This is a genomic window from Pseudomonas sp. HD6422, from assembly GCF_025377065.1.
GTDB lineage: Bacteria > Pseudomonadota > Gammaproteobacteria > Pseudomonadales > Pseudomonadaceae > Aquipseudomonas > Aquipseudomonas putida_U.
The window spans coordinates 56,279-113,949 of sequence record NZ_JAHWIW010000015.1 but is presented as its reverse complement, the minus strand read 5'-3'; the positions used below and the strand labels follow the sequence as shown (position 1 = coordinate 113,949).

The 57,671-nt window shown below is 64.5% G+C and carries 48 protein-coding genes and 1 pseudogene (2 of these 49 running past the window's edge); 30 read left to right on the top strand and 19 right to left on the bottom strand.

Going from position 1 to position 57,671, the window contains the following annotated elements:
* The 7 genes from KY379_RS13225 to KY379_RS13195 all read left to right on the top strand — a co-directional run.
* Window positions 1-734: the 3' portion of a 3-oxoacyl-ACP reductase gene (locus KY379_RS13225; protein WP_261241985.1), read on the top strand. It extends 619 nt beyond the left edge of the window; the window shows 734 of its 1,353 coding nt (coding positions 620-1,353); its start codon lies beyond the left edge, outside the window; the stop codon is at window positions 732-734.
* Between the two features lie 2 nt (window positions 735-736).
* On the top strand, window positions 737-1,588 hold the full coding sequence (locus tag KY379_RS13220; RefSeq protein ID WP_261241986.1) for a MaoC family dehydratase: 852 nt from the start codon (window positions 737-739) through the stop codon (window positions 1,586-1,588).
* A gap of 55 nt (window positions 1,589-1,643) precedes the next feature.
* Window positions 1,644-1,949 carry a MazG-like family protein gene (locus tag KY379_RS13215; RefSeq protein WP_133324461.1) on the top strand — a complete coding sequence of 102 codons (306 nt, stop codon included), beginning with the start codon at window positions 1,644-1,646 and terminating at the stop codon, window positions 1,947-1,949.
* On the top strand, window positions 1,946-2,695 hold the full coding sequence (locus KY379_RS13210; protein ID WP_261241988.1) for a methyltransferase domain-containing protein: 750 nt from the start codon (window positions 1,946-1,948) through the stop codon (window positions 2,693-2,695). The genes KY379_RS13215 and KY379_RS13210 overlap by 4 nt, the downstream gene beginning before the upstream one ends.
* Before the next feature lie 19 nt (window positions 2,696-2,714).
* Complete coding sequence (locus KY379_RS13205) at window positions 2,715-3,338, top strand: DUF4136 domain-containing protein (protein WP_261241989.1); 624 nt, start codon at window positions 2,715-2,717, stop codon at window positions 3,336-3,338.
* Between the two features lie 19 nt (window positions 3,339-3,357).
* The gene (locus KY379_RS13200; protein ID WP_133324467.1) at window positions 3,358-3,927 is read left to right on the top strand and encodes a DUF4136 domain-containing protein; all 570 of its coding nucleotides are present in this window, start codon (window positions 3,358-3,360) and stop codon (window positions 3,925-3,927) included.
* A 124-nt stretch (window positions 3,928-4,051) separates the two neighbouring features.
* The gene (locus tag KY379_RS13195) at window positions 4,052-5,782 is read left to right on the top strand and encodes a TadG family pilus assembly protein (protein ID WP_261241990.1); all 1,731 of its coding nucleotides are present in this window, start codon (window positions 4,052-4,054) and stop codon (window positions 5,780-5,782) included.
* On the opposite strand, the gene KY379_RS13190 is transcribed toward KY379_RS13195, so the two are convergent.
* Both KY379_RS13190 and KY379_RS13185 read right to left on the bottom strand, forming a co-directional pair.
* Window positions 5,779-8,397 carry an ATP-binding protein gene (locus KY379_RS13190; RefSeq protein WP_409977270.1) on the bottom strand — a complete coding sequence of 873 codons (2,619 nt, stop codon included), beginning with the start codon at window positions 8,395-8,397 and terminating at the stop codon, window positions 5,779-5,781. The genes KY379_RS13195 and KY379_RS13190 overlap by 4 nt on opposite strands.
* Window positions 8,394-8,834: a TadE/TadG family type IV pilus assembly protein gene (locus KY379_RS13185; RefSeq protein ID WP_133324471.1), complete on the bottom strand. Its 441-nt coding sequence runs from the start codon at window positions 8,832-8,834 to the stop codon at window positions 8,394-8,396. Before KY379_RS13185 ends, KY379_RS13190 begins: the two co-directional genes overlap by 4 nt.
* A 75-nt stretch (window positions 8,835-8,909) precedes the next feature.
* Here KY379_RS13185 and KY379_RS13180 point away from each other — a divergent pair, with 75 nt between their 5' ends.
* Complete coding sequence (locus tag KY379_RS13180; RefSeq protein ID WP_261241995.1) at window positions 8,910-9,380, top strand: prepilin peptidase; 471 nt, start codon at window positions 8,910-8,912, stop codon at window positions 9,378-9,380.
* Between the two features lie 77 nt (window positions 9,381-9,457).
* On the opposite strand, the gene KY379_RS13175 is transcribed toward KY379_RS13180, so the two are convergent.
* Entirely contained in the window at window positions 9,458-10,444 is a 987-nt protein-coding gene (locus KY379_RS13175; protein ID WP_261238907.1) for an RNA-guided endonuclease InsQ/TnpB family protein, read from the bottom strand.
* A 106-nt stretch (window positions 10,445-10,550) separates the two neighbouring features.
* Between KY379_RS13175 and KY379_RS13170 the strand changes: the two genes are divergently transcribed.
* Complete coding sequence (locus KY379_RS13170; RefSeq protein ID WP_261238905.1) at window positions 10,551-10,670, top strand: transposase; 120 nt, start codon at window positions 10,551-10,553, stop codon at window positions 10,668-10,670.
* Window positions 10,671-10,883: 213 nt separating this feature from the next.
* Window positions 10,884-11,648: pseudogene (locus KY379_RS13165) on the top strand (response regulator).
* Here KY379_RS13165 and KY379_RS13160 read toward each other — a convergent pair.
* The 8 genes from KY379_RS13160 to cpaB are packed head-to-tail and all read right to left on the bottom strand — an operon-like array spanning window position 11,645 to window position 19,016.
* Complete coding sequence (locus KY379_RS13160) at window positions 11,645-11,905, bottom strand: DUF3613 domain-containing protein (RefSeq protein WP_261238903.1); 261 nt, start codon at window positions 11,903-11,905, stop codon at window positions 11,645-11,647. The pseudogene KY379_RS13165 and the gene KY379_RS13160 sit on opposite strands and share 4 nt — an antisense overlap.
* Window positions 11,898-12,611, bottom strand: coding sequence for a tetratricopeptide repeat protein (locus KY379_RS13155; protein ID WP_261238901.1), 714 nt, complete (start codon window positions 12,609-12,611; stop codon window positions 11,898-11,900). The genes KY379_RS13160 and KY379_RS13155 overlap by 8 nt, the downstream gene beginning before the upstream one ends.
* Before the next feature lie 14 nt (window positions 12,612-12,625).
* Entirely contained in the window at window positions 12,626-13,507 is an 882-nt protein-coding gene (locus KY379_RS13150) for a type II secretion system F family protein (RefSeq protein WP_196172008.1), read from the bottom strand.
* A gap of 1 nt (window position 13,508) precedes the next feature.
* The gene (locus KY379_RS13145; protein WP_261238898.1) at window positions 13,509-14,390 is read right to left on the bottom strand and encodes a type II secretion system F family protein; all 882 of its coding nucleotides are present in this window, start codon (window positions 14,388-14,390) and stop codon (window positions 13,509-13,511) included.
* On the bottom strand, window positions 14,387-15,643 hold the full coding sequence (locus tag KY379_RS13140) for a CpaF family protein (RefSeq protein WP_133324483.1): 1,257 nt from the start codon (window positions 15,641-15,643) through the stop codon (window positions 14,387-14,389). Before KY379_RS13140 ends, KY379_RS13145 begins: the two co-directional genes overlap by 4 nt.
* Window positions 15,640-16,830 carry a pilus assembly protein gene (locus KY379_RS13135; RefSeq protein ID WP_196172006.1) on the bottom strand — a complete coding sequence of 397 codons (1,191 nt, stop codon included), beginning with the start codon at window positions 16,828-16,830 and terminating at the stop codon, window positions 15,640-15,642. Before KY379_RS13135 ends, KY379_RS13140 begins: the two co-directional genes overlap by 4 nt.
* A complete protein-coding gene (locus KY379_RS13130) occupies window positions 16,827-18,071 on the bottom strand; it encodes a type II and III secretion system protein family protein (RefSeq protein WP_261238896.1) in 1,245 nt (414 codons plus the stop codon). Before KY379_RS13130 ends, KY379_RS13135 begins: the two co-directional genes overlap by 4 nt.
* A gap of 18 nt (window positions 18,072-18,089) precedes the next feature.
* On the bottom strand, window positions 18,090-19,016 hold the full coding sequence (gene cpaB, locus KY379_RS13125; protein ID WP_261238894.1) for a Flp pilus assembly protein CpaB: 927 nt from the start codon (window positions 19,014-19,016) through the stop codon (window positions 18,090-18,092).
* A gap of 282 nt (window positions 19,017-19,298) precedes the next feature.
* Here cpaB and KY379_RS13120 point away from each other — a divergent pair, with 282 nt between their 5' ends.
* Window positions 19,299-19,487 carry a Flp family type IVb pilin gene (locus KY379_RS13120; protein WP_133324491.1) on the top strand — a complete coding sequence of 63 codons (189 nt, stop codon included), beginning with the start codon at window positions 19,299-19,301 and terminating at the stop codon, window positions 19,485-19,487.
* A 42-nt stretch (window positions 19,488-19,529) separates the two neighbouring features.
* Window positions 19,530-19,934, top strand: a complete 405-nt coding sequence (locus tag KY379_RS13115) for a response regulator (RefSeq protein ID WP_133324493.1) — start codon at window positions 19,530-19,532, stop codon at window positions 19,932-19,934.
* Here KY379_RS13115 and KY379_RS13110 read toward each other — a convergent pair.
* Both KY379_RS13110 and pbpC read right to left on the bottom strand, forming a co-directional pair.
* Complete coding sequence (locus tag KY379_RS13110; RefSeq protein ID WP_261238888.1) at window positions 19,923-21,593, bottom strand: ShlB/FhaC/HecB family hemolysin secretion/activation protein; 1,671 nt, start codon at window positions 21,591-21,593, stop codon at window positions 19,923-19,925. The two genes, KY379_RS13115 and KY379_RS13110, sit on opposite strands and share 12 nt — an antisense overlap.
* 93 nt (window positions 21,594-21,686) lie before the next feature.
* Window positions 21,687-24,038 carry a peptidoglycan glycosyltransferase PbpC gene (gene pbpC / locus KY379_RS13105; protein WP_133324497.1) on the bottom strand — a complete coding sequence of 784 codons (2,352 nt, stop codon included), beginning with the start codon at window positions 24,036-24,038 and terminating at the stop codon, window positions 21,687-21,689.
* Between the two features lie 77 nt (window positions 24,039-24,115).
* On the opposite strand from pbpC, the gene KY379_RS13100 reads away from it, so the two are divergent.
* Window positions 24,116-24,409, top strand: coding sequence for a hypothetical protein (locus KY379_RS13100; protein WP_133324499.1), 294 nt, complete (start codon window positions 24,116-24,118; stop codon window positions 24,407-24,409).
* A gap of 62 nt (window positions 24,410-24,471) precedes the next feature.
* Here the strand turns inward: KY379_RS13100 and KY379_RS13095 are convergent, their stop codons facing one another.
* Entirely contained in the window at window positions 24,472-29,367 is a 4,896-nt protein-coding gene (locus KY379_RS13095; protein WP_261238884.1) for an alpha-2-macroglobulin family protein, read from the bottom strand.
* Between the two features lie 155 nt (window positions 29,368-29,522).
* Here KY379_RS13095 and KY379_RS13090 point away from each other — a divergent pair, with 155 nt between their 5' ends.
* Window positions 29,523-30,857, top strand: a complete 1,335-nt coding sequence (locus KY379_RS13090) for an MATE family efflux transporter (protein ID WP_261238882.1) — start codon at window positions 29,523-29,525, stop codon at window positions 30,855-30,857.
* 100 nt (window positions 30,858-30,957) lie between these two features.
* On the opposite strand, the gene speA is transcribed toward KY379_RS13090, so the two are convergent.
* From speA to KY379_RS13070, 4 genes are all read right to left on the bottom strand, one after another.
* A complete protein-coding gene (gene speA, locus KY379_RS13085; protein WP_133324505.1) occupies window positions 30,958-32,871 on the bottom strand; it encodes an arginine decarboxylase in 1,914 nt (637 codons plus the stop codon).
* 153 nt (window positions 32,872-33,024) lie between these two features.
* Window positions 33,025-33,396 (bottom strand): translation initiation factor Sui1, encoded by a 372-nt coding sequence (locus tag KY379_RS13080; RefSeq protein WP_133324507.1) that lies wholly within the window; start codon window positions 33,394-33,396, stop codon window positions 33,025-33,027.
* 242 nt (window positions 33,397-33,638) lie between these two features.
* Entirely contained in the window at window positions 33,639-34,175 is a 537-nt protein-coding gene (locus KY379_RS13075) for an NUDIX hydrolase (RefSeq protein ID WP_133324509.1), read from the bottom strand.
* Between the two features lie 2 nt (window positions 34,176-34,177).
* Window positions 34,178-35,245: a DUF2333 family protein gene (locus KY379_RS13070; protein ID WP_133324511.1), complete on the bottom strand. Its 1,068-nt coding sequence runs from the start codon at window positions 35,243-35,245 to the stop codon at window positions 34,178-34,180.
* On the opposite strand from KY379_RS13070, the gene KY379_RS13065 reads away from it, so the two are divergent.
* From KY379_RS13065 to accC, 5 genes are all read left to right on the top strand, one after another.
* Window positions 35,244-37,481, top strand: coding sequence for a methyl-accepting chemotaxis protein (locus KY379_RS13065; RefSeq protein ID WP_409977269.1), 2,238 nt, complete (start codon window positions 35,244-35,246; stop codon window positions 37,479-37,481). The two genes, KY379_RS13070 and KY379_RS13065, sit on opposite strands and share 2 nt — an antisense overlap.
* 222 nt (window positions 37,482-37,703) lie before the next feature.
* A complete protein-coding gene (locus tag KY379_RS13060) occupies window positions 37,704-39,482 on the top strand; it encodes a protein-disulfide reductase DsbD (RefSeq protein ID WP_133324515.1) in 1,779 nt (592 codons plus the stop codon).
* A 179-nt stretch (window positions 39,483-39,661) separates the two neighbouring features.
* A complete protein-coding gene (gene aroQ / locus KY379_RS13055; RefSeq protein ID WP_008093086.1) occupies window positions 39,662-40,114 on the top strand; it encodes a type II 3-dehydroquinate dehydratase in 453 nt (150 codons plus the stop codon).
* A 100-nt stretch (window positions 40,115-40,214) separates the two neighbouring features.
* On the top strand, window positions 40,215-40,679 hold the full coding sequence (accB, locus tag KY379_RS13050) for an acetyl-CoA carboxylase biotin carboxyl carrier protein (protein WP_063911098.1): 465 nt from the start codon (window positions 40,215-40,217) through the stop codon (window positions 40,677-40,679).
* A 17-nt stretch (window positions 40,680-40,696) separates the two neighbouring features.
* Window positions 40,697-42,052, top strand: a complete 1,356-nt coding sequence (gene accC / locus KY379_RS13045) for an acetyl-CoA carboxylase biotin carboxylase subunit (RefSeq protein ID WP_070090425.1) — start codon at window positions 40,697-40,699, stop codon at window positions 42,050-42,052.
* A 73-nt stretch (window positions 42,053-42,125) separates the two neighbouring features.
* Here accC and KY379_RS13040 read toward each other — a convergent pair whose 3' ends face one another.
* Window positions 42,126-43,979, bottom strand: coding sequence for a sigma-54-dependent Fis family transcriptional regulator (locus tag KY379_RS13040; protein WP_261238867.1), 1,854 nt, complete (start codon window positions 43,977-43,979; stop codon window positions 42,126-42,128).
* A 363-nt stretch (window positions 43,980-44,342) separates the two neighbouring features.
* Here KY379_RS13040 and KY379_RS13035 point away from each other — a divergent pair, with 363 nt between their 5' ends.
* From KY379_RS13035 to KY379_RS12985, 11 genes are all read left to right on the top strand, one after another.
* The gene (locus KY379_RS13035) at window positions 44,343-45,320 is read left to right on the top strand and encodes a thiamine pyrophosphate-dependent dehydrogenase E1 component subunit alpha (protein ID WP_133324519.1); all 978 of its coding nucleotides are present in this window, start codon (window positions 44,343-44,345) and stop codon (window positions 45,318-45,320) included.
* Between the two features lie 32 nt (window positions 45,321-45,352).
* Window positions 45,353-46,375 (top strand): alpha-ketoacid dehydrogenase subunit beta, encoded by a 1,023-nt coding sequence (locus KY379_RS13030; RefSeq protein ID WP_133324520.1) that lies wholly within the window; start codon window positions 45,353-45,355, stop codon window positions 46,373-46,375.
* Window positions 46,372-47,478: an acetoin dehydrogenase dihydrolipoyllysine-residue acetyltransferase subunit gene (locus tag KY379_RS13025; RefSeq protein WP_261238856.1), complete on the top strand. Its 1,107-nt coding sequence runs from the start codon at window positions 46,372-46,374 to the stop codon at window positions 47,476-47,478. The genes KY379_RS13030 and KY379_RS13025 overlap by 4 nt, the downstream gene beginning before the upstream one ends.
* Window positions 47,479-47,669: 191 nt before the next feature.
* A complete protein-coding gene (prmA, locus tag KY379_RS13020) occupies window positions 47,670-48,548 on the top strand; it encodes a 50S ribosomal protein L11 methyltransferase (protein ID WP_196171995.1) in 879 nt (292 codons plus the stop codon).
* A gap of 42 nt (window positions 48,549-48,590) precedes the next feature.
* Window positions 48,591-49,841, top strand: coding sequence for a DUF3426 domain-containing protein (locus KY379_RS13015; RefSeq protein WP_261238855.1), 1,251 nt, complete (start codon window positions 48,591-48,593; stop codon window positions 49,839-49,841).
* Between the two features lie 179 nt (window positions 49,842-50,020).
* On the top strand, window positions 50,021-51,034 hold the full coding sequence (dusB, locus tag KY379_RS13010) for a tRNA dihydrouridine synthase DusB (protein WP_261238854.1): 1,014 nt from the start codon (window positions 50,021-50,023) through the stop codon (window positions 51,032-51,034).
* Window positions 51,031-51,351 carry a DNA-binding transcriptional regulator Fis gene (gene fis, locus KY379_RS13005; RefSeq protein ID WP_008093076.1) on the top strand — a complete coding sequence of 107 codons (321 nt, stop codon included), beginning with the start codon at window positions 51,031-51,033 and terminating at the stop codon, window positions 51,349-51,351. Before dusB ends, fis begins: the two co-directional genes overlap by 4 nt.
* 82 nt (window positions 51,352-51,433) lie before the next feature.
* Entirely contained in the window at window positions 51,434-53,041 is a 1,608-nt protein-coding gene (gene purH / locus KY379_RS13000) for a bifunctional phosphoribosylaminoimidazolecarboxamide formyltransferase/IMP cyclohydrolase (protein WP_196171992.1), read from the top strand.
* A gap of 157 nt (window positions 53,042-53,198) precedes the next feature.
* Window positions 53,199-54,494: a phosphoribosylamine--glycine ligase gene (gene purD / locus KY379_RS12995; RefSeq protein WP_196171991.1), complete on the top strand. Its 1,296-nt coding sequence runs from the start codon at window positions 53,199-53,201 to the stop codon at window positions 54,492-54,494.
* A 135-nt stretch (window positions 54,495-54,629) separates the two neighbouring features.
* A complete protein-coding gene (locus tag KY379_RS12990; protein ID WP_133324534.1) occupies window positions 54,630-57,401 on the top strand; it encodes a hybrid sensor histidine kinase/response regulator in 2,772 nt (923 codons plus the stop codon).
* An 82-nt stretch (window positions 57,402-57,483) separates the two neighbouring features.
* Window positions 57,484-57,671, top strand: partial view of a MarC family protein gene (locus KY379_RS12985; protein WP_261238926.1) — the 5' end (the start) only. It continues 406 nt past the right edge of the window; only the first 188 of its 594 coding nucleotides appear in the window; the start codon lies at window positions 57,484-57,486; its stop codon lies beyond the right edge, outside the window.

The following is a 57,671-nucleotide window of genomic DNA, read 5'->3' as shown; positions in this document are numbered from 1 at the left end:
GGACCCGGCCATTGGCCGGGCGCCGGGCGCTGGTCACCGGGGCGGCCCGCGGCATCGGCGCCGCCATCGCCGAAACCCTGGTGCGCGACGGCGCCGAGGTGACGCTGCTGGATGTGCCACAGGCGCGCAACGACCTCGAGGCGCTCGCCGAACGCCTCGGCGGCAGAGCCCTGGCCCTGGACATCTGTTCGAGCGACGCAGCGACGCAACTGATCGAGGCACTGCCCGATGGCATCGACATCGTCGTGCATAACGCGGGCATCACCCGCGACAAGACCCTGGCCAACATGACCCCGGAGTACTGGGACGCCGTGCTGGCGGTCAACCTTAAAGCCCCTCAGCTACTGACCCGAGCACTGTTCGAAGCCGGTACGCTCGGCACCGATGCCCGGGTGACCCTGCTGGCATCGGTCAGCGGCATCGCTGGCAACCGTGGCCAGGCCAACTATGCGGCGAGCAAGGCCGGACTGATCGGCCTCGCCGAAGCCTGGGCCGCCACGCTGGCCGAACGCGGGGGCAGTATCAATGCCGTGGCCCCGGGGTTCATCGAAACCCACATGACCGCCGCCATGCCGATGGGTCTGCGCGAAGCCGGACGACGCCTGAGTTCATTGGGCCAGGGCGGGCGCCCGCAAGATGTCGCCGAAGCGATCGCCTGGCTTAGCCAGCCAGGCTCCGGCGCGGTCAACGGCCAGGTCCTGCGGGTCTGCGGCCAGGCACTGATGGGGGCCTGAAGATGAATCGACCATGGCACGACCTGCAGCACCCTGATTCGCGCGCCAGCCTCTACCTGCGTGCGGCCAGCAAGCGCTCCATCAGCGGCGACAGCCTCCCAGCCAGCGGACTGCGCTGCTGGGCTCGTGTGCAACCGAACAACCTGGCGGAATACCGCAAGCTCTGCCATTTCACCGACGACGGTCGCCTGCCGCCCACCTATCCACACATCATGGCCTTCCCCCTGCAATTGCAATTGCTGACCGCCAAGGACTTTCCCTTCCCCCTGCTGGGGCTGGTGCACCTGCACAACCGCATCGAGGTGCTGCGGCCACTGGGTGGCATTGATGGCCTGCGGTTCGCCGTTCATGCCGACAACCTGCAACCACACGCCAAGGGTGGCACCTTCGACCTGATCAGCGAAGCCGAGGACGGCCTGGGGCTGCTCTGGCGCGAGACCAGCCGCATGCTGGTCCGCGGGCTGCACCTCGACGGCCTTGCCGGCGAGGCCGACGAGGAGCCCGCTGAACCGCTGCCCGAAGCCACCCGCTGGTACGCCGACAGCGATATCGGTCGGCGTTATGCCAGGGTCTGCGGCGACTACAACCCGATTCATCTGAGCGCGGTCAGCGCCCGGCTGTTCGGCTTCCCCACGGCCATCGCCCACGGTATGTGGACCCAGGCGATGGCCATGGCTGCCTTGCGCACGCATCTGCCCAACAGCGGCTATGCCTTCGAGGTGGATTTCCGCAAGCCGGTGCGCTTGCCCTCGGAAGTGCGGCTCAGCGCCAGCCCGGCTGGGCCCAGCGGGCTATTGCGCCTCGATGGCCATGCAGACCTGCTGCATATGGTCGGGCGATGGGAGCGGTTATAGCCTCTTGCTTTGCACCGGGCCTGCACCGAAGCTATACGGCATTAGGAGAGCCCCGATGAACCTGCAAGAACTCACCCAGCGTCTGCACCAGATCCGCGACAACAATGACTGGCGCCGCTTCCACAGTCCGAAGAACCTGGCCATGGCCGCCAGCGTCGAAATGGCCGAGCTGGTCGAAATCTTCCAGTGGCTGAGCGAGGACGAATCCCGCCAATTGCCGCCCGAGAAACTTGCCCACGCCGGCCAGGAAGTCGGCGACGTCATCCTCTACCTGTTGCTGCTGTGCAGTGAACTGGGGCTGGACATGGATCAGGTGGTCCGGGCCAAGCTGGCCGACAGCGAAAGGCGCTTCGCCCGATGAACGACCGCCATTTCGATGAGCTGGCCACACGATTTGCCGAGAAGATCTACGGCGGCGCCAAGGGCGCGATCCGTCTCGCCGTGCTCCAAGCCGACCTTGCCGAGGCCCTCCCCGATCGTCCTTTGCGCATTCTCGATGTCGGTGCCGGACTCGGTCACATGTCCCTGTGGCTGGCCGAACGCGGCCACCAGCTGACCCTGGCTGAACCGGCCGCACCGATGCTCGAAGGTGCCCGCGCGCGTTTTGCCGAAGCCGGCCAGCGGGCCACGTTCATCCAGGCCCCCTGGCAGGACCTGTTGGGCCAATTGAGCGAGCCGTTCGACCTGGTGCTGTGCCACGCGGTGCTGGAATGGCTGGCCGAACCGGCGAGCATCCTGCCGGTGCTGCGACAGCTGACGGCGCCAGACGGCTGGCTGTCGCTGGCATTCTACAACCGCGATGCGCTGGTCTATCGCAACCTGCTCAAGGGCCACTTCCGCAAGTTGCGCAGCAATCGGCTGGAGGGCGAGAAGCAGAGCCTAACCCCGCAAAAACCACTTGATCCGCGTGAGCTCAAGGCGCAACTTGAATCCTTGTGGGAGGTCGAAAGCGAGAGTGGCGTGAGAGTGTTCCACGACTACATGCCCAAGGAATTCCAGGCCAAGGTCGAACTGCTCGATCTGCTGGAAATGGAACTGGCCCACCGCCGACACCCCAGTTTCGCTGGGCTCGGTCGCTACCTGCACTGGATCTGCCGTCCGCGCTGAGCGCCTGCCAGGAGGAACCATGCCGTACCGTCCGCTGTACCTGGCCCTGTTGCCTTTCGCCCTGGCTGCCTGCCAGGGCAGCAACCCTTACGTCGCCAGCAGCAACCCCCTGCCACCGGCCCCGTCCGGCGCCGCCAGCACCTTCGATGCCAGCGCCTATCCGGCGCCGGCTCGTGACTATGGGCGGTATCGCAGCTGGAGCTGGCGCAACGGCCAGTTGCCGCGCGGCACCGCTGCCGCCGATCCGGCCCAAGTGGCCGAGGCGATCAGCAACGCCCTGGACCAACAAGGCCTGCGTCCGGCGAGAGATGCCAAGGCCGACCTGCTGGTGAGCGCCGATATCCGCCTGGAGCGGCGTCTGCGCCAAGTGCGTGACTATGACTACTACGGCCCGTATCCCTACGGGGGCGTCGGTTTCGGCGGCTACCGCAACGGTTACGGCGCCTATGGCAGCGTGCCGATCGTGCGTACCTATGAGGTGCAAGTGATGGTGGTGCGCATCGACCTGTTCGATGCTCGAAATGGCCAGCCGGTATGGAGTGCCAGCGCCGAGAGCGGCAGCGACAAGGACTCGCCACGCGAACGTGAAGCCGCTCTGCGCGACTCGGTGCACAAGGCACTCAGCGGCTATCCTCCCAGCTAACGTTCAACGGAGATCCATCATGTTGCGTCGTCTCGTACTCATGACGTTCGCGTCGATACTCGCCGCCTGCTCGAGTAGCAATGTGCAGCAGGACTACGACGCCAGCCGCGATTTCGCCGCCTACCGCAGCTGGGCATGGCAGGAACCTGCGTTGCAATACCGACCGGACGATCCACGCATCAAGAGCGACCTGACCGAACAGCGCATCCGCCAGGCGGTCGCAGACCAACTCGACCAGCGCGGCCTGCGACCGGTCCAGGGCAATGCCCGGCCTGACCTGAGCGTGCAGGCCTACCTGATCGTCGAGCAACGCCAGCAACAGATCACCACCAACTACGGCGGCGCTTGGGGCGGTTACTGGAATGGTTACTGGGGCGGGCCGATGTACAACGAAACCCGCAGTGTCGACTACAAGGTCGCGACCATCCAGGTCGACCTGTTCGACACCCGCGACGGCAAGCTGGTATGGCGCGCCAGCGCCGAGCAGATCATGAACAACTACCCACCCAGCCCCGAGGAGCGCAACAGCGCCATCCGCAATACAGTGGCCAAGGTCATGGACAACTATCCACCTGGTAGAGCCAAGTAACCGCGTGTCCGGGCGAGGGCGTTCGCGCTCGCCCTGCTCACGACAAGGCAATTAGCCATCACCCTGACTACACTCCTGGAACCGTCGCCATGCCTGACCTGCGCTGGCCGGCAAAGGAGTGCCCGTGGTCTTTCGATCCCCCAAACGCCAACGCGGTGCGATCGGCCTGATGGCCGCGTTGACCCTGGGCTTGGCGTTGTTGATGATGCTCCTGGTCGTCGACAGTGGCCGCCTGTACCTGGAGCAGCGCAAACTGCAGCGTATCGCCGACATGGCGGCGCTCGAGGCGGTCAATGCCGGTGCCGATTGCCTGGGCCCGTCCAGCAGCGCCCTGGCCACGGCGCGCAGAGCGGCGACCCGCAACGGCCACCCCAGCGAGACCGGCCGTTCACTGTTGGCCGAGTGCGGCAGCGTCACGAGCGGAGCCAGCGGCGTAAGGACGTTCGCCCCCGACGCCAGCAAGAACGAGGCGATCCGTGTCACTGTCGGGCATGACGTCGCCAGCAGCGTCGTCACCGGCGCCTGGTCGCTGCTCAGCGGCACCTCGGCGTCCACTCTGACGCACTTGCAGGCCCAGGCCACAGCCGGTCGCAGCGGCCCGGCGCTGGCCAGGCTGAATATTCGCAGCAGTCTGGCGGTCATCGACACGGCCAAAAGCAATCAGCTCAATGCATTGCTCGGCGCCCTGCTCGGTACCCAGTTGCAACTGGGCGTAGCGCAATGGCAAGGCCTGCTCGACGCCAACCTCAACCTGCTGCGATTTCTCGATGCCTTGGCCGTGCAGGCCAAGATCAGTGCCGGCGATTACACCGAGTTGCTGCAACAGACCGTGAAACTGGGTGACGTGCTCGCCGTGATGGCCGAGGTGGCGAAGCAGGACAACGCCCTCGTCGACCTCAGCGGGCTGCTCGACCTCAGCCTGGCGGCGCAGAACGCCGGCGGTATCGTCCTCGGCGACCTGCTCAACATCCAGAACGGCACCACCCAGGCCGGCCTCGATGCCAGCCTGCAGGTGCTGCAACTGGTTCAGGGGATGATTCAGCTCGCCAACAGCCAGCACGCCGCCGAGGTGACCCTGCCGATCAGTGTGCTGGGGCTGGCCAATGTCAGCACCCAGGTGAAGATCATCGAGCCGCCGCAGTTCTCGGCCATCGGCGATCCTGCCCTAGCCCTGCCCAACGCGCCCCAGGCGGCTGGGCAGATCTATGTGCGTACCGCCCAGACCCGGTTGTTGCTCAAGGTCGACCTCGGGCCGCTGTTGGGCGGTCTGAACCTGGGTATCATTCAGGTGCTGCCCAACCCGAGTCTCGACGTCGGTCTGGAGGTGGCCAGCGCCAGCAGCCACGTGATCGACTACGATTGCAGCTCGCCGGCCAGCAAGCGGCTGCGCGTCGACAACGACGCCGCCGCAGTGAAGCTGATGATCGGTACGATCGACAGTGGCTCGTTCTTTTCCTCCCAGAATCCGGCGAATGCTGCGCCACTGGTGCTGCTGAGGGTCCTGGGCATCGACATCGGCCTGGGCGCTAACTCACCGGTCTTCGCCCACAGCGAGACCTACGACTTTCTCAAACCCCCAGAGCTCGATCAGACCCCGCCAGCCAGTCGCACCATGAACACCCAGGACATCGTCGCCAGCCTCGGCAAAACCCTGGCCGGGCTCGAATTGACGCCCCGCATTCCGCTGGTGAGCCTGCTGCTCGATCTGGTCACCGGTTTGATCGGCGGCTTGCTGGGCTCATTACTGGACCCGCTGCTCAACAATCTGCTGGCGCTGCTCGGCATCGATCTCAACCAAGTGACTGTGGAGGCCAACCTGAGCTGCCACAGTGGCCGACCGCAACTGTTGATCTAGGCCCGCGGCAAGCGCACCTGGAAACAGGCACCCGCCTCACCGTTACCGACGTCGAGGCTGCCGCCCATGGCCGCCACGATGCCATGGCTGACCGAAAGACCCAGGCCGGTGCCCACCCCTGCCGGCTTGGTGGTGAAGAACGGCTCGAAGACCCGCGCGTGCAACAGCGGGTCGATACCGCCGGCATTGTCTTCGACCTGCAAGCACAGCCCTTCCTCGTCAATGACCTGGCTGACCTCGATCCACGGCTTGGCGATGCCACGCTCGAGCAAGGCGTCCCGGGCATTGACCATCAGGTTGATCAGCACCTGTTCAAGCTGGTCCTGCTGACCGGACACGTATGCCTGCGACGTCGGCGCACAGAGACGCAGGGCCACCCCCTTGCCGCGCAGTCCTTCCTCGAGCAACCCGACCGCGCCCTCGACCGCTGTCCAGGCAGCGAAGCGTTGTGGCTCGACCTCCGTACGCCGGCCATATACCCGCAGATGGTCGACCAGACGCGAAGCCCGCTCGATCTGGCTGTCGATACGCTGCAGTTTCTCACCCAGGTAGACCAGGTCGGCGGTACCGTTCTGCAGCCGCGTGAAGGCGTTGGCCAGAGCCAGACGCATCACGCTCAGCGGCTGGCTGATTTCGTGCACCAGACCAGTGGCCAGTTCGCCGAGGCTGGCCATCTTGGCGCTTTGCAACAGCTGCCGCTGACTACGCCGCACCTCGGTGTTGTCCCGGCCTACCGCCTGGATTTCGAGCAACTGGCCTTGTTCGTCGAACAACCCCCGTTCGGCCCATACCCACCACGCGTGCTCGCGTCCCGGCAACTGCAGACAAACCTCGGCGCTGCTCAACGGCTGGTCGAGAGTCAGCGACTGCAGGCGCTGCACGAAGGCAGCCCGCTCGCTGGCCGACAACCATTGGCCGAGGTTCTGACCGAGCAGTTGCGCCGGGCTGTCCTGCAATTGCTCGGCCAGGGGCTGATTGGCGAACAGCAGTGTCAGATCGGGGCGGTAACGACAGATCATCGCTGGCGAATCCTCGACCAGCACACGGTAGCGCTCCTCACTCTGGCGTACGCGCTCGGCCGCCTCGGTCGCTTCGCTGACATCCAGCCACAGTCCCACCACCTCCTGTGGCAGGCCTAGATCGTCATACAGCAGGCGCGCCTCGTCGAGCACCCAGTGATAACCGCCGTGGACATCGCGCAGACGGTAGCGACTGCGCACCTGACCTTGACGCAACAGGGCCTGGGTACGCTGCAACCACAGCTCACGATCGTCCGGATGCACCGCCAGGCCAGGCTGGCGGGCCAGCTCGCTGTCCGCCTTCCAGCCCAGCAGGGGCATCAGGCTGGCACTATAGAACTCACTGTGCAGGGCGCCCTCGGCATAGCGCTGGATGTAGATCACCGCAGGCGAGCTGGCGATGAGGTTCTCCAGGCGCGCTTTCGCCGCGTCGGCTTGCAGTTCCTGGGCCTTGAGCGCACTGATGTCGAGAGCGAAGCCCCCCAGGCGCTGCCCTTGCCATTGCCCGCTCCAGTGATACCAGCGCACCTGGCCTGGCGCATCGTCGTCGAGCGAGCGCAACGTCAGGCTCAGCCCGTGGCCTTCACGCACCTGCTCCAAGGCCAGTTGCGCCGCCTCGCGGTCGGCGGGGTGCAGATGCGCCAGCCACTGCGCGACACTCGGCTGGGCAGGTAGGCCCAACGTGTTGGCCAACTGCTCGTCCAGCTCCATGTGCCCTTGCTGCGACCACGCCCAGCCGCCAGCGCCCAGTTGCCGCTGCAATGCCTGCAGGTGGCGCTGTTGCTGGCGCAACTGGCCCAGGCGCAGCCGGCTCAGCAACGGCTCGGCCAACGCGTTCAGCAAGGCCACGGCCTCATCGACCTCAGGCAACGATTCGGCGCCGGCACAGAGTAGCCAGGCCTGGCAGACAGCCCCTTGGCGCAGTGGCAGCAGGCACAACGCAACGCCGCCGCACAGTGCCTGCAGATCAGGATGCACGCCGGCATCGAGAACTGGCTGTCCGGGCAAGCCGGTCAACCAGGATTGCAATCGTTCATCCCGCGGCCAGGGCCAGTCGGCATCGCTGGTGGCATAGCAACGCCAGCCCGCTTCGTCGACGAGCATCAGGTGCAGCGCCGATGCCCGCCAGTGCCGGGCCAGATCCTGCAGTTGCAGCGCGGTCACTTGCGCCAGGCGTTGCTCGTCGCAGTCGCGCAACGCCTGGCCAAGTCGCATTTGCCATTGCTGGCGGCTGTCATGGTGGCGTTCGCGCAGCAAGTCGCCGATGTCGAACACTTGCAGCAACCACGCTTCGCCTTGGCGCATCAGCCAACCGCGGGTATGCAGGGTGTTGCCCCCGGCGGCGTGCCAATCCAGGTCGAGGGGCTGGCCCTGCCAATCGCCGGGAAGGCCTTCTATCACCAGCCAGCTGTTGCGTTCGAGGTAGTCGCGCAGCGGTCGAGCACCGCTGTTGGGCATGGCGAGCGCCGTGCGCAGCGGACCGCCCAGGCGCTGCACCGTCCCCTCGTCGTCGAGCCACGCCTGCAGGCCCACGGCCATCGGCATTGGCGTGGCAGGTTGTGCAGCACCCCGCCAGCGATCGAGCAGCCCCGTCACAGCTGAAGACTCGCTTCTGCTTGCAAGGCTTCGGGCAGGCGCGGGACGTCGCCGATCAATGGCAACTTGAACACCGGCATGACCCGGCTCAGGCGTTCGCTGGGATAGCGAATGCTCACCGTCAGCAGCTTGTCCACCACGCTCACCTGGACGTCGCTGGCGGACTGGAAGCCCAGGCTGCTCGGCATCCATGCCAATTGCTGGTCGATGACCTGGCGCGCCAGGGTCTGGACGTCACCGGCATAGTTGGCGCTGGCAGGGTCCAAAGCTACGCAGCGGCGCACCGCTTCGCTGCTGGCCTGATTGAAGGACTGCAGCACGAGCATCGGCAGTGCATAGCTGACAAGGCCGTGGAAAACGGCGAAGAACACCACGAATACAGCGACAAACTCGATGGCTGCCGCGCCTTTTTGCCCTCCCGCCAAGCTGGTTCGCATGTTCGCGTCTACCCTGACAATGAAACCTGAGTGACAGCATAGATCCGTTCAACGAATAGGGATGGCAATTGGCCAATGCAAAGCATTGTTCTCCTGATGTGGCTTGCCTTGTGCACTGAACAAGATATCCGTGAACGCCAGATTTCCAACCTGCTGACACTGGGCGTGGCCGCCTGTGCACTGGTCTGGTTGTTCAGTACCGGCCACAGCTGGATCGGCGCCGACGCCAGCGACGCGGGCTGGGCGCTGGCCATCGTCATGCTGCTTACCCTCCCAGGCTACATGCTTGGGCGCTTCGGTGCCGGCGACGTCAAGCTGCTGGGGGCGCTGGCCCTGGCTACCAGCCATCAGTACGTGCTTGGTACGTTCATCGGCGCAGGCATCACCGTGCTGTTGTGGATGATCGCCCGCAGGCGCCTGTGGACCTTGCTCAACCCCAAAGTCAAGAAGCGCCTGCAGGCACTGGCCGAGCAAATGGACGACAAGCAACCGTTTGCGCCCTATGTGCTGGCCGGCTTTCTATTGACCGCTGTATGGATCCATTGACATCCTCCCCGCCCTAAAGGACGGGGATTCCTACAGGTAGACGGCCATGCCCGACCGCGAGAATGTTCCTCGCCGCGTTAATGTCGCGGTCGTGAGTGACACCATTCTCTTATTCCAAGGCCGGTCCTACCTTTCGGACTACTGGGCGGGAGTACGCCGCAATGCGAACAGGCTTGGGTGGTGTACGCTTCGTTGACTTCACGAAAAACGATGCCTGCGCTATCGCACTTGTAAGACAGCATCGTTTTCAACATGCCCCAACCGGCGTCGTGCACCGACTTGGCCATTTGGGTCTTAGCCAACGCTTTGGGCTTGACGTTGCCAACAACGATCAGCCCGCACCGCTGCACAAGCGCGGTGCTGAATTTGTGAAGTGCATCCTTGCGACGGTTGGCGATCTTGGCGTGGATGGCTCGCGCGCGGGTTTTCTTGCCGGCACGCTGGGCAATGGCCAACTTGCCTTCAAGGTCGCGGTAGAACCGCCCAGCCTCGAGGGCGCTGCCATCGCTACAGGTGGCCGTGGTTTTCAACCCAAGGTCGATACCGATTTCATCCTGCCCGGCTGGGCAAGTACGTTCGACCTCAACACACACGTTGAAGTACCAACGGCCACGGGCATCTTCGCTAAAGCTACCGGCGCGAAACTTGAATTGCCCAAGGCCGTAGCTGTCCCATATGCCGAAGTAATGCCCGTTAAAGTAGAGTTGCCCATTTTTCCAGACCGGTGCGCATTGAGCGCCCTTGAAAGGAATCCAACCCAACGACCGGCGAGCGCCGCCCGACTTGCGCCAGGCCAGCCGCGCACGCTTAGCCGCATTACGCTTGACGGCGTATTGTTCCTGCAATTCCTGCACGGTGCCGCTATGCAAGCCGAGCAACTTGCCGGAGCCTTTGGTGTACGGCTGAAAATCAAAGCCGGTCAAGAATCGCCCATGGTCACGGATGTTGCGATAGCTCAATTCGTTCAGGTAATTCCAGACAGTGTTAACCGACCGCGCCCACGCGCGCAGAACGGGCGTATGCCTGTCCTTGATGCGCAACTGGAGGGTTTTGGTGGTTTTCATTCTGGATTGGCCTTTATCCATATTGTTCAGCAAAATAGCGCGTTTACCATAGTTTTCTCAAGGTTGGTCTGGTGGAGGATCCGTTGCGTGTTATTTCCCGGAATTGATGCAACCAGCCTGGCAGGGGAATGCGTTATGGTCGGCGTCGTATTTCGCCGGCAGCGTAGGCGGTGCGCCATTGGACGGGGTTCGGCGCTACATCGAGCAGCAAGACAGACCGGCGTAAGGGCGCGCAGTTCGCACGCCTCGCTATCCCTCCCCGCACTAAAGTACGGGGTATCTCGCGGATACAACCAATGAGCGACCCTGTGGTCGGATGCCTTGTACAAACCTTGTACATAATCGCCAAGTGCGACTATGTTCTAGCTGCCGACCTGTCAAGCGTGGGAGCTACAGTCGGCCTGGCCACGAGAACAGGGAGTTGAACGTGAACAAGCCAATGAGTGACGTCAAGGTCCTCGTCGTCGATGATCAGCCGCTGATCGTCGAACAATTATGCGAATTCCTCGAAAACCACGGGCACCCGTGCGTAGCCGCCCACTCCACCGATCAGGCCATCGAGCGCTATGTCGACGATGAGGCGATTGGCCTGGTGGTGTGCGATCTGCACATGCCCGAACGCGATGGAATCGAGCTGATGCGTGCGCTCAAGGACATTGCCAAAGGGCAGCGCATGTTCGAGGCCATCATGCTCACCAGCCGCGCCGACAAACAGGATGTGATTCGCGCCTTGCGCGAAGGGTTCTCCGACTACTACCAGAAACCCATGGATCTCGAAGCCCTGCTCGAAGGCGTGCGCCGCCAGGAGCAGATCCTGCTCGAGCGGCGCAGCAGCTTTCAGGACCTGGGAAGCCTCAACTAGCGCCTGCAGGAGCTGGCCGAGTCCATCGACGACCTCTACCAGGACCTGGAAAAGGCACGTGGCCAAGGTATGCACCGTCGCGCCGGCGATGTCGAGGAGACCGAGAGCGAGCTACCTCCGGCCTTCGAGAAACTCTCGCCACGCCAACTCGAAGTGGCCCGGCTGGTCAGCAAGGGCAAGACCAACTACCAGATCGCCTGCGAACTGGGCATCACTGAGAACACCGTCAAGCTCTACGTGTCGCAGGTTCTGCGCCTTACCCACATGCACAACCGCACGCAACTGGCGCTGGCCCTGACCCCCAGTTCGTCACCGGTGCACCAGCGTTTCACCACCCACTAGTTCGATGAGCTGACCTTTTCCCAGCGGTAGAAATCCGGGATCGCGTACTTGTAGCTGTCCAGCCAGCGTTGCATGGACTGCTCGCGCTCCCGCGCCGTCTGCACCTGCACCGTCGGCGAGGCCTGTTGGTTGCTGGCCTGTATGCGCAGCAGGGTCTCGGTGGCGCTTTCCTCACTCCCGGTCTGGCGCGGCGCATCGTCGGCCAGGGCAATGGCCGGGGCGGCCAGGCACATCATCAGCATCAAGGGCCTAAGCATCCTGATCTCCTCCTTTGGCGTGGCTCTCGGTGCCACTCACCGGCATCGCTGCGCGCCCCAGGCTACGCAGCTTTTGGGCCCGCGCCTGGGCCTCGGCGAACTGTTCGGGCTTGAGGTGCAGGCGGTTCACCAGGTCACTGGCCTGGGACCAGTTGTCCTGAAGCAGCGACAGAGTCACCAGGTTCACCGCCGGCAAGGCGTTATCGTCCTGGAGCTCCAAGGCCGTCAGAAACTCGAAACGGGCCTGCTCGTGCTGCCCCAGGTTCATCAGCACCACCCCCAGATCATTGCGCACGTTGGCATCGGTCGGCGCCAGGCGCACTGCACGCTGCAGGTTCTGCAGCGCCTGCTGATCATCGCCCCGGGCCGACGCCAGTTGGCCAAGGCCATGCTCGCCCTCGGCCGCCAGACAGCCGCCCAGCAGGCTGCGATAGAGCGGTTCGGCCTCGCTGCGGCCAAGCAGGCGCAACACCCGGGCCTTGCGCAAACGCACCGATTCCAAGCGATTGGGCATTTGCTCGAGATGGGCCAGGCTGGCATGTGGCCGTCCCTGATTGAGCATCTCGTCGGCCAGGTTCAACGCCAGTTGCTGGTCCGCGTCGGGCTTGGCGCACTGTCCGCCCGCCCACAAACCGCCCAGGCCCGGCTGCTGGCCGGCACAACCGGCCAGCAGCAACAGCCCGGTGAACAACAGAATCCCTCTCATCGCCCCTCTCCCCTTCAAGAACCCAAAGCCCGCGCCATCGCGGAAAAACCCGGCCCGGCCAGCACGATGAGCAAGGCTGGAAACAGAAACACCATCATCACCGCCGACATTTTTGCCGACATCTTCGACACACGCTCCTGCAGTCGCGTCAGACGCCGGTCGTCCAACAGCTGTTTCAGGGCCAGCAACGACTTCAGCGCACCGCTACCCTGGACCAACAATTGCTGGAGGATCGCGCAGGTGTCGGTCAACTCATCCACCGCCAGTTGCTTCGCAGACTTTTCCAGCTCCGGCCCAAGAGCCAGGCCCGAGTCCACCCGCTGCAGTACCAAGCGCAGTTCGGCGCTGACGTGCGGCAGCAGCGAGCGTCCCTCCTCAGCCAGGACTCGCAGGGCCTGCTCCACCGCAAGCCCGGTCTCGAAAAGAATGCGCAACAACGGGATCAGCAGGCTCACCTCTTCGGCAATGCGTTGCTGACGCCGCGCCGCCGCCACGGCCAGCAAGCGTTTGGGCAACAGGTAGCCCAGGCCCATCGCGCACAATACTGCAACCCACCCGGAACCTTCGCCTGGCACTCCCGGCAGCAGTAACAGCACCAGCCCGCCAGTCAACAGCGGCAAGCCCAACTGCACGGCGGCGAACAGTGCCCGCTGGCGGCTGCGACGCCAACCCAGGCGAGCGAGCAATGTCTGGGTTTCACCGTCCAGGCTCTGCAGGCTGCGTCCCAAGCGGCTGCTGCCCAGCCGATGCAACCATTCGCCCAAACGCTCGTCAGGGGCCAACCGGCCCTGCAGGCGACGGCTCACCCGCAGCCGCGCGCGTGCTTGGCGCATGGCCTGCGCCGCCAACAGGAGAAACCCCGCGAACAGGCAAACGGCGCTGACCAGCAAGGCCATTTCAGAGACTCCTCATCATGCGCCAGAGCACCAGGCAACCCAGGGCCTGGAAGGCGAAGGCAAAGCCCAGCAGCCACTGTCCCTGTTGGTCTTGCCACATCGCCAGCAGGTAGCCAGGGTTACCCAGCAGGAAATACCCCACCATCAGCAACGGCAGGGCTCCGAGGATCCATGCCGTGACCCGCGTCTCACCGGTCATCGCCCGCAACTGACGTCCCCCCTGCTCACGTTCACGGATCAGCTTGATCAGGTTTTCCATCAGCTCGCTGGCGTTGCCGCCATAGCGCTGGTTGATACGCAGGCCCAGGGCGAATACGCGCAGTTCGTCCTGTCCATAGAGCTCCGCCAGTTCGCTCAGAGCGTCTTCCAGCGGCACACCCAGTTGCACGTTGCGCTGGACCCGCTGCATTGCCGCACGCAGCGGCTCACGGGTGTTCTCCAGGCCTCCGAGGACGGCGTCGGTCAAGGTGCGCCCGGCCTTCAGGCTGCGCACGCTGTAATCCAGTAGTCCCGGAAGCTGCTCGATGATGCGCCGCATGCGCCGTCGATACCGCCAGGTCAGATAGGCCTGCGCAGCCAGTGGAATCCCCAGCGACAGGAGCAACGCCACCCACCAGCTACCCAGCAACAATCCCAGCGCCACACCCCCGAGCCAGCCCAGCGCCCACGGACGCAGACGTACCCCCGCCGGATCGAGGCCGGCGCGTTGCAGCCTGGCGTCGAGCCAGCGCTGACGCGTCGCGGGGGTGCGCAATGCCTCGAGTGCGCGGCCCCGGCGTTGCAGCACACGCTCCTCCCCACGCTTGTGCAAACCCAGGCGCAACAGCAGCAAGGCGCAGCCCAAGAGCAGCACCGACAGCGACAGCAGCAGCGGCCCCATCACAGCAAGCCTTCGTGACGCAGTTTTATCCCGGCGGGGTTGGGTGCCTCGCGCACGAAACCGTCGCCGCCACGCCGGTCGAAACGGAACAGAGTATTGGTCACGTAGACGTCGTCACGCAGGCCCACCACTTCCAGCACCTCGCTGACGACGCGACGGCCATCGGCCAGACGAGTCAGCTGGATGACCACGTCGAGCGCTGCACACACCATCTGTCGTAAGGTCTTCTCGGCAATCTGGCGCCCACTCAAGCCCACCAACGTCTCCAGGCGCAGCAGCGCGTCCATGGCGGTGTTGGCGTGCACGGTGCTCATCGAGCCATCATGCCCGGTGTTCATCGCAGTCAGCACATCGAGCACCTCCGGCCCGCGGATTTCGCCCAGCAGGATCCGGTCGGGGCGCATGCGCAAGGCGTTGCGGATGAGCTCGCTGGCCTTGATCTCGCCATGGCCCTCGACATTCGGAGGACGGGTTTCCAGACGCACCACATGGGGATGGTGCAACTGCAGCTCGGCCACATCCTCGATGGTCACCAGGCGCTCGTGGGGGGCGATCATCTGGCTGAGGATGTTCAGCAAGGTAGTCTTGCCGGTGCCGGTCCCGCCGCTGACCAGGATGTTGCAGCGCCTGCCCACGGCACGTTCGAGAAAATCGAACAGCGCCTGGTCGATGGCCCGGGTCGCGAGCAGATCGGCACTCTTGAGCATGTCCTGGCGGAACTTGCGAATCGACAGGCAGGGCCCGTCCAGCGCCACCGGCGGAATGATCGCATTGACCCGGCTGCCGTCAGGCATACGGGCATCGACCATCGGCGACGACTCGTCCAGGCGTCGCCCCAATGGCGCGAGGATGCGCTGCATCACGCGCTCCACATGGTGGGCGTCGATGAAACGCAGATCGGTCTGCTGCAACAGCCCTGCCCGCTCGACGAACACCCGGAAAGGCCCATTGACCAGGATCTCGGTCACGCTGGGGTCGCGCAACAGCACTTCCAACGGACCATAGCCGGTCAGTTCGTCCACCAGTTCCTCGGCCAGGCGCTCCATCTCGTAACGCGACAGGGCCAGGCGCAGGCGCGCGACATAGTCGGCCACCTGTTCCAGGACAAACTGGCTCAGCGCCGGACGCGCACCTTCCAGCAGGTTGCGGCCGCTGTCCTCGATGGCGTCGATCACGCATCGGTGCAAGGCGCGCTTGAGTGCCTGGGGATCGCTCGCCTGGTGGCGTTGGCCGCCGAAGGGTCGGTCGTTGCTCATCGGCTGCCCCACAACCTGCGCAGCCAGTTCAGCGGCGGCGGCGCAAGGGCTTCGGAACGCCGGGCCAGTCGCTCGCCCAAGGCCCGCAGAGACTGGCTGAGGCTTTCTCGCGGGGCCAGGTCGAACAGGCTCAGGCCCTGGTTCTTGGCATTGAGGCGCACTTCCGGGCAATACGGCAGCACCTTGAGCAGCGGCAAGCCATAACGCTTGGCCAAGGCATCGGCATCCGGCGCCACCTGGCGCAGGTAACGATCTACCAGCAGGCTGGCATGCTCGAGCTTGATGCCGCGGTCGCGCCACTGTTCGAGTACGTCGAGGTTGCGTCGGCAGTCGAGGATGTTCTGGTCGGTACAGAGCATCAGCTTGTCGCAGTGGCTGATGATGGTGCGCAAGGCCTCGCTGTCGGCTTGGCCGGTGAGGTTGACGACGATGTGCTGAAAATGTTGGCGCAGTGCGCTTAGCAGCATGTACAACTCGGCCGGACTGGTCGCCTTCAGCGTATCGTCGCCCGGTGCATAGCCGAGAATACGCAACCCTCCGGGCGCGCGGGTGAAGGCACTGTCGATCAGGGTCGCATCGAGGCGGCGCAGGTGGCGCAGGGCATCGCCGAAGTTGAACGATGCCTCCAGGCCGAGCAAGGCCAGGCTGTCACCGCTGGGCAGGCCAAGATCGAGCAGAAGCGTCTGCTGGCCACTGTCCTGCACCACTTGGGCAAGGTGCGAAGTCAGCAGCGCACCGTCGGTGCCGCGCTGGGCGCTGTACAACACGCTCAGTCCGCCCACCTTGGGATTGCTCGCAGCCGGTGGCAAACGCTTGCCCAGGCGCCGCACCAGGCCGGCCACCTCGCTGGCACGCGAGCCGTAGGCGACGAAATCCCGTGCACCGGCACGCATGGCATGCAGCACCAGTTGGTTGTCCATGCCATCGCCCAAGGCGACGATCGCCAGCATCGGCTTGGCTTCCAGCACGCCTTCGATCAGCGCGCACTGGTTGACCAGTTGCTCACGATCCAGACCGATGAACACCAGACTGGCGAAGGTGACATCGACCAGCGCCAGCAGCTCGTCGAGGCTGCCACCACTCGCGCCGATGACCTGTCCCAGCGGCGCCAGGGCGCCTTGCAGCCAGTGCAGGTCGTCCTCGTTACGGGTGATGGCCAGGTATGTCTGGTTGAGACTCTCGTTCATCGTGACAACCCACCACGGCCATCGAAGTTGCCGTTCTCCAGGAAAAACAACTGACCCCAGCTGGGGTCGTAGGTACGCAGGTTCTCGCCGGGCAGTTGCGGCAACCGGGCATTGGCCGCCAGCGGCTGGACCAGGTGTGGGGTGACGATCATCAACAATTCGGTTTCCTCACGCACCAGTGATGACTGGCGGAAGAAGGCTCCCAGCACCGGCAGATTCCCCAGGCCAGGCAGCTTGTCGACCGAGGAGCGGGTATTGCTGCTGACCAGACCGCTAATGATGAAGCTCTCGCCATCGGCCAGCGAGATGCTGGTGTCGGTGCGACGCACGCTGAGGCCAGGCACGAGGGTGCCGGCGATGTTGACGGCATTGTTGTAGTCCAGCTCACTGACCTCCGGTGCCACCTTGAGGGTGATGCGATCGCGGCTGACCACCGTCGGCGTGAGGGCCAGGCGTACGCCGAATTCCTTGTACTCGATGGAGACGTTGTCACTGCCGGCGCTGGGTACTGGGATCGGTATCTCACCGCCGGCCAGGAAGCTCGCGGTCAGGCCACTGAGCACGGTGAGGCTGGGGCGTGCCAGGGTGTAGGCAAAACCGCTGTTCTCCAGCGCATTGATCGCGGCCAGGAAGCGGCTGCTGCCACCGCCCCAGACGATGTTGAAGACCCCGTCGTCGAGAGGAATGGCCGGGGTGGCGTTGGGCACCGAGCCTGGGCTGACGGTCGTGCCCGGCACCGTCCCGGGCGAGCCGATCAGGCTGTTGTTCGAACCTTTGAAGAACAACCTCGCTCCCGCCTCTTTGTACTTGTTGCGGCGCACCTCGACGAAGCGGATATCGGCCTGCACCTGGCTGGGTAACTGGATGTCCTGCGATGGCAACTGCGCCCCTGGCGCCATGTCGACGCTGGCTTGACCTTTGACGAACAGCATGGCGCGATGGGGGCCGGCTGCGCAGGGAGTCCACAGCATCAAGCTGGTGTTGCCCGGCGCCACGCCGGTCAGCAACACCGCCCGATCGCCACTGGCCTGCACGTCGGCGACCCTGGGCTCACCGACCGCCACCCGCTGGATCGCCAGCGGCAGGCGCAGCTCCTCCTGTTGCCCCTGATCGATCTCGATCACCGTTGGCAAGCGACCGACCGCCGCGCACGCCGGATCGGCGGCCTGGCTAACCGGTGCCAGCGCGGCCACGCCGATAACGGTGAACATTCGCACGGCATCACGTACGAAACTGCGCATGGCGGCATCCTTGCTCGGTCAGGGGGACGATGGGCGAGTGTCGGTCTGTGCGCCGCGTATCACCTGCATGCCGGGTGTCCGACCCGGCGCAGCGGCTTTGGCCACGGGAACCTGGGCCAATTGATTGAAGCGATAAAGGTCACGGTCGAGGCGTTGCGACAGCGGCTCGGCCGGGTCCAGGCTGGCTAGACGCTCGTCGGCGCTGCGCACCGCCAGGCGCAAGGTGCCGGCCTGGGCCGCCAGCATCAGCCGGCTGGCCAAGGCCTGCGGCACGGCCAGCGCCACGGTACGGGTATTGTTGCCGACGGCGTCTCGGCGGCTGTCCTGTTGCTCCTGGGCGCTCAAAGCCGGGCGGCCATCGTTGGCCAGACCCACCTGGCGATCCACGCTCAACACGCGCAATGCCGGCAGCACCACCTGGGCCGAGGCCTGTGGATTGGCGGCATCCTCGCGCAGGAACAACAGGACATCGACGTAATCGCCAGGGCTCAGCTGGCCACCGGCGCCGATCACATCGTCCACCGCCACCGCCACCGCGCGCTCGTTGGGACGGATCATGCGGGCCAGCGGGCCGGCGGCCTGGAACGTCTGTACATCGAGCCAGGTCCCCTCGGCCAGAGCCCGACTGCTGCTACGTCCAAGCACCTGCTCGACCTGTTGATAGGCTCCAGCCGGAGCCACTTGCAACTGCTCCACCAACAGGTCGTCTTCGGTCAGCGGTGTGTACGCAGGCACGGCACGCCGCACCACCACCACCGGTGAACGGTGCGGCTGGGCCACAGGCGCAGGTGCCACCGGGGGCGGCTGCTGAGGATCGACGGCAACACTCGGAGCGGCGACTACCGGCGCCGGCGCAGGTCGACTGAGCATCAAGCCCCAGTAGCCGGCCAACAAGGCCGCGACAAAGAACACACTCGCCAAGACCATGGTCAAGCGACTGCTCATGACCGCTCTCCCTACACCCAGATAGGTGATGGCAAAAAGAAACCATTGTGCATCCAGAAGTTAGCGCAAGACCGGCGGTTCGCCACTTATCGGGTCGTTCTTTTTCAGCCACGAAATTGACGCCTTGGCAAAACAATCAGTTAGATGCGCTAATCGCCATTAATACTTTAGGAATAGCTACTTATTACTATTGCGACATCGCCAACCTTGACAATGCTCTGATGGCAATGAGGCATCAACCAGCGATGCCCCACGTCGCGCCCCGGCGCAAGGAGAAGTGCCATGTTGCTCACCAAGCTGTACATCCGCTGCAAGCTGTTCCTGCAAAGCAAGGAAGGTGCATCCGGGATCGAGTACGCCGTGATCGCGGCGATGGTCGCCGTCGCGCTGGCGGCGTTCGTCACCCCCATCTCGGAACAGGTGACCGCCCTGATGAACACCATCCAGACCGCCATCACGCCGAAATCCTGACCGTCGACGGCGCGATCGTCCTCCCTCGCAACAGGAGCCCGTATGCCTACAGCGCGCCATCAGATCCTGCTGGTCGATGACGAGGAAGAGGCCTTGGCCGAACTCGCCGAGCTGCTCGACAACCATGGTTTCTGTTGCCACTGCGCCACATCGGTAGCACAGGCGTTGCAGACGCTCACCCGTCATCCCGACGTGGTGCTCGTCATCACCGACCTGTGCATGCCGGAAGCAAGCGGCGTCGATCTGATCAGGCACCTGCGCGACCACACCGAGCGCCAACATCTGCCCGTCATCGTGGTCTCCGGCCAGGCTGACCTGGATGACGTCAACGACCTGCTGCGCCTGCAGGTCCTCGACCTGTACCGCAAGCCGATCTACCACGCTCGCCTGCTGGCGACCCTCGCCAACCTGTTTCCCACTCCGGTCGGGGAGCCGCTACAGCTGTAGGCTGACGCTCAGGCTCAGGCGAGGCTGGCGGTCGAGGCTGTCCAGGGCGATGTCCGCCAGGGGCTTGGCCAGTTCCAGGGTCAGGTCGTAGGTCTTGCCATCGCCGGCGCGCAACCCCATGGCCAACGAGCCCAGACGGGCATCTTCGATGCCACCACGGTTGAACCAGGCACGGGCGGTGTCGAGCACCACATAGGGTTGCAAGGTCGGAAACCAGGCGCCTGCGCGGTGGACCCGGTAGTTGATTTCGTAGGCCAGGCCCCAGCCTTTGTCGCCGGCGGCCTGGTCACTCGGATAACCTCGACCGAAATGCTGCCCGCCGAAGGGCGCGCGCTCGCTGTCCGGCAGGTGGTCATCGCTCCAGTACAACGCGCCCGACAGCACACCTTGCCAGTTGCCCGACCAGGCATCGCGCTGCACACCGAGCAGACGCAGGCGCAGAAAATCCAGGTCTGCCTGGCCATCGGCTTTCGCCCCAAACTGGTCGAGGCCCTGGTGGACGCTGCCACTGACCAGACGCAGCCGTCCGCCTTCGCGCTCGCGCCAATCGGTCTCGAACCCCAGCACGCGAAGGTCGGTTCCATCGCGGGCAGGTCGGCCGGTAGCCTCTGCCTCGATATCGCTGCGATCGCTGCCCACCTCGAACAGCGCCCGCGCATCCAGCCATTGGTCCGGGGCGACGATCAAAGGCTGGCTGATACCCACGCTGTAGCGCTGGTTGTCGCGCTCACGGGTGCCGTAGCCGCCGTGGTTCAGACGGAGGCGGGTGCTCGAATGATTGCGATAGCGCATCGCCGAAGCCAGGATCTGGCTGCCCTGGGCATCGATGAACTGACCATAATCCAGCCGCCAGTAATGCGCTTCGTCCTGCCCAGGCGGCACCAGCACGGCAGCGCTGAGTCGCTCGGCCAAGCGTGTTTGCGCCTGGCTGGCAACGCTCAACAACGTCTGTGGGCTGTCGCGGCTGCCATCGGCGAACGTGAGGCCGGCCGAGATCGACTGGCGCGCCACCTGGACGACCAGGCGCATGGCCTGTTCGTTGGCACCGGGTTGCAGGGTCCGGGCCTGCAAGGACACACCAGGGATGCGCGCGATCAGCCCGGTATAGCGTTCGAAGGACTGGCGCGTCAAAGGGCGCTCGGCTTTGAGCTGGCCCAGCAACTGCTCGAGGTAGGCCGCCCCGGGGCCAATCTCACCGAGGATCTCACAGTCGCTTACGTAACCTTCGACCAGCACCACGCTGACCCGGCCATCGGCCAGGCCCTCGGGCACCAGGTAGGCATACGACAAGAAGTAGCCGTCCTCCTGGTAGCGCTGGGTGAGCCGTTCGACATAGGTCACCAGCTGCGCCACGGTCACGTCCTGGCCGAGCAAAGGCTCGAAGTGCTCGCGCAGGTCACTCAGCGGATAGACCGTGCCGCCCTCGAAACGCACCTTGCGCAGGTGCACCCGGGTGTTCAGGTCCAGCGCCGGACGCGGATGCACGCCCTCAATCGAGGATAACTGACCGGCGCCCACGGGCTGATAGACATCGATGGACAGGTTGCTGGCCGGTAGCAGGCTTTCATCGGCGCTGCCGGACATGAACGCCGGCAGCGGTGCGGCGCCCGCTGCACAGGTCGAGGACAAGGCCAACCAGGTCACCACCCACTGACGCATGCGGACACTCCCTGCTCGCCCCATCCATGCCACAGCTTGCAACCACAAGCCTAGGCGCTGGGCCACCGGTCGTCGACCTGCATTGGCGACGTCTCACTCGACCTGAAACGCCACCCGGGCGGTCTCGCCGCTTTCGTCAAGGGCACTGAGCTCGACCTGCCCCGTGCGCTCGAAGCGCACCAGCAAGTTGCCCTGTGCCTCGGTCTCGCCTAATGGCTGACCGTCGAGGAACCACCAGCGCCGCCCACCACCGCCCAGCGCCGAAACATACAATTGCAGCGGCTCGCTGCTCTGCGCCGGACGGCGCAGGTGATCGCCCGGGCGCACGCCGACGATCGACAAGGGCGGCGCGCTCGGCGCTGTGTGTGGCGGGCAGTGGGTGGACACCGCCGGCATCCGCGCCGCACGCCGTTCACTGCGCGGCAACCAAGGTTCCAATGGCGCGGGCCAGAGCGCGATGTCGCGGGCCATGGCGCCTGGGCAACTCGCGTCGACACGCAGGCCCTGGGCGTCGACCCAGACCCGCTCGTGCAGGCCCAGCCCGAGCGGCTGGTCGGCAGCCTGCAAGGTCGGTGGCGTGGTGCCTTCAAGGGTCCAGGCGAAGCGCTGACGCCGACAGTTGGGGTCCTGGCGGTTCATTGGCATGCCCAACGGCCAGCAGATCGCGGCAACCCCGACACTGGCGGGAACCTGCTCCACAGGCGGGCTCAGACCTCGCTGGCTGTCGCGGTTGCTCAGCAGGTCATGCACCTGGAGCATCAACGGTGCAGCGGAGGCCAGGCCGAACTGGCCAGGTACCGGAGTGCCGTCGGGACGGCCGATCCACACGCCGATCAGGTAGCGCGGCCCTACGCCGATCGACCAGGCATCGCGAAATCCGTAGCTGGTGCCAGTCTTCCAGGCCAGCTGCGGTCGCTGCACCAACTCGGCATGGGGGTCACGGTCCGGTCGCGCCTGGCCACTGAGGATGCGTCGAACGATCCACGCCGCTCCCGGCGACATCAGCCGTCGCTGCACCAACGGGTCCTGCGGTTGCAGGCGCACCTGGGCACTCTGGCCAGCACGGGCCAGCGCTGCATAACCGCCGACCAGATCTTCCAGACGGCTACCGGCGCCGCCGAGAATCAACGACAGGTTAGGCTCTGCGAGCGGCGGCAATGCCAGTGGCACGCCGGCCATGCGCATCTGCGCAGCGAAGCGCTTCGGACCATAGGCCTCGAGCAACTGCACCGCCGGCAGGTTGAGCGACAGCGCCAGTGCCGAGCTGGCCGATACCGGGCCGCTGAAGCCCATCGAAAAATTGCCGGGCCGGTAGTCGCCATAACGACGTGGCACATCCTGCAACAACGACTCGGAGTGGATCAGCCCATCGTCCATGGCCAGGCCATAGAGGAACGGCTTGAGCGTCGAGCCGGGCGAACGCAGCGCACGCACCATGTCGACATGACCGAAACGGCGCGCATCGGTGAGATCGACCGAACCGAGGTAGGCGCGCACCGCCATGCTCTGTGCATCGACCACCAGGATCGCCGCCGACGTGCGCTCGGGCAGGCGCGCACGCCAGCCCAGCAGCAGGTCTTCCAGGCGCCGCTGCAACGATGCATCCAGGGTGGTGCGGATCAGCGGTGGGCTAGCGGGGGTGTTCAGCCGACGCGCCAGCAACGGGGCCAGTGCCGGCTCCTGGCGTGGCGCCAGAAGCAAGGGTTCCTCGCGGGCCTCGGCGATTTGTCTGGCCGGCCATACCTGATACTCGTCCAGGCGTTGCAATACCTTGTCGCGGGCGCGCTGGGCGCGTTCGGGGTGGCGGTCCGGGCGCAAGCGACTGGGCGCCTGGGGCAACACCGCGAGCAATGCGGCTTCGGCAGGGGTGAGGTGACGTGGCGACTTGCCCAGGTATGCCCAGCTGGCCGCCGCCACGCCCTGCAACGTTCCACCGAAGGGGGCGCGATTGAGGTACAGCTGGAGGATGTCGCGCTTGGACAAGTGCCATTCCAGTTGCAACGTGCGCCACAACTGACGCAGCTTGCCCGCCAGGGTCCGGTCGTGGGGATCGAGCAGACGCGCTACCTGCATCGACAACGTGCTGCCACCGGACACTACACGCCCGCCCCGCAGGTTGAGCCAGGCGGCGCGCACCAGGGCCAGCGGGTTGACCCCGGGGTGCTGGTAGAACCAGCGGTCCTCGTAGGTCAGCAGGGCCTGCAGGTACAACGGCGAAACCTCGTCGGGGCTGATCGGATAGCGCCATACGCCGTCGGCGTCGGCGAAACGCCACAGGGGTGTGCCGTCCTCGGCCAGCACCACTCGCGCCAAGTCATCGCCCGGCAGCGGCAACGGCCAGAGTCGGTCAGCCAGCCACAGCAAGCCAAGCGTCAGCAGCAGACCCAGGGTCGCGGTGCGCAAGCACTTGCCCATGCGCGTACGCGGGCGGGCTAAGCTTGGCATCGGGAACCGACCCGGCCAGGTGATGGCCAAAGGCTTGGGAACGGCAACCGCGCCGATTCGTCTATCAGGAAGCAACTATGCATGTAGAAGGTTTTTTCGAGTGGCTTGGTCAGGCACTAGGGTCGTTGATCCGCTTCATCGTCGATGTCTTTAGCGGGTTATTCAACCTGCTGGCCAACGCCGGGGGCAATTTCATCGACGGCCTGGCCCGTACGCTGGGCATGGACACCTCACTGATCAGCATCCTGGCCCTGATCATCGGCCTGTTGCTGCTGTACTCGGCCATCCGCGCCTTCATGCGTGCCTCGATCATCGCCGGGATCATCTGGCTGGTGCTGGGGTTGTGGGTGATGAGCTGGGTCATTCACTGAAGCCGCAAGCTGCAAGCTGCAAGAAACGCGTTCTGCTTCGCTTGTAGCTTGCAGCTTTCGCCTCAGCGCGCTCTGACCGTCATCTCTCCCTGCCCATCACCCACGGCCTGCAGGTTCGGCCGGTACATCGACTCGACCTGCGGCGGCGGCACGCGATAAGTGCCAGGTGTCACCGCACGGGCCAGGTACAGCAGGTGGGTGGTGCCGTAACCATCGAGCTTGAGCGCCGCCACGTAACGGTCGTCACGGTATTCCTGGTGCACCACGCTGGCGTTCTGCATCGACTCGCGCCACTGCTTCACCGCGTTGCTGGCGTTGTCCAGACTGGCCGCGCTCTGTGCCAGGTTCTGGTTTTCCAGTTCCAGGCCCGCCGGCAGCAGGTCGACGACCAGGGCGTCCGGCACCCGCTCTTGAGACTTGAGCGCCAGGTGCACCAGGACCAGATCGCCGCTGCGCAGGTTGTGCAGGTCCAGCGCCTGCCCGTTCATGCCCAGGTACTCGCGACGAATTTCCATGCCGTTGCCCATGGCCGCCGGCGCCTGGCGCGGATAGCCCGACAGCGTCAGTTGCTGGTAGAGCGTCTCGCCGCTTTCGTTCTGTATGCTCAGCGGCGACGCCAACAACGGCCCTTCGAGCTTCAGGCCGGACTCGGCATTGTTCAGCACGCGCACTTCGCCGGCACTGTCCAGGCGCGCCTGCCACTGCCCTTCGGGCTTGCCGAGCAGGCCACGACCGGCCAGGTACAGGGCATTGCGCTCCTGGGTCGACAGCCAACGGTTGGCCGCCAGTTCGTCGGAGAGCGCGAACAGGCGCTGGTCGACCTGGCCGCTGGCCAAGTTGTTTTCCTGTAGCAGCGCCAGGATCAACGCCTGGTCACGCAGGCTGCTGCCGTAGTCGGCCATCCAGCCCTTGCTGCGGGCGATGCCCAAACCAGCTTGCAGGGCCTGTTGCGAACGTGGCTTGTCGCCCATCTTGTCCAGCGCTACTGCCAGCTGCACCAACGGCAGGCCGGAGCGCGCGTCGGCACGGCGCTCGAACAGGCTGCGCAACGCTCCCAGCGGCGCCTGCTGGCTTCGCGCAAGCACCAGTGCAGCATAGGCCTGCACGGCAAAGCGGGTGTGCTCGGCGTTCTCGCTGTAGTCGACTTCGATCAGGTTGCGCTCCTGCAGATAACGCAGCAGGCGCTCGTTGGCCTTCTTCAAGGCTTCGGCCGGCACGCCATAACCCTGGTCGCGTGCGCGTAGCAGGAAGTCGGTGACATAGGCGGTCAACCAGTACTCCTCTTCGCTGTCCGAACTCCACAGACCGAAGCTGCCGTTGTAGCGTTGCATGCCCAGCAGGTGTTCGATGCCCATTTCGATCTTGCGCTTGCGCACCTCGGCCGGCTCGCCCTTGATACCCAGGCGCTTGAGGCTTTCGGCATCGGCGTACAACGACGGATAGAGTCCGCTGGTGGTCTGCTCCAGACAGCCGTAGGGGTAGGCTTCGAGGGCACGGATCTGCTCGGCGAGGTTCAACGGCGGTCGACTGGACAAGGCCAGGCTGGCCTCCAGGCCGGCCGGTTCGAACGCCGCCAGGTCACCCTCAGGCAGCGACCATGGCTGCTCCTTGAGGGCCACGCGGTAGTGCTTGAGCATCGCCGGGTAGGCCGGACGCACGCCCAAGGTCCACTCGCGCTCGAATACACCGGTGGGCTCGCCGGGTAATTGCAGGCCGGTGACGCGCACGTGCACCTTGCCCTGCCCCAGGCCACCCTCGGCCTGCACCGGAATCAGCAGTGTGCTGCGCTGGCCTTCGCCCAGGGTGACAGCCTGTCGAGCGCTGTCGGCCAGACTCAGCTGGCCCTCGGTACTGACGTCGACGTTGAGTTGTTGCGCGCGACCAGACAGGTTGGCCAGGTCCAGCGCCAGGTTGGTGCGATCACCACCGGCGAGGAAGCGCGGCGCCGACAGCTCGGCAATCAGCGGCGCGGCGACCACCGTCTTGCCTTCGGCCATGCCGAAGTGCTCATCGGTCCAGGCCTGGGCCATCAAGCGCAGCTCGCCGTTGAAGTCAGGAATGTCCACCGTCGCCTGTCCTTCACCTTGCTCGTTCAGGGTCACCGGTACGCTCTGCCGGGCGACGATGTTCACCGTGGTGTTGGGGCGCTTGCCGCCCTTGGCCATGGCCGCGTCACCGCCGAACGCCAGACTGGCCAGGCGGCCCTGGCCGGCTTCGATCAGTTGGCCGTAGATGTCGAGTTGATCGGCGCCGTAGGCCTTGCGCCCGAACAGGCTGGCGAACGGGTCAGGGGTCTTGAAGTCGGTGATGTTGAGGATGCCCACGTCCACGGCGGACAACAGCACATGCACGTGCTTGGGAATGCTGCCGTCGGCGTTGGCGGCCTTGAAGCGAACCGTCAGCGGTTGCTTCGGACGCATCTTCTCCGGTGCCTGCAGGCTGAGCGCGAGCTTGCGGTCGGCACGGGCCAGCGGCAGGTGCAGCACGCCCACGGCACGCTTGGGCGTGGCATTGGCCTTGCGCTCGCCCGGGCGAATCACCAGGGCGCTTATGTACAGGTCATGCCGGGCCCACTGCTTGTCCAGCTGCACCTCGAAGGTCTTGCCTTCGGCTGGCACGTCGATTTCCTCCCACCACAATGGGCCATCGCTGGACTCGATCATCAGGTAGCCGCTGCCGGCCGCCGGCGGGGTCACGGTGACCTTGGCGGTGGCGCCATCGACGTAGGCTGGTTGATCGAGCGCCAGCTTGACCTGGTCAGGGCGCACGGCGCCGCCTTCGGCGTTGTCCTGGACGCGGTAGCCTGCCCAGAAGCGCTCGCTGGACACCAGCCCGGTCTCGGGATCTTCGACCTCGACGCGGTACGGGCCCCACTCCACGGGGAAGGTGAGCTTGGCCGTGGAGCCGGCGTTGACGCTGACGGTCTGCTCGCTCTGGGTGAGGAATTTCTCGTTGTAGTTGTAACTCCAGCCGTCGCTGTCGGAGTAGTTCCAGTAGTAGTCGCGGCGCTCGCGGACCAAGCGCACCTTGAGTTCGTCGGCAGCGAGCTTGTGACCCTCGCGATCAGCCACCAGGAACTCGAATTCCACCGGTCCGTCGCTGTCGGTTTCCTCACCGTCGAACAGGCCACGCAGTCCCGGGAGCCGCTCGGCAGGCCAGATCGGTTGCTCGAGGCGGCGGGTGATCGGCCGCCCACCGGATTCCTGCAGGCTGGCCTGCACGGTCAGTTGCAACGGCGAACGCGCCTCGGCCCAACGGCTTTCGATGTTCAGCACGGCCTTGCCGGCCTGGTCGAGGGTGACTTCGTCCAGCTCCAGATCCTGGTTCAGATCGGTCTCGGTGACCGCACCGAACTGGTAGCCCGGCAGGGCCGGCACCGCTTCACGCAGCGGGCGCACATAGGCCTGGCCGCTAAGGCGGTTGCCGGCAGCCGGAGCGCCATAGAGGTAACGACCCGTGACCTGGATGCGGGCATTCTGCTCGGGCGACAGCGGCTTGGCGCTGCCTTTGAGTTCCAATGCCAAGCGCTCGGGAAGGAAGTCCTCGACCAGGAATTCGTACACCTGCTTGCGCCCACCCCCCAGGTCGAGCAGCAGTTGCCAACGCCCGGTGGGGGCCTCGCCGGCCAATTGCAGTTGGTACTGGAACAGGCCGTTGGCATCGGCTTCCCAGACGAACTTGCGGCTCACCTGCTCATCGGGGCGACGCACTTCCACATTGACCGGCTGGGCCTTGACCGGCTTGCCGTCCTGGTCGCGCAGCAGGCCGTTGAGCAGCACCGTCTCGCCTGGACGGTAAAGGTCGCGCGGGCCGAAGATGAAGAACTGCAACGGATTGGCCTGAGGGCCGGTGATGTCGAACTCGGCAAGGTCAAGGGCGGCGCTGTTCAGTCGCAGCAACGTGGTGTGCACGCCTTGGGTGGCGATCAAGGTATCGGCCTTGGCGGTGATCGGTAGCTGCGCATGGCCGGCGCCATCGGTGCTGGCCTGGGCCAGCAGCTTGCCCTTGGCGTCATGCAACTCGATCTTGACGTCCTTGAGTGCCTTGCCGCCTTCCAGGGCCTGGGCGAACACGTCGATACGGTCGCGGTAGCGGTGGGCCGAGACGCCGATGTCGCTCAGGGTGAACAGCGTGGCAGGCTGCGAGTAATCATAGGTGCCCGATGCCCGCATCACCGCCAGGTACACGCCTGGCTCCTGCAGCGGCTTGATGCCGGCGATCGGCAGCAGCACGGTCTCGCGGGTATTGCGCGCCGGATTGAGGTCGAAGCGGCCGCTGTAGACCAGATCGGCCATCTGCAGAGTCTCTTTCGACTGGTAGTAGTACAGGCTGCTGTTGCGGCCCCAGTTGGCGAGGAAGCTCGAGAGCATGTCTGGCTTGACCCGGAAGAACTCGACATCGACCTTGGCGACGTTCAGGGCAATGACCGGCAGCCCTTCGGCCAAGCGCGTAGGCAGTAACGAACCACGGCTGGCGAAGCCGACGGTCGGCTGCATGTCCCGGGTTTCCAAGCGGCTGATCGACTCGGCGGCCAGTTGCTGGCCATTGACCGCACGCAGGCCCTTGTCGACGGTCAGCACCAGCTTGCGCTGCGGTTCCAGGTGACGCATGCGCAGTTCCATCTGGTTGTCGGACAGCTCCCAGGCGCCGTCGAGCTTGCCTTTGACGGTATCCACCAGGTGCACGCGGGCGGCGAAGTCCTGGTCGGCTTCCAGCGGCGCCGAGAAGCTGACCGACAGGGCGCTGGCGCCGTCGATCTGCACCTCCGAGACATCCACCACGCTCAGCTCACGGCCCGCGTAACGCTTGGCCAGCAGCGCCGGGTCTTCGTGTTTGGGCGCGGGCGCGGCAGCACTGGCGGCAGGCTTTTGCGCAGGCTCCGGCTTGTCAGGGGTGGAAGAGTCACATGCACTGAGCAACGCCAGCGCGCAGGCCAGCAACAATCCTTTGTTGAACATGGAGTAGGAACTCTTGGGCAGCGTGTCGATGAAGGCAGCAACTATAACGTAACGGCCGACGCGATACCCGCGCCTGGCCGACGAATGAGACCGCGTTCGCACGCAGAGGTTGCCAGGGCCGCTACAATGCGGTCTGCCTCGAAACAGGAACGACCATGCCCGTGTTAACCGACTGGCGCGACCGCCCCACCCACCGCAGGGTCTGGGCGCTGGCCGCGCCGATGATCCTTTCCAACATTTCGGTGCCATTGGTGGCGCTGGTCGACAGCACCGTCATCGGCCATCTGCCCCATGCCCACCAATTGGGCGCCGTGGCGGTGGGCGCCACCCTGTTCACTTTCATGGTCGGTCTGCTGGGCTTTCTGCGCATGGGGTCGACCGGTTTCGCCGCCCAGGCGGCCGGGCGCAGCGATGGCGCTGCGCTGCGTCAGGTACTGGCGCAAGGGCTATTGCTGGCGACTGGCCTGGGCCTGTTGATCGGTCTGCTGGCCCTGCCCTTCAGCCAGTTGGCATTGCATGCCATGCAACCGAGCGCGGCGCTGCAGCAGTCCACCGAGGCCTTTTTCCACACGCGCCTGCTCGGCCTGCCGGCGGCACTGGCCAGTTACGCCTTGGTCGGCTGGTTCCTCGGTACCCAGAACGCCCGGGCGCCGCTGGCGATCCTGCTGACCACCAATCTGTTGAACATCGCACTCAACCTCTGGTTCGTGCTGGGGCTGGACTGGGGGGTGCTGGGTTCGGCACGGGCCTCGGTGATAGCCGAGTGGAGCGCCGCCTTGCTGGGCTTGGCCCTGACTCGCCCGGCGCTGCGCGCCTATCCTGGGCAGGTCGCCTGGGCTGCGCTCAAGCGCTGGCAGGCCTGGCGCCCTCTGCTGGCGGTGAACCGCGACATCTTCCTGCGCAGTCTGGCGCTGCAGTTGGTGTTCCTGGCCATCACCGTACAGGGTGCGCGCCTGGGCGAGGCCACCGTGGCGGCCAACGCCCTGCTGCTCAACGGGCTGTTGCTCACCGCCTATGCCCTCGATGGCCTGGCCCATGCCGTCGAGGCATTGTGCGGCCATGCCATCGGTGCTGGCGAACGCATCACCTTACGCCGCTCGCTGGTGGTTGCCGGTGGCTGGTCGCTGATCACCAGCCTTGGCTTCGCGGGCCTTTTCCTGCTCGGCGGACACCTGTTCATCGACCTGCAGACCGATATCGACAGCGTACGCGCCGCGGCCTACCCGTACCTGCCATACCTCGCCATGCTGCCGTTGATCGCGGTGTGGAGCTACTTGTTGGACGGGTTGTTCATCGGTGCCACGCGGGCACGGGAGATGCGCAATGCGATGTTGGTGTCGGTGCTGATCGCGCTGCCAGTGGCGTGGCTGATGAGCGGATTCGGCAACCATGGACTATGGCTGGCGTTTCTCGGCTTCATGGGGTTGCGGGCGATGACGCTGGGGTGGGTGGGGTGGCGGTTGCAGCAGCGAGGGCTGTGGGTGGGTTGACTGGGCCTGCTTGCGGTTTTTGGGGCGGCAGAGATCGAGCGCCGCCCGCGCGGCGCTCGATCTCAAACCCAGCAAAGTCGTCGCGACGAAAACACCCCACTCAGGACGACAGGTAGGAGGAACGCGTCAGCCCCAGGCGCAGGGCATCGAGGAACTGGGTCCGCTCGCGGGCGCTGATCTTGGCGCTGGCCACCTTGTCGCGGTAGTGAGTCATCAGCTCCTCCGGCGACAGGTGCACATAGCGCAGCATGTCCTCGATGGTGTCGTGGGTCTCGATACCGGCGTGGTACACGCTGCCATCGGCATTCTGGTAGATGTTCACCGAGTCGGTGTCACCGAACAGATTGTGCATGTCGCCGAGGATCTCTTGGTACGCACCGACCAGGAACACGCCCAGCAGGTAGTCCTCACCTTCGTTGACGGCATGTACCGGCATGCTGGTCTCGATGCTCTGCTCATCGACGTACTGGTTGATCTTGCCGTCGGAATCGCAGGTCAGGTCCTGCAGCACCGCACGGCGCAGCGGCTCTTCATTCAGGCGGTGCAGCGGAATGATCGGCAGTACCTGGCCGATGGCCCAGGTATCGGGCAGGCTCTGGAACACCGAGAAGTTGCAGATGTACTTGTCGGCGAGCTTGTCGTTGAGCTCATCCAGCACCTGGCGGTGCGAGCGCTGGCGGGCCTTCAGCGAATTGTGCAGGCGACGGCAGACGGCGAAATAGCACTGCTCGGCCAGGGCTTTCTCGGCCAGGGTGATCTTGCCATCGGCATACTGCGCCGCCACGTCGCCCAGGTAATGGGTGGCACGCCAGTAGGTCTCGGTGACCATCTCGATGTCGGTCGGTCCCAACAGGTCGACCAGCCACTGCACGGTTTGCGGCAGGGCTTCCTTGTTCTCGATGGTGGGCACCTCGTCGTTGTGCTTCTCGACGTCGGTGACCTGAATCACCAGCATGGCATGGTGCGCGGTCAGCGAACGGCCGCTTTCAGAGAAGATGTGCGGATGCGGCAAGCCCTGGGCATCACAGAACTCCTTGAGCATGCCCACGACCACCCCGGCATAGTCGTCCATGTCGTAGTTGATCGAGCTTGCATTGCGCGAGTGGGTGCCGTCGTAGTCAACGCCCAGACCACCGCCCACGTCGATGTGATCGACCGGCAGACCCAACGCACGCAGCTCGCCGTAATAGCGAATGGCTTCCTTGAAGCCGTGTTGGTAGTCGGCCAGGTTGGCGATCTGCGAGCCCATGTGGAAGTGCAGCAGACGGATGCCTTGATCCAGGCCAGCGTCACGGAAACGCTGCACCACCGAAATCAACTGCGCGGCGGACAGGCCGAACTTGGACTTTTCGCCACCGGTGTCGGCCCACTTGCTCGAAGCCAGCGACGACAGGCGCACGCGCAAGCCGACCTGCGGCTTGACCTTGAGCTCGGCGGCCTCCTCGATCACCAGAGCGACTTCGGACTCCTTCTCGATGACGATGAACACGTTGTGACCGAGCTTCTGGCCCATCAGCGCCAGGCGGATGAACTCACGGTCCTTGTAGCCGTTGCAGACGATGGTGCCGCCTTTGGGCGCCAACGCCAGGACCGCCAGCAGCTCCGGCTTGGAGCCTGCCTCCAGGCCGATCGACACGTTCTGCGTGGCAATGATGTTCTCCACCACCGCTTCCTGCTGGTTGACCTTGATCGGGTACAGAGCGGTGTATTGGCTTTGGTATTCCAGGCGGGCGATGTTGGCGTCGAACGCCCCCGTCAGCTGGCGCACACGGTCCTGCAGGATATCCGGGAAGCGCACCAGCAGCGGCAACGAAAGACCGCTCTGACGCAGTTGGTCGACCTGCTCGTAGAGGTCGATCGGGGCGCTGTCCGGGCCATTGGGGCGCACTTCGACGCGCCCGGCCTCATTGATGGCGAAATAACCAGCGCCCCAATGGCGGATACCATAAACGCTGCGGCTGTCGGCCACGGTCCACTGGCTACCATCGTCTTTGCGTGTACGTCGTACGGACATTCAAGTCCCCCATGAATAAGTCGAAGACACTGCCCCCGGCACGGTGGTGGGCGCAGTGTAGAAGCGAAAAGTGACGATTCATCCCTGTGCAGTCATAGACCCTGCCCACGGGAACGAGTTTAGAAAGTGCTGGGCGAAAACGCGCGGCTGACTTCAGCCACCGGACTTTTTCGCCTTGAATCCCTGTTTGGTCAGCTCGCCGATCAACAGGTCGACATGATCGCCCTGGATCTCGATCACGCCGTCCTTCAGTGCACCCCCGGTGCCGCAACGGCGTTTGAGTGTGCTGGCCAGCTCCTTGAGCTGGTCCAGAGGCAGCGGAACACCGGTGACCGTGGTCACGGTCTTGCCGCCACGGCCTTTGCTCTCGCGGCGTACGCGGGCGATGCCATCACCTTCGGGGATGACCTGCTGTTTGCAGATACAGGCGTCCACCGGCTGGCCGCAATCGGGGCAGTGCCGACCGCTATCGGTGGAGTAAACGAGACCGCCAAGGGCGGCGAAGGAAGAAGCTTTCTTGGCCACTTTTGATCCTCTGCGCTGAGGACAAAAACTGGTCGACAGGTGCCGACCGCGAAGCCCCACTCTGGCAGGGGCGGCGCTACTGCCGCACGACATGCGACAGCCCGAAAAGGGCGCGCAGTGTAACGGTAATTGGTGTGATTGCTAAGTACTGGAATGCGCCATTTTGCGAATGTTTTGCGACCCAATCCCCGTGAACCCACTGCACCCTACTGCGTAGGAGCCTGGGAGCACAGCCAGCACGATTACCCCAAGCTTGCCTTATACCGCTGCAATGCCGCCAACGAGTCCGGACAATAGGGTTTTTCCAGGCTCTCCCGCTCAACCTGCGCCAAGCTGACGAACCTTGCCTCCATCACTTCTTCGGGTTGCAGGCGCAGGGGTGCATCCGACACAGCCGAATACACCGCGCACCACAGGCGATTATCCGGCTGATCGAAATAGAAGCGCTCATGAAAGGTCAGCTCGACACCTTCGATCCCCAGCTCTTCGGCCAGCTCCCGCCGCGCCGAGTCGGTGTAAGCCTCCCCAGCCGCCACCATCCCCCCGGCCGCGACATCCCAGTAACCCGGATACAGGGCCTTGCTCAAGGTACGCCGATGCACGCAGAGTTCGCCCGCGCCGTTGAACAGCAGGATGAACGTGCATCGGCCGATCAAGCCACGTTCGCGCAGTTCGGCCCTGGGCAGCGCGCCGAGCACCTGATCGGCCTCGTCCACCCAGGCCACCCGTTCGCGGTCCGAAGCCGCCCGGTGGGCAGCCTCGGCGGGGTGAATGGTCATGCTCAACCTTGCGACAGCAACTGGCGCAGGTCGATGACCGCGGCGTTGGCTCGGGAAATGTAATTGGCCATCACCAGCGAGTGGTTGGCCCACATGCCGAAGCCGCTGCCGTTGAGGACCATCGGGCTCCACAGCGGCTCCTGGGAAGCCTCGAGCTCACGGATGATCTGGCGCACGCTGACCGTAGCATTCTTCTTGGCCAGCACATCGGCGAAGTCCACTTCGATGGCGCGCAGCAGATGGGACAATGCCCACGCCTGGCCGCGGGCCTCGTAGAACACGTTATCGATCTGCAGCCACGGCGTTTCGACCACTTGCTCGTCCACTTGCGGGGCCTGGCCGGCGGCTACCGACTCGGTCTTGAGCGTGGTATTGAGCTTGACCCGGCCAACGCTGGCCGACAGACGCTGGGACAGCGAGCCCAAGCGGGTGGCAACGTCACCCAGCCAGTTGTTCAGGTTGTCGGCGCGGGTATAGAAGATCGCACCCTTGTCGCCAGCAGCGAGACGCGACTGGTAACGGCTCAGCGACTTGATGCCCTCTTCGAATTCCGACTCGCTCGACGGCAGGATCCAGCTCTTGTTGTCGAAGTTGAAGCGCGGCTCGGCCTTGGCCAGGTCGGCGTCCTCGGTGGACTGCGACTGGGAACGGGCGAAGTCCTTGCGCAACGCACGCGACAGGTCGCGCACCTGCACCAGCACGCCGTACTCCCAGCTCGGCATGTTGTCCATCCAGATGCCGGGTGGGAAGCGGTCGTTGGAGATATAGCCACCTGGCTTGTTCAGCAGGGTCTGGGCCACGGTCTTGAGGGTTTCGATGGTGGTGTAGCCCACCACCATCTGCTGGCTGTTGCGCTCGGCCGCAGCCTGGGCGTTCTGCTGCACCGGGAACAGGTCGGGCTCCTCGCTCCAGTACCAGCCAAGGCCGATGCACACCAGCAGGTACAGGCCGATCAGCGTGCCCAGGGCACGGCTCCAGAGACCACCAAGATAGCTACGGGCAGCGGCCCCTCGGCCATCGACGCGCTCGCGCGGCTCGGCTTTGGCCTCGCGGTTTTTCCAGTCCAGCATGGCGTTGTCCTTAATTCAGTCACGACGGTTGTGGGGCTTGGACCACAGGCCTGTGCCAGGGTGCCACGGCGCGCCCATAACGCTGCACTATAAAGCAGACACTGTCATAGGTATAAGCGACGATCCGCCAGATGGCGCAATAAAGCGCCAGCCCGACCAATGCGGGCAGAATGCCACTTTTTCCGCTATACAGCCTTTCTCGTCATCACCCGGTCACAAAACCGCCATAACTTCAGGCGCCTATCTCCAAGCTCCCGGCAGGAAGTTCGCGGCTATGCGCCTGAAGTGGCTGACCAATCTCAATACCCTGTTGCTGGTTACCGTATGTATCGCCTTGGGCGTGACGTTGTGGTGGTCGCAGAAGGCACTGGAGCGCCCCTATCAACTGATGGAGCGCTACCTGAGCTTGTCGCAACAGTTCCAGAACGGCTCGGTGCGCAACGTCCAAGCCTACCTGGGCAGCGGCGATGCCCTGCGTCATGCTGCCGCGCTCGACGCCAACCAGCAGCTCAAGGCGTCACTCGCCGACTGGCCCGAGGCATTGGCAGGCAAACTGGCCCCGAGCCTGGACAGCCTGCAGGCCTTCACCGGCAATGAACTGCTGGCTGCCGGCAAACTGGCCGGCGACCCTCAGGCGCTGTTGCTGCAGGCCGAGCGAGAGCTGGGGGCGAACCTCGAGCAACTGTCCGGCTACGCGCGTGACAGCGCCAGCCCTGAAGCCAACCGCTATCTGCCGCCGCTGTTGGACGCCACGGTGCACCTGGGCCGTCTTTCGCTGGCCCGTGACAAGTTGGTCAGCAACGGGCGGGCGGAGCTGGCTGAGGAAGTCGAGCGAGAACTGCACCTGATCCGTAGCCAGGCCGAGGTCATCGAAAACCTTCCGCTGCTCGGGGTGACCCGCGCCGCCGAATCCAACGCCGACGATTTCGCCGCCATGATGGGCTTGCAGACCGAGGGCAGCGCCCAGCAGGAGGACATCGCGGTGAGCCTCAAACGCGAACTGCAGAGCCTGCTCACCCGCTACCCTGCCGAACTCCAGCGCACCCGTGAACAGATCGAACGCCGCACGGCCCTGGCTGCCAGCGCCAACCAACGCCTGGATGCCGTACGCCAGGCCATCGCCGCCCTGGAACCGGAAGTGCGCGCCCAGCATGCACGGATCGCCGGTGAAGTGCGGCTGATGCAGGGTCTGATGATCGGTGTGATCCTTTTCATCGCCCTGCTTATCGACACGCTCCAGCGGCGCCTGGCGCACACCCTGACCAGCCTGGCGCCGGCCTTGTCGCGCTGGGCCGAAGGCGATTTCGCCGCCCCCATCGCCCTGGGGCGGACCAACCGTGAACTGCGTGAGATCCAGGCGTCGCTCAACCGCCTGCGTCAGTACCTGGTGGAGCTGGTCGCCACCCTGCGCCATAACGCCGGGCAGGTCGCCGGTAGCAGCCGGGCCTTGGCCGGGATGAGCGCCGCCTTGCACGACGGCGCCCAACGCCAGGCGGGCGACACCGGGCAGATCCGCGATGCCCTGGGCGAACTGGAGGCGACCATTCAACAGGTGGCCGGCGACGCCAGCGCCGCCGCCGATGCCAGTCGCGATGCCGGGCGCGCTGTGGAACAGGGCCAGACGGTGATCGGGCAGAGCTTGGCCGGGTTGCGCGAACTGGTCGATGAAGTGCAAGGCAACGCACGCTTGATCGAGCAATTGGCCGAAGAATCGGCCACCATCGGCGGCGTCCTGACGGTGATCCGCTCGATCGCCGAACAGACCAACCTGCTGGCATTGAATGCCGCCATCGAAGCGGCACGCGCCGGTGAGAGCGGCCGAGGCTTCGCCGTGGTGGCCGATGAAGTGCGTTCGCTGGCTCAGCGCACCACCGGCGCCACAGGAGAGATCCAGTCGTTGATCGACCGCCTGCAGCAGGCCGCACGGGAGTCGGTCAGCGGCATGCGGAATCAGCTCGAACATGCCCAGAGCACCGCCAGCCAGGCCCAGGCAGCAGATGGCGCGCTGGATGAAATCGTCAATGCCATCCGCACCATCTCCGATACCGCCGTGCGCATCGCCGATGTCACCGCGCAGCAATCCGGGGCGGTGAGCGAGATCCGCGGCCACAGTGAGCGAATACATGTGCTGGGGGAGGACAATCTGCAGCGCATCGGCGAGGGGCGTGAGCAAGGCGAACGGTTGCTGAGCCTGGGGGGTGAGTTGAGCCAGGCAGTGGGGGCCTTCAGGGTTTGAGCGTTTGTCTGAGCCGGCCCTTTCGCGGGACAAGCCCGCTCCCACAGGATTTCCATCGTTGCTGAAGTTGGCGGTGTACCTGTGGGAGCGGGCTTGTCCCGCGAAAGGGCCGGCTCAGACAACATCCAGCCAGCGGCCATGTGTCGCCACGCGCCCCGCCCCCCTGCCAAGCACCGTCAACTCCGCTATCATGCCCGGCACGTTCCACCTCGCGAGTCCGCCATGCGCCGCCTGTTTTTCCTGCTGTTCCTGCTCCTGGCCAGCCCTGCCTTCGCTACCGGAAGCCTGCTCGAGAACCGCCCCAGCGCCACCCTCGGGGCCGCTTCGCTGGCCAACGATGCTGACTTCCTGCCGGTCCACGAAGCGTTCAAGCTCAGCCTGGTGCAGGCCGACGCCCAGACCATCAAGTTGCGTTTCGTCGCCACCGATGGCTACTACCTGTATCGCCACCGCTTCCATTTCAACAGCGATCCTACCGACATCGCCCTCGGCGCGCCGGTCATTCCCAAGGGCGAGGCCAAGCACGACGAGTTCTTCGGCGACGTCGAGGTGTACCACGGCGTGGTGGACATCGAACTGCCACGCAAGCCTGAGGATTCGCGCGCCTTCACCCTGCTGGTGAGTTATCAGGGCTGCGCCGACAAAGGCCTGTGCTACCCGCCGGAAACCGAGCGACTGGCCATTCCCGGCAGCGGGAGTGGCGCCGACAGCGGTACGGGCACGGCCTGGAACTGGCGCTCGCTGCTGCTGTTCTTCCTGGCCGGCGTCGGCCTGACCTTCACCCCCTGCGTGCTGCCGATGCTGCCCATCCTTTCCGGTGTGGTGCTGCGCGGCCAGGTCGGTGGCTGGCGCGGGCTCAGCCTGTCGCTGGCCTACGTGCTGCCGATGGCCGCTTCGTTCGCCGTGCTTGGTGCCTTGATGGGCGTCTTCGGCGCCAGCCTCAACCTGCAGGCACGGTTGCAGTCGGCCTGGGTGCTGGTGCCTTTCGCCCTGTTCTTCGTGGTGTTCGCGCTGGCCATGTTCGGGCTGTTCGAGCTCAAGCTGCCGCAGGCCTTGAGCAACCGCCTGGACCGCCTCGCCAACCGTACCCAGGGTGGCTCACTGCTCGGTGCGGCGGTCTTGGGGGTGTTGTCCAGTCTGCTGGTCTCGCCGTGCGTCTCGGCGCCACTGGCCGGGGCACTGCTGTACATCAGCGCCAGCGGCGACGCCCTCGGCGGCGCCCTCAAGCTGTTCGCCCTGGGCTTGGGCATGGGCGCCCCGCTGCTGCTGGTGGCCACCGGCGGCGCCGCCTGGCTGCCACGCAGCGGGCCGTGGCTGAACACCGTGAAAAATGCCATCGGGGTGTTGCTGCTGGGCCTGGCCATCGGCCTGCTCAGCCGCGTGCTGCCAGGGCCGCTGACGCTGCTGCTGGTAGGCCTGCTGGCTGCTGGCGTGGCGTTGTTCCTCGGCGCGCTGGAGTTCGTGCCCAAGGCACCGCGCCAGCGCCTGGCGCAATTGCTTGGCCTGGCCCTGCTGGTGTACGCCCTGGCCTGCTGGTACGGCGCCCTTAGCGGCCAAGGCGACCCGCTGCGCCCACTGCCAGCGCCCGTCGTCGCCAACCCCGCCGCCAGCCCTGCCACCACGATCGGAGCCTGGCAGACCATCACCACTCCTGCCGCCCTCGATGCTGCGCTGGCCCAGGCCAAGACCGCCGGCCAGCCGGTGTTGCTCGACTGGTACGCCGACTGGTGCATCAGTTGCAAAGTCATCGAGCATGAAGTCCTCAATGCCGCTCAAGTGCAGCCGCAGCTTGCCGCGTTCAAGCTGCTGCGCTTCGACATCACCGAGAGCAATGCCCAGCAGCGTGCCCTGCTCGACCGCTACCAGTTGTTCGGGCCGCCCGCGCTGCTTTTCTTTGCCGCGAACGGCAGCGAAATGACCGCCGATCGGGTGATTGGCGAGATAAACGCCGGCGAATTCGCGCAGATTCTCACGCGCGTACGCGGCAAACTCGGTCTATAACTTCCCGCGTGCCGGTAAAAACCGGGCAGTGAGTGACCAGATCTAAACATTTGGTCACATACTTCGCGCGAACCTCGGTTATCGTGCAGGCTATTGCCGGGAACTGGACACTTGCCGTCGCTTTACGGCACACTCGCCGCGCTGTGTCGAATTGCCCTACAAATCCAAGGAATCCGCAGATGGCAACCCTACTGGTGCTTCACGGCCCCAACCTCAACCTGCTAGGTACCCGCGAACCGGGCCACTACGGCGCCGTGACCCTGGCCCAGATCAACCAGGACCTGGAGCAGCGCGCCCGCGCCGCCGGCCACCATCTGCAGTATTTGCAGAGCAATGCCGAGTACGAACTGATCGACCGTATCCACGCAGCACGTAACGAGGGTGTGGACTTCATCCTGATCAATCCGGCTGCTTTCACCCACACAAGCGTCGCATTACGTGACGCATTGCTTGCGGTGAGCATCCCATTCATCGAAGTGCACCTGTCCAACGTGCACAAACGCGAACCGTTCCGTCATCACTCCTACTTTTCCGATGTTGCAGTAGGGGTGATCTGCGGCTTGGGCGCCAGCGGTTACCGCCTGGCCCTGGAGTCCGCGCTGGAACAACTGGCTGCCAACGCACAGCCCTGATGATTAGAGACCTTGGCCCAGGTGGGCCGAGGTTCGAGCGAAACGTTCTGAACACGTTTTCAATTACGCCCCCTGACCGAACCTTGGGAGTTGATGATTAATGGATATCCGTAAAGTCAAGAAACTGATCGAACTGCTGGAAGAGTCTGGCATCGACGAACTGGAGATCAAGGAAGGCGAAGAGTCGGTCCGTATCAGCCGCCACAGCAAGACCCCAGCTGCCCAGCAGTACTTCGCGCCGGCTCCGGTCGCTGCAGCACCCGTCGCCGCACCTGTCGCCGCCGCCGCTGCTCCAGCCGCCGAAGCCGCTGCCGCCGCCCCTGCGCTGAAAGGCACCGTGATCCGTTCGCCAATGGTCGGTACCTTCTACCGCAAACCTTCGCCGACCTCGCCGAACTTCGCTGAAGTTGGCCAGAGCGTGAAGAAAGGCGACACCCTGTGCATCGTCGAAGCGATGAAGATGATGAACCACATCGAAGCCGATGTCGGCGGTGTCATCGACGCCATCCTGGTCGAAGACGGTCAGCCGGTTGAGTTCGACCAGCCGCTGTTCACCATCGTTTGAATCGCGGAGAGCCAACGATGTCTGGGAAGCTCGAAAAAGTCCTGATCGCCAACCGCGGGGAAATTGCCCTGCGGATCCTGCGTGCCTGCAAAGAACTGGGTATCAAGACCGTCGCCGTGCACTCCACGGCCGACCGTGAACTGATGCACCTGGGCCTGGCAGACGAGTCGGTCTGCATCGGCCCTGCATCGTCCAAGGATTCCTACCTGCACATCCCGGCGATCATCGCTGCCGCCGAAGTGACAGGTGCCACCGCCATCCACCCGGGTTACGGTTTCCTCGCGGAAAACGCCGACTTCGCCGAACAGGTGGAAAAATCCGGTTTCGCCTTCATCGGCCCGAAAGCCGACACCATTCGCCTGATGGGCGACAAGGTTTCGGCCAAGGACGCCATGATCAAGTCGGGCGTACCGACCGTACCGGGCTCCGATGGCCCGCTGCCGGAAGACGAAGAGGTCGCCCTGGCGATCGCCCGTGACGTCGGCTACCCGGTGATCATCAAGGCCGCCGGTGGCGGTGGTGGTCGCGGCATGCGCGTGGTGCACAAGGAAGAGGACCTGATCGCCTCGGCCAAGCTCACCCGCACCGAAGCCGGCGCTGCCTTCGGCAACCCGATGGTCTACCTGGAGAAGTTCCTGACCAACCCACGTCACGTGGAAGTGCAGGTGCTGTCCGACGGCCAAGGCAACGCCATCCACCTGGGCGACCGTGACTGCTCGCTGCAGCGTCGTCACCAGAAGGTCCTGGAAGAAGCACCGGCACCCGGCATCGACGAGAAGGCCCGCCAGGAAGTCTTCAAGCGTTGCGTGGACGCGTGCATCGAGATCGGCTATCGCGGTGCCGGCACCTTCGAATTCCTGTACGAGAACGGCCGTTTCTACTTCATCGAGATGAACACCCGCGTGCAGGTTGAGCACCCGGTGTCGGAAATGGTCACCGGTATCGACATCGTCAAGGAGATGCTCAGCATCGCCGCTGGCAACAAGCTGTCGATCCGTCAGGAAGACGTGGTCATCCGTGGTCACTCGCTGGAGTGCCGGATCAACGCCGAGGACCCGAAGAAGTTCATTCCGAGCCCAGGCAAGGTCAAGCACTTCCACGCTCCGGGCGGCAACGGCGTTCGTGTCGATTCGCACCTGTACAGCGGTTACTCGGTTCCGCCGAACTACGACTCGCTGATCGGCAAGCTGATCACCTACGGCAAGGACCGCGACGAAGCCATGGCGCGCATGCGCAACGCCCTGGACGAGATCGTCGTCGACGGCATCAAGACCAACATCCCACTGCACCGGGATCTGGTGCGTGATGAAGGTTTCTGCAAAGGCGGCGTCAACATCCACTACCTCGAGCACAAACTGGCCAACCAGGAGTGATCGCGTTAGCGTGATGTGATCCATGGAAAAACCCCGCCCTGGTGCCGGGGTTTTTTTATGGTTCTTGCCCGCGTTACCCTTTCATCCGCGGCATCTCAATCCGATGTTCATGCACCCGCCGATACAAGGTCGCCCGCGAAATCCCCAAGGCCCGCGCCGCTTCCGCCGGTTTCCAGCGATGGCGGATCAAGGCATCGAGCAACAACTGCCGAGCGGGGCTGGAGATCCCGAGATCTGCCGAAGGCACGGCATCACCACGCACCTCCTGCGGAAGATTCGCCAAACCCACCTGTCCGCCCTCGCTGACCGCACAGGCATAGCGCAACACTTGCCGCAGCTGACGCAGGTTGCCGGGCCAGCGATAGACCAGCAACGCCTGCAACGCGTCGTCGGCCAGTGTCACGTCGACGCCACAGGCAGCGGCCTCTTCCATCAACAACCGGTGAATCAATCCCAGACGGTCCTCGCGCGCTCGCAGAGGCGGGAGCTCGAAGCGAGCATTGGCCAGACGGTAATACAGGTCCTCGCGAAAACGTCCTTCGCCGACCATCGCCGCCAGGTCACGATGGGTGGCACAGATCACCTGGATGTCCACCCGCTCGCGCCGCGCAGCGCCCAGCGGCGCCACCTCGCCTTCGGCCAGCACCCGTAGCAAACGGGTTTGCAGGGCCAGCGGCATGTCGCCGATCTCATCGAGGAACAAGGTGCCGCCATCGGCTTGTTGCAGCAGCCCTTGCATGCCCTTGCTCGACGCCCCGGTGAAGGCCCCGCCGACATAGCCGAACAGTTCGCTCTCGATCAGATTCTCGGGAATGGCAGCGCAATTGAGGGTCACGAAGGGCCCCGCGCTGCGCTGGCTCTGCTGGTGCAACTGGCGGGCGAAGACTTCCTTGCCGACCCCGGTCTCGCCCTGCACCAGCACCGCCAGGTTGCAGTCCTTGACCCGCGTGGCCAGACGCAGATGCTGCTCAATGCGCGGGTCCTGCGGTTGTTGCGAAGGCTGTACGCCCCCTCTGCGCTGCGGCGCGCTGATCCGCCCGTAGAGGCCACCCCAACCCGGCAGCCGCTGGGCCGACGCTTCGCTGGCGCGGTGTAACTGGTCCATGTCGAACAACTCGCCGATGTGCTCGGGCAAACGCCCGTGGCGCGCCAGCAGGCGTTCGCGGGCCAGGCTGTTGATCGCCTGCAAGCGCCCTTCGCCATCCCAGGCCAGCAGATAGTCGGGCTGGCTCTCCACGTAGCCAGGAGTGCCATGAGCGCGCATCACCCAGTGGCCCTGGACGCTGTGCATGAAGAAGGCATTTTCGATTTCCCGAGCGGTCTGCTCGACCAATTGCAAGATCAAGTGTTGGCTGCGCCGGTCATCCGGCGATTGCAAGGCCGACACATCCACGACGCCCAACAGTTCACCACAAGGATCGAACACCGGCGCTGCGGTACAGGTCAGGCCAATGAACGCGGCGCGAAAATGGTCGCGCTTGTGCACCGTGGCTGACGCCTTGCTGGTCAGCACCGCCGCGACTCCACACGTGCCCTCCTCGCCTTCCGACCAGCAGGTGCCCAGGTACAACCCGGCCTTGCGGCAGTCGTTACGAATGGCAGACTCGACCCGATAGTCGATGGTGCGCCCCTGGGCATCGGTCAACAGTACACAGTAGTCAGCGCCGCGGACCCGCTGGTGCAGGCGCGCGACGGCATCGCCGGCGATACGCAAGAACAGTTCGGCACGCTCACGGCATTCGTTGAGCAGGGTCTGGGAAAGGATGCGCGGCCCCTGCTGGGACCCAGGGTCGAGTCGGTACAGCTCCATGGAACGGCGCCATGAATCGAGGATCAGCGGCGGCACCGGCGCCTGGGGCAGGCGCTCGGCGTTCTTCAGCACCCGGCTGATGCAATCGACATGGGCTCGGGAGTTCGCGGCAAGCATGAGGCCTCCGGTTCCTGTTGTTCTTGTCGTTGTCCGGTCATTAAGCGCCTGCCGCCTGGCGCCGACAAGCGCTGCGTGATTACCGGTGCGCTTGAGACGCTGCGTCTCAGCGTCTCGACTGGGCCGGGTGGTCGCTGGCACCGAGCGTCTCCCTGGTTTCTTCCCCTCGGCGTCGCCTCTGCCAGTTCGACCGCTCTGCTGCGGCACTTACAAGCAGCTTCGACAAAGCTGGCACCCACCTTGCTCAAGCCAGAAAAGCCAAGAGTACGAGGAGGCCAAGCGCAACCCATCACCAGCTGCAGACCGCAGTCATCGATCGCACCCGGCAACACCCTGTTGAGACAAACCCTGGAGAACAACAAGATGTCCACTCAGCTCAGTTCAGACCAACTGCTGCATGCCTATGAAGTGATGCGTACCATCCGCGCCTTCGAAGAGCGCCTGCACGTGGAGTTCGCCACAGGCGAGATCCCCGGCTTCGTCCACCTCTATGCCGGCGAAGAGGCCTCGGCCGCTGGGGTCATGGCGCACCTGCGCGATAGCGACTGCATCGCCTCGACCCACCGTGGCCACGGCCACTGCATCGCCAAAGGGGTCGATGTGTACGGCATGATGGCCGAGATCTACGGCAAGAAGACCGGTGTCTGCGGCGGCAAGGGCGGCTCGATGCACATCGCCGACCTGGAAAAAGGCATGCTCGGCGCCAACGGCATCGTCGGCGCCGGGGCGCCCTTGGTAGCCGGTGCCGCGCTGGCGGCCAAGATCAAAGGCAAGGATGACGTGGCCGTGGCCTTCTTCGGCGACGGCGCTTCCAATGAGGGCGCGGTGTTCGAGGCCATGAACCTAGCCTCGATCATGAACCTGCCGTGTATCTTCGTTGCCGAGAACAACGGCTACGCCGAAGCCACCGCCTCGAACTGGTCGGTGGCCTGCGAGCATATCGCCGATCGCGCCGTCGGCTTCGGCATGCCCGGGGTGACCATCGACGGCTTCGATTTCTTCGCCGTGCACGAGGCCGCGGGCGCCGCCATCGACCGTGCTCGCGCAGGCCAGGGCCCCTCGCTGATCGAGGTCAAGCTCAGCCGCTACTACGGCCACTTCGAGGGCGATGCGCAGACCTACCGCGCCGCAGACGAGGTGAAGAACCTGCGCGAAAGCCGCGACTGCCTATTGCAGTTCCGCGACAAGACCACCCGCACCGGCCTGCTCCAGACCGCGCAACTCGATGCCATCGACGCTCGCATCGACGACCTGATCGAAGATGCCGTGCGCCGCGCCAAGTCCGACCCTAAGCCGCAACCCGCCGACCTGCTCACCGACGTCTACGTCACCTATCCCTGAGCCCGAATAACAAGAACGACAGGAGAGCCACCATGGCTAGAAAAATCAGCTACCAACAGGCCATCAACGAGGCCCTGGCCCAGGAGATGCGCCGTGACAGCACGGTGTTCATCATCGGTGAAGACGTGGCCGGTGGTGCCGGCGCCCCCGGCGAAGAAGACGCCTGGGGCGGCGTACTCGGCGTGACCAAGGGGCTCTATCCGCAGTTTCCCGGCCGGGTGCTGGATGCACCGTTGTCGGAGATCGGCTACGTCGGGGCTGCCGTCGGCGCCGCCACCCAAGGTCTGCGTCCGGTCTGCGAACTGATGTTCGTCGACTTCGCCGGTTGCTGCCTGGACCAGATCCTCAACCAGGCGGCGAAGTTCCGCTACATGTTCGGCGGCAAGGCGGTCACTCCTCTGGTGATGCGTACCATGTATGGCGCAGGCCTGCGGGCCGCTGCCCAACACTCGCAGATGCTCACTTCACTGTGGACACACATTCCGGGCCTGAAGGTGGTCTGCCCCTCCTCGCCCTATGACGCCAAGGGCTTGTTGATTCAGGCGATCCGCGACAACGATCCGGTGATCTTCTGCGAACACAAGCTGCTGTACGGCCTGCAAGGCGATGTGCCGGAAGAGCTGTACAGCGTGCCTCTCGGCGAAGCCAACTTCTTGCGCGATGGCGACGACGTGACCTTGGTGACTTACGGGCGCATGGTCCACGTGGCCCTGGAGGCGGCCAACAACCTGGCCCGCCAAGGCATCGACTGCGAAGTGCTGGACCTGCGCACCACCAGTCCGCTGGACGAGGACAGCATCCTGGAAAGCGTCGAGAAAACCGGTCGTCTGGTGGTCATCGACGAAGCCAACCCACGCTGCTCGATGGCCACCGACATCAGCGCCCTGGTGGCGCAGAAAGCCTTCGCGGCGCTGAGGGGCCCGATCGAGATGGTCACCGCGCCGCATACGCCGGTACCGTTCTCCGATGCCCTGGAGGACCTCTACATCCCCGACGCCGCGAAGATCGAAGCGGCGGTACGCAAGGTGATCGAAGCTGCAAGGAGCGCCGCATGAGCCAGATCCATACCCTGACCATGCCCAAGTGGGGGCTATCGATGACCGAGGGCCGGGTCGATACCTGGCTCAAGCACGAAGGCGACGAAATCAGCAAGGGTGACGAAGTGCTCGACGTCGAGACCGACAAGATCAGCAGCAGCGTCGAGGCACCGTTCAGTGGCGTGCTGCGGCGCCAGGTGGCAAAGCCCGACGAAACCCTACCGGTCGGCGCGCTATTGGCGGTGGTCGTGGAGGGCGAAGTGGAAGAAGCTGAAATCGACGCGGTGGTGCAACGCTTCCAGGCCGAGTTCGTCGCCCAGGGCGGTGCCGATCAAACCCAGGGCCCCGAGCCGCAAAAGGCCGAGGTGGCCGGTCGCCTGCTGCGTTGGTTCGAGCTTGGCGAGGGCGGTACGCCGCTGGTGCTGGTGCACGGTTTTGCTGGCGATCTCAACAACTGGCTGTTCAACCACCCGGCGCTGGCCGCCGAGCGCCGGGTCATCGCCGTGGATCTGCCGGGGCATGGCGAGTCCGCCAAGGCACTCCGGCAAGGGAGTCTGGATGAGCTGAGCGAAACCGTGCTGGCATTGCTCGACCACCTGGAGATTCCCCACGCTCACCTGGCCGGGCACTCCATGGGTGGGGCGGTGTGCCTGAACCTCGCACGCCTAGCGCCGCAACGGGTGACCAGCCTGAGCCTGGTGGCCAGCGCCGGGCTTGGCGAGGCTATCAACGGTGCTTATCTGCAAAGCTTCGTGGCGGCTACCCACCGCAACGCACTCAAGCCGGCGATGCTGCAATTGTTCGCCGACCCCGGGCTGGTGACTCGGCAGATGCTCGAAGACATGCTCAAGTTCAAGCGCCTGGAAGGGGTCGATGAAGCCCTGCGCCAGCTCGGCGCGGCACTTGCCGAGGGCGACCTCCAGCGCCACGACCTGCGCGGCGTCCTTGGCCAACATCCGGCTTTGGTGATCTGGGGCGCCGAGGATGCGATCATCCCTGCAGCCCATGCCCAGGGGCTGGAGGCCGAGGTGCTGGTGATAGCGGGGGTCGGGCACATGGTGCAGATGGAGGCCGCGGAGCAGGTGAATCAGGCAATGGTGGAGTTCCTGCGAGCGCATTGAACCGTTCCGGCCATTACCCGGGCAAGCCCGATCCTGCAGGAGAGCGCCGCTCATCCTGTGGGAGCGGGCTTGCCCGCGAAGAAGCCCACGCGGTCTGCCCCCCCACCTCTACAAACCCCCCGCACTCGCGTAAACTGCCAGCCTTCGCGCAGCCTCGGGCTGCCCCTGTCGATTTACCAAAGGTGCCCGCCATGCCCTGGCTGCAAGTACGCCTGGCCATCAGCCCGGAACAAGCCGAAACCTACGAAGACGCGCTGCTCGAAGTCGGTGCCGTCTCGGTCACGTTCATGGACGCCGAAGACCAGCCGATCTTCGAACCCGACCTCAATACCACGCCGCTGTGGTCCAATACCCACCTGCTGGCCCTGTTCGAAGCCGATGCCGAGCCCGAACAGGTGTTCGCCCACCTGCGCCTGCTGACCGGCGCTGAGCTGCCTGGGCACCAGGCCGAGGTGATCGAGGATCAGGACTGGGAACGCAGCTGGATGGACAACTTCCAGCCCATGCGCTTCGGCCAGCGTCTGTGGATCGTGCCGAGCTGGCACGACGCCCCGGAAAAGGACGCGGTCAACCTGCTGCTCGATCCGGGCCTGGCCTTCGGTACCGGCACCCACCCCACCACCGCGCTGTGCCTGGAATGGCTCGACGGCCAACAGCTCGAAGGCAGCCAGGTACTGGACTTCGGCTGCGGCTCGGGCATCCTGGCCATCGCTGCGCTGCTGCTGGGCGCCCGCGAAGCGGTCGGTACCGACATCGACGTGCAGGCCCTGGAAGCCTCGCGTGACAATGCCGGGCGCAACGGCATCGCCGACCAACGGCTGGCCCTGTACCTGCCCGAGCACATGCCGGCCATGCAGGCCGATGTGCTGGTCGCCAACATCCTCGCCGGGCCACTGGTCTCGCTGGCGCCGCAATTGTCTGGCCTGGTTCGCCCTGGTGGCCTGCTGGCGTTGTCCGGGATCCTTGCCGAACAGGGCGAGGAAGTGGCCGCCGCCTATGCCGCCGACTTCGAGCTGGACCCGATCGTCGTTCGCGACGGCTGGGTACGCATCAGTGGTCGACGCCGCTAGGCGAGCCTAGAATAACCCTCTGCACAGCCCCCGGATCGCCGCATGACCGACAGTTTCGTCACCCAGTGCCCGCATTGCCAGACCAGCTTTCGCGTCACCCATCATCAACTGAGCGTGGCCCGTGGCGTCGTACGCTGCGGCAACTGCCTGGAGGTGTTCAATGCGGCGAAGCAACTGCTGGAACAAAACCGCGAACTGCCTGCTGCTCCCCCGACGCCGCCGGCACCGGTAGCCGTCGAGCCGCCCCCGGCGACGGCGCCGGCCAGCGCGCCGATCCCCGAGCCTCAGGAGGATTGGGCACTGACCGCCCAGGCACTCGACGAACTCGACCTGGACGAGGAACTGGCGCGCCTGGAGCGCCGTGGCGGGCAGACCGACAAACCGTTCGGCACGGCCACCGGGACAGCGGACGACACCCGAGCGACCCAAGGCGATGAGCCGATGCTGGTGGAACAGCCGTCACTGGACCTTGCGCCGTCTCCCCGCGACCGTACCGAGCCAACGCTGGGCGCTGCGGTCGACCTGGACAGCGACGACGTCGAGCCGCCCCATGTCCTGGACAGGGACCTCGACCATCAGGACGATGACGACACGATCCATGAAACCGGCATTAGCGCCCGGGACGATGACGAGCCCGAGCTGCACCTGTCTGCCCGTGACGATGAACGCGACGCCGCAGACGTCGCCCCTCTGCCCATGGAGCGTCTGGAACCCGGCCTGGCCGCCAGGGCCGAACGCCCATCACGCAAGGAGCCGCTGGTCGATGTGGTCGACGACCCGCTGCAATTGGGCTGGGAACAACCCCGGCCGAACTGGGCTAAACGTTTGCTGTGGGGCTTGCTGACCCTGTTGGCCGCCGGCCTGCTGGCGTTCCAGTACGTGTGGTTCCACTTCGACGAAATGGCCCGCCAGGACCAGTACCGACCGCTGTTCCAGCAAGTGTGCCCGATGCTCGGCTGCCAGGTGCCGACCCGTGTCGACATCGCCAGGATCAAGAGCAGCAACCTGGTGGTCCGCAGCCATCCCGACTTCAAGGGCGCGCTGATCGTCGATGCGATCATCTACAACCGCGCGCCCTTCTCGCAGCCGTTCCCGCTGCTGGAGTTGCGCTTCGCCGACCTCAACGGCCAATTGATCGCCAGTCGGCGCTTCAAGCCCAGCGAGTATCTCTCCGGCGAGCTGGCCGGACGTGGCGAGATGCCCAGTCAGACCCCGATCCACATCGCCCTGGACATCCTCGACCCCGGTCCCAAGGCAGTCAACTACAGCCTGAGCTTCCGTTCCCCGGAATAAAGGGCAGGACTATGAGGAGGGGCTGCAAAGCAGCCCCAGATCCTCGGTCATACCAAACGACATAAGCCGACAACTGTTCAGAATTTATCCAAATCCATCTTTATCCGGTCATCGAGAGCGGGTATCATGCCAACCCTTTTTCGAACTCCAATGATTCGGCCCCACAACAGGGAACACCTATGTCGGCGGTACGCATCGGCCCATATACATTACGCAACAACCTGATCCTTGCGCCCATGGCCGGGGTCACGGACCAACCTTTCCGTACACTTTGCCAGCGCCTGGGCGCAGGCATGGTGGTGTCGGAAATGGTCAGCAGCGACATGAGCCTGTGGAACAGCCGCAAGTCGAGCCTGCGCCGCATCCACGAAGGTGATCCCGAGCCACGCTCGGTGCAGATCGCCGGTGGCGATGCGCAGATGATGGCGGCCGCGGCCCAAGCCAACGTTGCAGCAGGCGCGCAGATCATCGATATCAACATGGGCTGCCCGGCAAAAAAAGTCTGCAACAAAGCCGCAGGCTCTGCTTTATTGAAAGATGAAGTTTTGGTCAGCGAGATTCTCCACGCCGTTGTCGGCGCCGTGGACGTTCCGGTGACCCTGAAGATTCGCACCGGTTGGGACCGGGCGAACAAGAACGGCCTGAACGTGGCGAGAATTGCCGAACAGGCCGGCATCCAGGCGCTAGCGGTGCATGGCCGCACACGCGCCGACCTGTACACCGGCGAAGCCGAATACGACACCATCGCTGCGATCAAGCAGGCGGTGTCGATCCCGGTTTTCGCCAACGGCGATATCACTTCGCCAGAAAAGGCCCGGGCGGTGCTGGACGCCACCGGGGTCGACGGCCTGTTGATCGGCCGGGCCGCCCAGGGGCGGCCATGGATCTTCCGCGAGATCGAGCATTACCTGGCCACCGGCCAGCGTCTGCCGGCTCCGCAGTTGGACGAAGTGGAACGCATTCTGCTAGAGCACCTGGCCGCGCTGCATGCCTTCTATGGCGATGTGATGGGCGTGCGTATCGCCCGCAAGCACGTTGGCTGGTACCTGGCAACACGACCCGGGGGCAAGGAGTTTCGCGCCCGGTTCAACGCTTTGGAAGAGACACAAGCGCAGTGCGCCAACGTTCGCGCCTATTTCAGCGAGCGTCGACAGAGCCTTGAGACAGAGGACGAACAAGGGGTGGCCGCATGACGATGATGACCGAGACATTAGTGAGTGGAACAACGCCCGTGAGCGACAACGCCAACCTCAAACAGCACCTCAACACGCCGAGCGAAGAGGGCCAGACCCTTCGCGACAGCGTCGAGAAGGCGCTGCACAACTACTTCGCGCACCTGGAAGGCGCAACCGTCACGGACGTGTACAACCTGGTGCTCTCTGAAGTCGAGGCGCCCCTGCTCGAAAGCGTGATGAACTACGTCAAAGGCAACCAGACCAAGGCCAGCGAGATGCTCGGACTCAACCGAGGCACCCTGCGCAAGAAGCTCAAGCAGTACGACTTGTTGTAAAGCCAGAATCCCAATCAGAAAAGGCGGCTCCTTGCACGGAGACGCCTTTTTTGCTGACTCCACCGCGTTATTGGAATCCGAAATGACCGACCAGACTACCCGCCTGCCAGTCCGCCGCGCCCTGATCAGCGTCTCCGACAAGACCGGTATCCTCGAATTCGCTCGTGAGCTGCAACAGCTCGGTGTCGAGATCCTGTCCACCGGCGGCACCTACAAGCTGCTCAAGGACAATGGCGTGAACGCGGTGGAAGTGGCCGATTACACCGGCTTCGCCGAAATGATGGACGGCCGGGTCAAGACCCTGCACCCGAAGATCCACGGCGGTATCCTTGGCCGTCGCGGCACCGACGATGCCATCATGAACGAGCACGGCATCAAGCCGATCGATCTGGTCGCCGTCAACCTGTACCCCTTCGAAGCCACCATCTCCAAGCCAGGCTGTGACCTGCCGACTGCCATCGAGAACATCGACATCGGCGGCCCGACCATGGTCCGTTCGGCAGCCAAGAACCACAAAGACGTGGCCATCGTGGTCAACGCCAGCGACTACGCCAGCGTCCTCGAAGGCCTCAAGGCCGGCGGCCTGACCTACGCCCAGCGCTTCGACCTGATGCTCAAGGCGTTCGAGCACACCGCAGCCTACGACGGCATGATCGCCAATTACATGGGCACCATCGATCAGGCCAAGGACACCCTGTCCACCGAAGCGCGCAGCGAGTTCCCGCGTACCTTCAACAGCCAGTTCGTCAAGGCCCAGGAAATGCGCTACGGCGAGAACCCGCACCAGAGCGCGGCGTTCTACGTCGAAGCCAAGAAAGGCGAAGCCAGCGTTTCCACCGCCATCCAGCTGCAGGGCAAGGAACTGTCGTTCAATAACGTGGCCGACACCGACGCCGCGCTGGAGTGCGTGAAGAGCTTCGTCAAGCCAGCCTGCGTCATCGTCAAGCACGCCAACCCATGCGGCGTGGCTGTGGTGCCTGAGGACGAGGGCGGCATCCGCAAGGCCTACGACTTGGCCTATGCCACCGACACCGAGTCGGCGTTCGGCGGTATCATCGCCTTCAACCGCGAACTGGACGGCGAAACCGCCAAGGCCATCGTCGATCGCCAGTTCGTCGAAGTGATCATCGCGCCGAAAATCTCCCAGGCTGCCCGTGACGTGGTTGCCGCCAAGCAGAACGTGCGTCTGCTGGAATGCGGCGAATGGCCAGCCGAGCGGGCCGCCGGTTGGGACTTCAAGCGCGTCAACGGTGGCTTGCTGGTGCAAAGCCGCGATATCGGCATGATCACCGCCGATGACCTGAAGATCGTTACCAAGCGTGCTCCGACCGAGCAAGAGATCCACGATCTGGTATTCGCCTGGAAAGTGGCCAAATTCGTCAAATCCAATGCCATCGTCTACGCCAAGCAGCGCCAGACCATCGGTGTCGGCGCCGGCCAGATGAGCCGCGTCAACTCCGCGCGCATCGCCGCCATCAAGGCCGAGCACGCCGGCCTGCAGGTACAAGGTGCGGTCATGGCCTCGGACGCGTTCTTCCCGTTCCGTGACGGCATCGACAACGCGGCTAAAGTGGGTATCAGCGCCGTGATCCAGCCGGGTGGTTCGATGCGTGATGCAGAAGTCATCGCAGCTGCCGACGAAGCCGGGATCGCCATGGTATTCACCGGCATGCGCCACTTCCGCCACTGAAACAGCGGCAAGTTTCAAGCTGCAAGCGGCAAGCAGGAGCCCTGTGCACTTGCTTGCTGTGACAGCCCCATGAATCCTGAAGCTTCAGGCATCGGCAGAAACGCAAAGCGCTTTTTCTTGCAGCTTGTAGCTTGCAGCTTCTCCGAAGGAGTCTGTAATGAAAGTTTTGATCATCGGCAGCGGCGGTCGTGAGCACGCCCTGGCCTGGAAAGTCGCCCAGGATCCACGGGTCGAGAAGGTCTTCGTTGCCCCAGGCAACGCCGGCACCGCCATCGAAGCCAAGTGCGAGAACGTCGCCATCGACGTCTGCGCCCTGGAGCAACTGGCCGACTTCGCCGAAAAGAACGTTGACCTGACCATCGTTGGCCCGGAAGCCCCCCTGGTCATCGGCGTGGTCGACCTGTTCCGCAGCCGCGGGCTGGACTGCTTCGGTCCGACCAAAGGTGCGGCCCAGCTGGAAGGCTCCAAGGCCTTCACCAAGGATTTCCTGGCACGTCACAAGATCCCGACCGCCGACTACCAGAACTTCACCGAGATCGAGCCGGCGCTGGCCTACCTGCGCGAGAAAGGCGCCCCGATCGTGATCAAGGCCGATGGCCTGGCTGCGGGCAAGGGCGTGATCGTCGCCATGACCCTCGAGGAAGCCGAGGCCGCCGTGCGTGACATGCTCGCCGGCAATGCCTTCGGCGACGCCGGTTCGCGGGTGGTGATCGAGGAGTTCCTCGACGGCGAGGAAGCCAGCTTCATTGTCATGGTCGATGGCCACAACGTGCTGCCGATGGCCACCAGCCAGGACCACAAGCGTGTTGGCGACAAGGACACCGGCCCGAACACCGGTGGCATGGGCGCCTATTCCCCAGCGCCGGTGGTCACCGCCGAAGTGCACCAGCGGGTGATGGACCAGGTGATCTGGCCGACCGTGCGCGGCATGGCCGAAGAAGGCAACGTCTACACCGGTTTCCTGTATGCCGGCCTGATGATCGACAAGGCGGGCAACCCCAAGGTCATCGAGTTCAACTGCCGCTTCGGCGATCCGGAAACCCAGCCGGTCATGCTGCGCCTGGAGTCGAGCCTGGTGCTGCTGGTCGAGGCCGCGTTCGCCAAAGCCCTGGACAAGGTCGAGGCACAATGGGACCCGCGCCCGAGCCTGGGCGTGGTACTGGCTGCCGGTGGCTACCCTGGCGACTACGCCAAGGGTGCTGCGATCCAGGGCCTGGACGCCGCCGCCAAGCTCGAAGGCAAGGTGTTCCATGCCGGTACCGCGCTGAAGGACGACCAGGTGGTCACCGCCGGTGGTCGCGTGCTGTGCGCCACCGCCCTGGGCGACACCGTTGAAGCTGCGCAGCAGCAGGCCTACCGCCTGGCCGAACAGGTCAAGTGGGACGGCAGCTTCTATCGGACCGACATCGGCTACCGGGCGATCGCCCGTGAGCGTGGCGAGCACCAGCAGTAAACGCCGGCGGATCGCCGCGTCGCCCTGGCGACGCGGGATTCGACGGGTCGACAGGGCCTGGCCGGGGCCTTGCCTTCGACTTGCAGCCCCGCGCATAGTAGGTACCCGGCACATCAGCCTAGAAGGGATCTCGTCGTGCGTCGGCTTCGGATTGCCATAGCCCTGATCGTCAGCTTGCTGACCCTGCTCTGCGTGCCTCCGGCATCGGCCGACCACAGCGGAGGCTGGTCCGTGCTGCTCGATGAACAGGCCAACCTGCAATTGAGCGACGTGCGCTCGGAGCGCTATCGCAACCAGTTCAGCCCGTTGACCCTCAACGCGCTGGATGCCGCCCTCCCCGATCAGGCCCTATGGCTGCACTACCGCCTTGAGCCGGGCGAACAGGAGCAACTGCTGCGGGTGTTCGCCCCCGATCTGTCGCGCCTGGACCTTTACGCCCTGGACGGCGACAAACTGCTGCGCCAGCTACACCATGGTCGCCAGGCCAACACCGAAAGCCCGACCCTACGCGGCAGCGACCACATCCTGCCACTACCCCTGAGCGGCCGACCAGTGGATGTCTACCTGCGCCTGGTCTCGGAACATCAACTGCGTCCGGCCATCAGCCTGGAACCGGCTGCAGACGCGGCATCCGACCATGGCCGGGAGTTGCTGTTCGGAATGCTTCTTGGCGGCCTGGTGATGCTGATTCTGCATAACCTGATCCGCTTCCTCTACACCCGCTCCGGGGCTTCGCTATACCTGGCGCTGTATCACGGTCTGATGCTGCTCAGCGGGCTGATCCTGCTCAATCTCAGTGGCCCCTGGTGGCACCTCTGGCATGCCGCGCAAACCCCGGCAGCCTACCTGACCCTGGTTCTGGCAGGCCTGGCCGGCCTGTACTTCACCCAGAATTTCTTCCAAGCGTGCAATTCGCCCAAGCTCAACCGACTGCTGCAGGGCGAGATGCTGGTAGTGGGCGTCAGCGGCCTGATTCTGCTGTTCGTCGATACCCTGCCACTCAACCTGATGACCTACGCCCTGCTTGCCTTGGGCAGTGTCACCATGCTGGTGGTCAGCAGCTATCACTGGTATCGCGGGTATGCACCGGCACGCCTGTTCAGCCTGGCCATGGTGGTCTTCAACCTGGGTGGACTGGTGCTGCTGCCGGCGCTCTTGGGGTTGACCCGCACCACCACGCCCTGGCTTCTGTGCATTCTGCTCGGCCTGACGGTGGCCAGCGGCCTGCTGCTCAATCTGGCGGTCAGCGAACACCTGCGTCGGCTCAGCGAAGAGCGCTACAGCCTTAGCCGCGCGCTGGCCGCCAGCGACGCCGAGATCAACGCCAAGGCCGAGTTCCTGGCCAAGATCAGCCACGAGATCCGCACCCCGATGAACGGTGTGCTGGGCATGACCGAGCTGTTGCTGGGTACGCCCCTGTCGGTCAAGCAACGCGACTACGTACAGACCATCCACAGCGCCGGCAACGAGCTGCTGACTCTGATCAACGAGATCCTCGACATTTCCAAGCTCGAATCGCGGCAGATCGAGCTCGATGACGTGCAGTTCGACCTCAACGCGCTGATCGAGGATTGCCTGAACATCTTCCGCGCCAAGGCCGAACAACAGAACATCGAGCTGATCAGCTTCACCCAGCCCCAGGTGCCACGCGTCATCAGTGGCGACCCGACACGCCTGCGCCAGGCGGTATCGAGCCTGCTGGACAACGCTTTGAAAAACACCGATCAAGGCGAAATCCTGCTGGTAGTGGCCCTCGATCAACGAGGCGAAACACCCCGGCTGCGCATCGCCGTGCAGGACAGCGGCGCGCCATTGCCGGTGGCCGAGCGCGATGCACTGCTGCAGGCCGAGCTGCACAGCCACCAGTTCCTTTCCAGCAACAAGCTCGGCGGCCATCTCGGCCTGGTCATCGCCAAGCAACTGATCGGCCTGATGCAAGGTGAATTCGGCATCAAGAGCAGTACCAGCATGGGCAACACCCTCTGGCTGACCCTGCCGCTCGACCCTTCGCGCCTCGAGCAACCGCCCACCGACCTCGACGTGCCATTGCGCGATGCCCGGGTGCTGGTGGTGGACGACAACGACACCTGCCGCAAGGTCCTGGTCCAACAGTGCAGCGCCTGGGGCATGAACGTCAGCGCAGTACCCTCGGGCAAGGAAGCGCTGGCCCTGCTGCGTACCAAGGCGCATTTGCGCGACTATTTCGACGTGGTGCTGCTGGATCAGAACATGCCCGGCATGACCGGTATGCAACTGGCGGCGAAGATCAAGGAAGACCCGAGCCTGAACCATGACATCCTCGTGGTCATGCTCACCGGTATCAGCAACGCGCCGAGCAAAATCATCGCGCGCAATGCCGGGGTCAAGCGGATCCTGGCGAAACCGGTGGCCGGTTATACCCTCAAGACCACCCTGGCCGAGGAGCTGGCCCAGCGCGGCCGCGAGCAAGGCCCGCCGCCCGCCCCAGCAGGCACCGCCGTAGCGACCGATCTGCCGAACGACTTCCGCGTCCTGGTGGCAGAGGACAACAGCATTTCCACCAAGGTGATCCGTGGCATGTTGGGCAAGCTCAACCTCGAGCCAGACACCGCCAGCAATGGCGAAGAGGCGCTGCAGGCCATGAAAGCCCAGCGTTATGACCTGGTGCTGATGGACTGCGAGATGCCAATCCTCGATGGCTTCTCGGCCACCGAGCAATTACGTGCCTGGGAAACGGCAACCCAACGCCAACGCACGCCGGTGGTGGCATTGACCGCCCACATACTGGCCGAGCACAAGGAGCGCGCGCGCATTGCCGGCATGGACGGGCATATGGCCAAGCCGGTGGAATTGTCGCAACTGCGTGAGTTGGTGCAGTTCTGGGCCAACAAGCGCGAAGCCAAAGCGGACCCGGCGCATACCTCTTGAAGTGCAGCAAGGCTACTGAAGGCACCCCCACGCTGCTGATACACTTGCGCTCCCCTTTCCTGCCATGGACGACCGCCCCATGCTGCACGACCTGTCCAGCGTCTATCTGAAGATGCTCGTGCTCTACAGCCCGTTCTTCGTGCTGTCGTGCTTCATCGGCCTGACCCGCGGTCACTCGAGCAAGGAGCGCAAGCAACTGGCCTGGCGCGTCGCTTTCGCCGCGTTCATCGCCAGCGTGTTGCTGTATCTGTTCGGGCGCCTGATCTTCGG

Bases quoted from the DNA above. Each gene is read 5' to 3' on its own strand.
- dusB (WP_261238854.1), top strand. From the start codon at position 50,021: ATGTCGGCGGTACGCATCGGCCCATATACATTACGCAACAACCTGATC.
- purH (WP_196171992.1), top strand. From the start codon at position 51,434: ATGACCGACCAGACTACCCGCCTGCCAGTCCGCCGCGCCCTGATCAGC.
- accB (WP_063911098.1), top strand. From the start codon at position 40,215: ATGGATATCCGTAAAGTCAAGAAACTGATCGAACTGCTGGAAGAGTCT.
- KY379_RS13035 (WP_133324519.1), top strand. From the start codon at position 44,343: ATGTCCACTCAGCTCAGTTCAGACCAACTGCTGCATGCCTATGAAGTG.
- KY379_RS13025 (WP_261238856.1), top strand. From the start codon at position 46,372: ATGAGCCAGATCCATACCCTGACCATGCCCAAGTGGGGGCTATCGATG.
- purD (WP_196171991.1), top strand. From the start codon at position 53,199: ATGAAAGTTTTGATCATCGGCAGCGGCGGTCGTGAGCACGCCCTGGCC.
- KY379_RS13140 (WP_133324483.1), bottom strand. From the start codon at position 15,643: ATGAGCAACGACCGACCCTTCGGCGGCCAACGCCACCAGGCGAGCGAT.
- KY379_RS13110 (WP_261238888.1), bottom strand. From the start codon at position 21,593: ATGCGTCAGTGGGTGGTGACCTGGTTGGCCTTGTCCTCGACCTGTGCA.
- KY379_RS13120 (WP_133324491.1), top strand. From the start codon at position 19,299: ATGTTGCTCACCAAGCTGTACATCCGCTGCAAGCTGTTCCTGCAAAGC.
- KY379_RS13170 (WP_261238905.1), top strand. From the start codon at position 10,551: ATGCAACCAGCCTGGCAGGGGAATGCGTTATGGTCGGCGTCGTATTTC.
- KY379_RS13095 (WP_261238884.1), bottom strand. From the start codon at position 29,367: ATGTTCAACAAAGGATTGTTGCTGGCCTGCGCGCTGGCGTTGCTCAGT.
- KY379_RS13040 (WP_261238867.1), bottom strand. From the start codon at position 43,979: ATGCTTGCCGCGAACTCCCGAGCCCATGTCGATTGCATCAGCCGGGTG.
- KY379_RS13065 (WP_409977269.1), top strand. From the start codon at position 35,244: ATGGCGTTGTCCTTAATTCAGTCACGACGGTTGTGGGGCTTGGACCAC.
- accC (WP_070090425.1), top strand. From the start codon at position 40,697: ATGTCTGGGAAGCTCGAAAAAGTCCTGATCGCCAACCGCGGGGAAATT.
- cpaB (WP_261238894.1), bottom strand. From the start codon at position 19,016: ATGAGCAGTCGCTTGACCATGGTCTTGGCGAGTGTGTTCTTTGTCGCG.
- KY379_RS13155 (WP_261238901.1), bottom strand. From the start codon at position 12,611: ATGAGAGGGATTCTGTTGTTCACCGGGCTGTTGCTGCTGGCCGGTTGT.
- KY379_RS13115 (WP_133324493.1), top strand. From the start codon at position 19,530: ATGCCTACAGCGCGCCATCAGATCCTGCTGGTCGATGACGAGGAAGAG.
- KY379_RS13175 (WP_261238907.1), bottom strand. From the start codon at position 10,444: ATGAAAACCACCAAAACCCTCCAGTTGCGCATCAAGGACAGGCATACG.
- KY379_RS13135 (WP_196172006.1), bottom strand. From the start codon at position 16,830: ATGAACGAGAGTCTCAACCAGACATACCTGGCCATCACCCGTAACGAG.
- KY379_RS13205 (WP_261241989.1), top strand. From the start codon at position 2,715: ATGCCGTACCGTCCGCTGTACCTGGCCCTGTTGCCTTTCGCCCTGGCT.
- KY379_RS13030 (WP_133324520.1), top strand. From the start codon at position 45,353: ATGGCTAGAAAAATCAGCTACCAACAGGCCATCAACGAGGCCCTGGCC.
- aroQ (WP_008093086.1), top strand. From the start codon at position 39,662: ATGGCAACCCTACTGGTGCTTCACGGCCCCAACCTCAACCTGCTAGGT.
- KY379_RS13210 (WP_261241988.1), top strand. From the start codon at position 1,946: ATGAACGACCGCCATTTCGATGAGCTGGCCACACGATTTGCCGAGAAG.
- speA (WP_133324505.1), bottom strand. From the start codon at position 32,871: ATGTCCGTACGACGTACACGCAAAGACGATGGTAGCCAGTGGACCGTG.
- KY379_RS13015 (WP_261238855.1), top strand. From the start codon at position 48,591: ATGACCGACAGTTTCGTCACCCAGTGCCCGCATTGCCAGACCAGCTTT.
- KY379_RS13215 (WP_133324461.1), top strand. From the start codon at position 1,644: ATGAACCTGCAAGAACTCACCCAGCGTCTGCACCAGATCCGCGACAAC.
- KY379_RS13180 (WP_261241995.1), top strand. From the start codon at position 8,910: ATGCAAAGCATTGTTCTCCTGATGTGGCTTGCCTTGTGCACTGAACAA.
- KY379_RS13060 (WP_133324515.1), top strand. From the start codon at position 37,704: ATGCGCCGCCTGTTTTTCCTGCTGTTCCTGCTCCTGGCCAGCCCTGCC.
- KY379_RS13075 (WP_133324509.1), bottom strand. From the start codon at position 34,175: ATGACCATTCACCCCGCCGAGGCTGCCCACCGGGCGGCTTCGGACCGC.
- KY379_RS13090 (WP_261238882.1), top strand. From the start codon at position 29,523: ATGCCCGTGTTAACCGACTGGCGCGACCGCCCCACCCACCGCAGGGTC.
- KY379_RS13130 (WP_261238896.1), bottom strand. From the start codon at position 18,071: ATGCGCAGTTTCGTACGTGATGCCGTGCGAATGTTCACCGTTATCGGC.
- KY379_RS13185 (WP_133324471.1), bottom strand. From the start codon at position 8,834: ATGCGAACCAGCTTGGCGGGAGGGCAAAAAGGCGCGGCAGCCATCGAG.
- prmA (WP_196171995.1), top strand. From the start codon at position 47,670: ATGCCCTGGCTGCAAGTACGCCTGGCCATCAGCCCGGAACAAGCCGAA.
- KY379_RS13200 (WP_133324467.1), top strand. From the start codon at position 3,358: ATGTTGCGTCGTCTCGTACTCATGACGTTCGCGTCGATACTCGCCGCC.
- pbpC (WP_133324497.1), bottom strand. From the start codon at position 24,038: ATGCCAAGCTTAGCCCGCCCGCGTACGCGCATGGGCAAGTGCTTGCGC.
- KY379_RS13160 (WP_261238903.1), bottom strand. From the start codon at position 11,905: ATGCTTAGGCCCTTGATGCTGATGATGTGCCTGGCCGCCCCGGCCATT.
- KY379_RS13150 (WP_196172008.1), bottom strand. From the start codon at position 13,507: ATGGCCTTGCTGGTCAGCGCCGTTTGCCTGTTCGCGGGGTTTCTCCTG.
- fis (WP_008093076.1), top strand. From the start codon at position 51,031: ATGACGATGATGACCGAGACATTAGTGAGTGGAACAACGCCCGTGAGC.
- KY379_RS13070 (WP_133324511.1), bottom strand. From the start codon at position 35,245: ATGCTGGACTGGAAAAACCGCGAGGCCAAAGCCGAGCCGCGCGAGCGC.
- KY379_RS13100 (WP_133324499.1), top strand. From the start codon at position 24,116: ATGCATGTAGAAGGTTTTTTCGAGTGGCTTGGTCAGGCACTAGGGTCG.
- KY379_RS13220 (WP_261241986.1), top strand. From the start codon at position 737: ATGAATCGACCATGGCACGACCTGCAGCACCCTGATTCGCGCGCCAGC.